Genomic DNA, 57,671 nt, shown 5'->3' on the forward strand with positions numbered 1-57,671 from the left:
TAGGTGCACAAGCCAATAAGCAGAATGTCAGCCAGTCGGTAGCGGCACTTGGCGGCTTGACGGAAATCTTCAACTTGCAGAAAGTAGTCGCGAATCGGGTGGCTCATGACCCAAAGCTAGCCCCCACCCGGCTTCATGCGTTTGCCCTGGGAGACTATTGCGCTAATCCACTGCTTTTGTTCAACGGCTAGGATAGCCGCGACAAGCAGCAAAATCGCGATTGACCCAGTAAAGGGAAGCGAACCGAGCATTGCTAACAAGCCTTCGCCGGAAGCAATGATCAAAATATACAGACCTAACTGCGTAAAAATCAGCACCCACGTGAAAGCGTTGATTGCCCGATTAGCCCGAACCACACTAATGACCACTATACGCCGCCAAAGCCGCCCGTACCGAGCCGTGGAGCTCCAGCAGTTCGGCGGCTTTGGGCTGCTCCAGGCCCAGCTCCTCCATCAGCATCCGTTCGCCGCGGTCCACGAGTTTGGCGTTGCTGAGCTGCATGTCCACCATTTTGTTGCCCTTCACGCGTCCCAGCCGGATGAAGGTAGCCGTAGTGAGCATGTTGAGGGCCAGCTTCTGGGCGGTGCCGGCCTTCAGGCGCGTGCTGCCCGTCACGAATTCGGGGCCGGTGACCACCTCCACCGGAAACTCGGCCGCCGCTGCCACCGCCGAGTTGGCGTTGCACACGATGCAGCCCGTGGCCAGCCCATGTTGCCGGGCCTGCTCCAGCCCGCCAATCACGTAGGGCGTGCGGCCCGAGGCGGCAATACCTACCACGATGTCTTTGCTGGTGATGTTGTGGGCCGAAAGGTCGCGCCAGGCCTGCTGAGCATCGTCCTCGGCATTTTCCACGGCTTTGCGAATGGCCGTGTCGCCGCCCGCAATGATTCCGATAACCACACCGTGGGGCACCCCAAACGTAGGCGGACACTCCGAGGCGTCGAGAATGCCGAGCCGGCCGCTGGTGCCGGCCCCGATGTAAAACAGTCGCCCGCCCGCGCTTAGCCGGGCCACGGTGGCTTCTACCAAAGCGGTGAGCTGCGGCAGCGCCCGGGCCACGACTTGCGGTACGGTCTGGTCGACGCTGTTCATGCCGGTCAGCAACTCCGTCGTGCTCAGCGTTTCAAGGTGGTCGAAGGAGGAGGGGCTCTCAGTTGTCATAGGGGAGGGCGTGTGGGTGCGTCCGTTTAAGTGGGCAATCGACTACTCAGCATAGTGCCGAGCAGAAGGCAGCTGGTAATCGTGACCTGACTACCGTAGCTGTCCAATAACCAGAAACCGGTCGAAAACGTTGGGCGTGTGGGGCGCGTCCTGGTCCAACTCGCGGGTCAGGTCCTGGCCGGCCCAGTGCTCGTAATGGTTGCCGCGCTTCCAGAGCCGCGAGCGGGTTACGTCGTAAATCAGCCCCCGGTAGGCCACCCAGATTTCGTCCCGGTCCTGGCCGTTGCGCAACGCCAGCTGGCCCCGGGTGTAGGTGGGCTGCTCGGCCACCGGCCGCCCATCACCCGTAATCGGCTCGAAACTGCCTTCGCCCCCGTTCATGTTTTAATTCTCAATGGTTCACATTTCATTTCCCTATCCCAGCAGCGCCTGCGTGAGAATCCAGCGGTGGGGCACGTCGCCTTGGGCAGCGCGCAGGTAGTCCTGGTAGCTACAGGGCACGATGCGGCGGGCGTTGCCGGTCAAATTGACTACTTCCATCCACCAGCGGTCGGTTTGCTGGGATTTATAGAACACGATGCGGTCGGGGCTGTCGTCGTCGTCCCGCACATCGGTCTGGAAGCCGTAGCGGGGCGGCCCATGCAGCCCGGCGGCGTAGCGCACGAAGCTGGGACCCCGGAAATCGGTTTCGCGGCGGCGGTAGTAATAGCCTTCCACAAAGTACCAGAGCATGGTAGCCTGCACCATGGCCGCTAGGCCGTGGGTGTCGTGGTCGGGGCGGTAGCCGTAGAGGCCGAAGGAGGTGAGCTGGTCGTTGCAACCCGCGTACCAGGCCAGCTTGGCGGCTTCCTCGTTGGTGAGGCCGAAGGGGTTAGCCGGGTAGTAGCCGGGGGCATCATTCCAGCGCAAAGCCGCGATGTCGAAGCTCACGAAATCGGCCTGTCGCAGTAAGGGCTCAGCCTGCCGGATGTCATCCCGGATCTGACCCACGCGCAGCGTCTCGAAGTGCAGCTTCTCGAGGGCCGTGAGCACATCGGGGGCCACCAGGTACTGCTGGTGGGCGAGTTGGGTGAAGTTGAACAGGAAGGTAGGCGCGTGCAGCAGCATCCGGCGCAGGTGGCTGTCTTCGGGGGGGGCACTGTCGGGTTCGGCCATGTCTACGCGGGCATCCACGGTGGCGAAGCTCACGGGCCGGTCCAGGGTTTCATAAGCCAGAAACTGCCCGTAGTCGAGGTCGTGGGAGCCGCCCAGCAGCAGGGGTACGGTGTTCTGCTCCAGCAAGGCCGCAATAATTTCGCGCAGCCGCTGGTAGGTATCCTCCAGCGTGAGCCCGGGACGCAGGTTGCCCAGGTCCACGAGGCGGCAGGGGCCGCTGCCCTTCTGCAACTGGTACAGGTGGCGGCGCACGGCATCGGCCCCGTGGCCGGTCGGCGGGCCGGCCGCGCTGCCCCGCCATTCATCCAGACCAATCAGGGCCAGATCGGCAGCGCGCCAGTCCGGAAACGTGTCGAGGAACGGTTTTACGTAGCCGGCCAGCGTGGTAGCAGTAGCCGCAGTGGCTACCAGCTCCTCGGAAAGCGGATCAAAAAAAATAGCCAGATTCATCGTGCGCGGAAGGAGCGGACCCCGACAAAGCTACGCAAAACCAGAGCATGGCCCTACCGGATTTCGGGGGAGAGTAATCGTTTTCCCGCGAAAAAAGTAGTTATTTAAGCAGCCTTTTCCGTTTTGGGGCCTTCACCAACCTCCTGCGGCCGGCGCGCCCCCTCCTTGTTTTGCCAACTCCCACCTTAGTGCCCTCTCTCCGCATGGATATTCGTCGCACATTTGATATTCTGCCCCATTTGCAGCAGAAGTACAACAAAGCCGACTGCTTCGCCGCCAAAATAAACGGCCAATACACGCCCATGAGCACCGATGAGGTGGTGGCGCAGGTCAACCAGGCCAGTCTGGGCTTGCGCGCCCTCGGCATTGGCAAAAACGATAAGGTGGCCATCATTTCGATGAACCGGCCCGAATGGATGATTGCCGATTTCGCCATTGCCCAGCTCGGGGCCACCAGCGTGCCGATGTATCCAAGCATCACAGTGGAGGATTACAAGTATATTTTTGCCGATGCGGGCGTGAAAGCCGTGCTGGTGGCCGATCAAAAACTGCTCGATAAAGTACGCGAAGCCACCGAAGGTCTCGCCATTCCGGCCGAAAACGTGTTCACGTTTGACAGGCTGGCCGGAGCCCGCCACTTCGCGGAGTTGCTGGCCCTGGGCCAGCAGGGCAACCCCGCTGACTTGGAGCCAATCAAAGCCGCCGTGCAGCCCGACGATTTGCTCACCCTCATCTACACCAGTGGCACTACCGGCAAGCCCAAGGGCGTGATGCTGACCCATAACAACCTGCTCAGCAACTGCCGCAACACCCAGCGGTTCGTGCCGGTTAGCCAAGAGGATATCGCCCTGAGCTTCCTGCCGCTCTGCCACATTTTCGAGCGCATGGTTACCCACCTCTACCTCATCAACGGCGTGAGTATTTACTACGCCGAGAGCATGGAAACCATTGCCGACAACCTGCGCGAAGTGAAGCCCCAGATCTTCACTACCGTGCCGCGCCTGCTCGAGAAGGTCTACGACAAGATTGTGGCCAAGGGCCACGCGCTGGAAGGCGTGAAGAAAAATATGTTTTTCTGGGCTCTCAACCTGGGTCTCAAATACGACAACCAGCAAAACCACGGCTTTTTCTACAATAGTCAGCTGAAGCTGGCCAATAAGCTCATTTTCAATAAGTGGCGTGAGGCGTTGGGCGGCAACCTGCGCTGCATCGTGAGCGGGGGCGGGGCCTTGCAGCCGCGGCTGGCCCGCGTGTTCTGGGCGGCCGGTATCCGCGTGATGGAGGGCTACGGTCTGACCGAAACATCCCCCGTTATTGCAGTGGGCGGCTTCGAGCCCGAAAACAACATGATTGGCACCGTAGGCCCCGTTATCGATAATACGGAAGTGAAAATTGCCTCCGATGGGGAAATTCTGACCAAGTCAGAATCGGTGATGAAGGGCTATTACAACCAGCCCGAACTCACGGCCAAAGAATTCGACGAAGAAGGCTGGTTCCACACCGGCGACATCGGGGAGCTGGTGCAGGGCAAATTCCTCAAAATCACGGACCGTAAAAAGGAGATGTTTAAAACCTCGGGCGGTAAGTACATCGCCCCGCAGGTGCTGGAGGGCAAAATGAAGGAGTCGCCCCTCATCGAGCAGTGCATGGTGGTCGGCGACGGCCAGAAGTTCCCCTCCGCCCTGGTCATCCCGTCCTTCGATGACCTGAAGGGCTGGTGCAGGCGCAACAGCGTTTCCTGCGATGGGTCCAATGAGGATCTTATCCGAAACGAGAAGGTGGTAAAGATGTACGAAGACCTCGTGCACAAGCAGAACAGCCACTTTGCCCAATGGGAGCAGGTAAAGAAAATCGTGCTGCTGCCCGAGCAGTGGACCGTAGAATCGGGGGAGATGACGCCCACCATGAAAGTGAAGCGCAAGGCCATTACGGCCAACAACCAGGACCTGATTGAGGGCCTCTATCATTAACAGTGCTTCATGTGCCAGTGCGGAAGGTCCTGCCAATCCGGTAGGACCTTCTTGCCTTTACAGCATGTTGGGCAATGGCACACAATTTGTACAGCGGGAAAAAGTTCCTCATCAATACTTTTTTTATAAAAATATGACACTCAATCTTTTGTCAACCAGCTTTATTGGTGGTGTAGCGCTTGGCCTGACTGCTTGCGGTAACTCAACGTCTGATCTGCCGGCTCCGGCGGCCACTGCTACAACCATTACGGGAGTAGTGCAAGCACGCAACGAAACCCTGCAACCCGTCAGCCAGGCAGGGGCGCTGGTAACGCTGGAAGGTACCACTATCAAGGCCCTCACCGATGCCAAAGGTAGCTATCAGTTGCAGCAGGTGCCGATAGGCAAGCACGTGCTGAATGTAAGCCGGACCGGGATGGGTACTATGCGCTACGAGGCCAACGTCGTGACTCTTGCCCCAATAACTGCGCAGCAGGTAACGCTGGACGAGGAAAGCAGCACGCAGGTAACCGGCTTGCGCCCCGTAGGTCGTACCAGCAACTCCTTTCCCAGCGAGGTAGCCGCCTTTGAATGCACGATACGCTACAACCCCGATTTATATCCTGCTCCTAAGAAGTTTGCTATGGCCGTGTATGTGGGCAAAACCAACGCCGTGAGCAACATAGAATACCTGAGCAGTGGTACCTACGGCTATTCCGAAAGCACACCGGCCCCGGCAGTACGGGGGGGGCGGCAAGATAGAATTGCGTTCCACGAGGCTGAGTTGCAGGCGCTGGGATTCAAAAGCGGCGACCAGGTGTACGTGGTAGCCTATGGATCACCCGTCAATATATCCGAAGGAGGGATAGGTAACCAGGCTTACTATACCATCCCGTATGGTGTCGACCCGATTACCAACCGCGTAAGGAAAGTGACTGCCAATCTTAACAGTAGCCCGGTAAGGGGTAACTTCACGATGCCTTAGATTCGGTTATCGTATGGGTTGGGGCCGACTGCGCGGTAGTAGGTCACGTGGCTGGCCCGAACTTTTTTCGGGTAACTTAGTATGCAAGCATAACATATTATCCGTATGTTTACCAGACTTGATAGCCCTGCCCATGACCCCTGAAGAAACCGTCGATTATAACATCAAGGTTGCCTGGCACGCCATTTCGCGCATGTACAATACGCAGGCAGCCAAGCACGATATTACCACCAGCATCGGGTTCGTGCTGCTCAACATCGACCAGGAAAACGGCACACCGGCCACCAAAATCGCGCCACTGTTGGGCCTCGAAACCCGCTCGCTGACCCGCATTCTGCGCTCGATGGAGGAGAAGGGCCTGATTTACAAACAGGCCGACCGGCACGACAAACGCTCGGTGCGCATTTTCCTGACCGAGGACGGGCTGCGCAACAAGGAAATCTCGCGCCAGACCGTGCGCCACTTCAACCTGAAGGTGCGCGAAGACATCCCGCAAAGCGAACTGGACGTGTTTTTCCGCGTCGTTGGTCAGATCACGACCATGATTGAGGGCAAAACGCTCTACGACAATTTCAAACTCAAGCCCCTGCGCTCCGCCGAATCATCGGCCGCGTAACGGGGCTTGTTTCGTTATGCGTTGTCTGTTTTTCGTTGTTCGATTCGAAAGGCAGATAGCGAGCAACGAAAAACGAACAAAGCATAACGAATAACCACCACTACCCACCAATATGAACCGTACCATCAAAAAAGTAGCTGTTCTGGGCTCCGGGGTGATGGGCTCGCGCATTGCGTGCCACTTCGCCAACATCGGAGTTCAGGTGCTGCTGCTCGACATTTCCCCGAAGGAGCTGCTGCCCGCCGAAGAGGCCAAAGGCCTCAAGCTGGACTCGGTGCCGGTGAAAAACCGCCTCGTCAACAGCGCCCTGGAAGCCACCGTGAAGGCCAACCCTTCGCCGCTGTACCGCAAGCAGGACGTGAGCCGCATCAAAACCGGCAACTTTGATGATAACCTGAAGGATATTGCCGGCTGCGACTGGACGATTGAGGTAGTGGTGGAGCGGCTCGACATCAAGCAGAGCCTGTTTGAGCGCGTGGAGCAGTTCCGCAAGCCCGGCACCCTGATTACGAGCAACACCTCGGGCATCCCGATTCATATGATGACCGAAGGCCGTTCCGACGACTTCAAAAAGCACTTCTGCGGCACCCACTTCTTCAACCCGCCGCGCTACCTGAAGCTGCTCGAAATCATTCCGACCCCCGACACGGACCAGGCGGTGGTGGATTTCCTGATGCACTACGGCGACCTGTACCTGGGTAAAACCACGGTTTTGGCCAAGGATACGCCCGCGTTCATTGCCAACCGCGTGGGCGTGTTTGCCATCATGGACGTGATTCAGGTGATGCAGCAGCTCGGCCTTTCGGTGGAGGAAGTAGACAAGCTGACCGGTCCGGTTATCGGGCACGCCAAGTCGGCCACCTTCCGCACCTCCGATGTGGTGGGCCTGGATACGCTGATGAACGTGGCCAACGGGCTGGCGAAAAACCTGCCCAACGACGAAGCCAAAACCGTATTCGAGCTGCCCGACTATCTGAAAAAGATGGGCGAGAGCAAGTGGCTGGGCGACAAAACCGGTCAGGGTTTCTACAAAAAAACCAAGGACGACAAGGGCAAAACCGCCATTCTGGCCCTCGACCTGAACACGCTGGAGTACCAGCCGAGCCAGAAGGTGAAGTTTGCCACCCTCGAAACCACCAAAACCATCGAGAAGCTGGCCGACCGTTTCAAGGTGCTGGTAGCCGGCAAAGACAAGGCCGGTGAGTTTTACCGCAAGAGCTTCGCGGGCCTGTTTGCCTACGTGAGCAACCGGATTCCCGAAATCACCGATGCCCTGTATAAGATTGACGATGCCCTGCGCGCCGGCTTCGGCTGGGATATGGGTCCGTTTGAAACCTGGGACGCGCTGGGCGTGCAGGAGGGCCTGGAATTAGCCAAGGCCGAGGGCAAAACCGTAGCGCCCTGGATTGAAGAGATGCTGGCTGCCGGCCACGAAACCTTCTATAAGGTGAACGAGGCGGGCGTGAAGCAGTTCTACGACCTCGACTCGAAAAGCTACCAGCCCATTCCGGGCATGGAGAACTTCGTGATTCTCGACAACCTGCGGGCCACCGGCAAGGTGGTCTGGAAGAACTCGGGCGCCTCGGTGCTCGACATGGGCGACGGCATCCTGAACGTGGAATTCCACAGCAAGATGAACGCGCTGGGCTCCGACGTAATTCAGGGCCTGCTGAAGGGCGTGGAGCTGGCCGAAAAGGACTTCTGCGGCCTCGTGGTGGGCAACGACGCGCCGAACTTCTCGGCCGGCGCCAACCTGGGCCTGGTGTACATGTACGCCCTCGACCAGGAGTACGACGAGCTGAACCTGATGATTGCCCAGTTCCAGCAGGCCATGATGCGGATGCGCTACAGCAGCATTCCGGTGGTAAGTGCCCCCCACGGCCTGGCTTTGGGCGGTGGCTGCGAGCTGAACCTGCACGCCGATAAGGTGGTGGCCGCGGCCGAAACCTACATGGGCCTCGTGGAATTCGGCGTGGGCCTGATTCCGGCCGGCGGCGGCACCAAAGAAATGACGCTGCGCACCGCACTCAAATACGAGGAAGGCGAGCCCGAGTACAACCTGCTCCGCAACACGTTCATGACCGTGAGCACCGCCAAAGTTTCGACCTCGGCCGCCGAAGCCTTCGACCTGGGCTTCCTGCGCCGCGGCGACGAAATCGTGGTGAACAGCAGCCGGGTACTGGCCCAGGCCAAAGCCGCCGCCATCGGGCTGGCCGAGGATGGCTACACCCAGCCGATGCAGAAAACCAACATCAAGGTACACGGCAAAGGCGCACTCGGCATGTTCATGACCGGCGTGCACGCCATGCGACAGGGCAACTACATCTCCGACCACGACATGAAAATCGCCAACAAACTGGCCTTTATCATGTGCGGCGGCGACCTTTCGGCCCCCACCGAAGTATCGGAGCAGTACCTGCTGGACCTGGAGCGCGAAGCATTCCTGAGCCTCACCGGCGAGCGGAAAACGCTGGAGCGCATCCAGTCGATTCTGACGACCGGCAAGCCGCTGCGGAACTAGTGCTAAATCTAGTTCCCCTCCTTGGAAAGGCGGGGCTAGGGGTGGTTGACTGGCGTTGAGCGATAGTTAGTGCTAAAACTAGAAACGCTCAACGACCATCAACCACCCCCAGCCCCTCCTCTCCAAGGAGGGGAGCTAGCTTAGCCTAGTGTAACTCCCACTTTCTCTTAGACTCAAAAGCATGAACGCATATATCGTAGCCGGTTACCGTACGGCCGTTGGCAAAGCCAACCGCGGCGGCTTCCGCTTCACCCGCCCCGATGACCTCGCCGCCGACGTCATCAAGCACCTGGTCGCCTCGGTGCCCGCCCTCGACCCCACCCGCATCGACGACGTGATGGTGGGCAACGCCGTGCCGGAAGCCGAGCAGGGCCTGCAAATGGGCCGCCTGATTTCGTTGCTCGCCCTGCCGATGAACGTATCGGGCCTCATCGTGAATCGCTACTGCGGCTCGGGTGTGGAAACCATTGCCATGGCCACCGGCAAAATCGCGGCCGGCATGGCCGACTGCATTGTGGCCGGCGGCACCGAAAGCATGAGCATGGTGCCCACTGTAGGCTGGAAAACGGTTCCCAATTACAACCTGGCTCAGAAGCACCCCGACTACTACCTCGGCATGGGCCTGACGGCCGAAGCCGTAGCGCAGGACTACAAGGTGTCGCGCGAAGACCAGGACCAGTTCTCCTACAACTCCCACCAGAAGGCTATCAAGGCTATTGAGGCGGGCAAGTTCAAGGAGCAGATTGTGCCCATCACGGTCAACGAAACCTACCTCGACCAGGCCACCGGCAAGAAGAAAACCCGCTCCTACGTAGTGGATACCGACGAAGGCCCCCGCGCCGATACCTCCCTGGAAGTACTGGGCAAGCTGCGCCCGGTATTCGCGGCCAACGGCTCGGTAACGGCCGGCAACTCCTCGCAGACCTCCGACGGTGCCGCTTTCGTTATCGTGATGTCGGAGCGCATGGTGAAAGAGCTGAACCTGGAGCCCATTGCCCGCATGGTCACCTACGCCACTGAGGGCATCGACCCGCGCATTATGGGTATGGGCCCCGTGAAGGCCATTCCGAAGGCGCTGAAGCAGGCCGGCATGAAGCTCCAGGACATCGACCTGTTCGAGCTCAACGAGGCCTTCGCCTCCCAGAGCCTGGCTGTGATGCGCGAGCTGGAAATGGACCAGAGCAAGGTGAACGTGAACGGCGGCGCCATTGCCCTCGGCCACCCGCTCGGCTGCTCCGGCGCCAAGCTCAGCATCCAGCTCTTCCACGAGCTGCGCGCCCAGAACAAGAAATACGGCATGGTTACCGCCTGCGTAGGCGGCGGCCAGGGCGTAGCCGGCATCTACGAGTTGCTGAAGTAACAGGCGGTATCACAACCCCGCCATCCGCTTAAACGAAAACCCCGGAAGGCATTCCGGGGTTTTCTTAACACAAAGTACTCGGCAAGCATAACAAATTTTTGTATCTTGCGCTACGAGTATAACGCTGGCCGCCTTCGCTTAAAGTAGTAGGCAAGCCGAGCAACTTACTTTCTACTTTTCCCACCTCAACCTTCAACATATCATGGAAGTTACCAATCAACTAGTGAAAGGCGGCGAGTTTATCATCAAGGAAACCGAAGCCCAGGACGTATTCACGCCCGCCGATTTTTCGGAAGAGCAGAACATGATGCACCAGACCGCCCTCGACTTCGTGGGGAAGGAGGTGACGCCGCTGCTCGACCGTCTCGACAACCATGAGGAGGGCCTTATGCGCGGCCTGATGGAGAAAGCCGGCGAGCTGGGCCTGTTTGGGGTGAGCATTCCCGAGCAGTACGGCGGCCTCGACATGGACTTCCCCACGTCGTTGCGCGTGACGGAGGGCGTGGGCGGTGGCCACTCGTTCCCGGTAGCTTTCGCGGCCCACACCGGCATTGCCATGCTGCCCATTCTGTACTTCGGCAACGAGGAGCAGAAGGCCAAGTATCTGCCCGGCCTCACCAGCGGTGAGCTCATGGGAGCCTACTGCCTCACCGAGCCCGGCTCCGGTTCCGACGCCCTTGGTGCCAAAACCAAGGCTATGCCCACCGAGGACGGTGAGCATTACGTGCTCAACGGCCAGAAAATGTGGATTACGAACGGCGGTTTCGCCGACGTTTTCATCGTTTTCGCCCAGGTGGACGGCGACAAGTTCACGGGTTTTATTGTGGATAAAGAAACGCCCGGCCTGACCCTCGGCAACGAGGAGCACAAAATGGGCATCAAAGGTTCTTCGACCCGTCAGGTGTTCCTGTCGGACGCGAAAGTGCCGAAATCGGCGGTGCTGGGCGAGATTGGCAAGGGCCACCTGATTGCCTTCAACATCCTCAACATCGGCCGCATTAAGCTGGCTGCTGCCTGCCTGGGTGCTACCAAAATGTGCGCCACCCAGAGCGTGCGCTACGCCAACGAGCGGGTGCAGTTCAAGCTGCCCATCAGCAAGTTCGGCGCCATCAAGTTCAAGCTGGCCCAGCAGGCCATCCGCATCTACGCCGTCGAATCGGCGATTTACCGGGCTGGCATGGATATCTTCCGCATGGAGCAGGAGCTGCTGGCCAAGGGCCAGAGCCACAACGAGGCTCTGCTGGGTGCCGCCCGCGAGTTTGCCGTGGAGTGCGCTATCCTCAAAGTAGAAGGCTCGGAAGTGCTCGACTACGTGGTGGACGAAGGCGTGCAGATTTATGGTGGTTACGGCTTCTCGGCCGACTACCCCATGGACCGCGCTTACCGGGATTCGCGCATCAACCGCATCTTCGAGGGCACGAACGAAATCAACCGCATGCTGGCCGTTGATATGATCCTGAAGAAGGCCATGAAGGGCGAGCTGGACCTGATGGGCCCCGCCCAGGCCGTGCAGCAGGAGCTGATGGCCATTCCGGACATGAACCTGGAAGAGGAAAACGGCCTGTTCGCCACTGAGAAAAAGACGCTGGCCAAGCTGAAGAAGGCCATTCTGATGGTAGCCGGTACGGCCGTGCAGAAGTACATGAACTCGCTGGCCAAGGAGCAGGAAGTGCTCATGAACATCGCCGACATGGCCATCAAGGTGTACACTGCCGAAAGCATCCTGCTCCGCGTGGAGAAAGAGGCCGAAACCAAGGGCGAGGAGGCCGTTTCGACGCAGATTGACATGGCCCGCGTGTACCTCTACGACACGGTAGACCAGGTAAACAAGTTCGGTAAGGACGCCATCGGCACCATGACCGAGGGCGACGAGCAGCGCCTGCTGGCCATGGGCCTCAAACGCTTCACCAAGGCCGACCTCTACAACGCCAAGGAAGCCCGTCGTCGCATTGCCGACAAGCTGATTGCCGCCAACGAGTACGCTTACTAAGGACCACGAATTGGGGCGGAGTTAAACGGGTTGTGCGAATTTTTTGTCCGGCGCTGGCGCCGGCAAATCCGTCACTTTTCGCCACTCCAAAACAGCTCAAACAACCAGCCGCTCCCATTTGGGGGCGGCTGGTTGCTTTTTAGTAGCTTTCGGAGGCCAGGCAACACCCGGGCGGCTCACGCCGTTTGTGCTAGCAGTTCTACTATCCCACCCAAATTCCCCCACTTATGGCCAACGAACAGGTTCAGGGCAAAGACTTTTACGAAAGCGTGCTCCGGTTCTACGACCACGCGGCCAGCTTCTCGAAGCTGGACCCCGGCATTCTGGCCCAGATTAGGGCCTGCAACAGTATTTACAAGGTCAACTTCCCGGTCGAGGTGGATGGCCACGTGCAGGTATTCGAGGGCATCCGGGTGCAGCACAGCCATCATAAGCTGCCCAGCAAGGGCGGTATCCGCTACAGCATTTACGTGGATGAGGACGAGGTAATGGCCCTGGCCACCCTTATGACCTTCAAGTGCGCCCTCGTCGATGTGCCGTTCGGCGGGGCTAAGGGCGGCGTCAAAATCAACCCCCGCACCACGCCCGAGCACGTGCTGGAGCGCGTAACGCGCCGCTACGCCAGCGAGCTGGTCAAGAAAAACCTGATCGGCCCCGGCATGGATGTGCCCGCGCCCGACTACGGCACCGGCAGCCGCGAAATGGCCTGGATTGCCGATACCTACATGACCTTCAAGTACGGCGACACCAACGCGCTGGGCTGCGTAACGGGCAAGCCCGTGGGCCAGGGCGGCATCCGGGGCCGGACCGAAGCCACCGGCCTGGGCGTGTTCTACGGCCTGCGCGAACTGATGGCGGATGAGCCGCTGCTGAAGAAAATGGGCCTGAGCGAAGGCATGGCTGGTAAGCGCATCATCGTGCAGGGCCTGGGCAACGTGGGCTACTACGCGGCTAAGTTCTGCCAGGAAGCGGGCGCCCTCATCATCGGTATTGCCGAGCGCGAAGGCGGCATCTACAGCGAAGAGGGCCTCGATGTGGAGGCTGTTTTCCAGCACCGCCAGAGCACCAGCTCCATCCTGGGTTTCAAAGGCGCCAAAGACATTGAGGAGTCGCTCGATCTGCTCGAATACGAGTGCGACGTGCTGCTACCAGCCGCCCTCGAAAACCAGATTACTGAGGAAAACGCGCCGAGAGTGAAGGCCAAAGTTGTGGCCGAGGGCGCCAACGGCCCCACCACCCAGGGAGCCGAGAAAATCCTGCTGGAGCGCGGCATCGTCATCCTGCCCGACCTGTACCTGAACGCCGGTGGCGTAACGGTATCGTACTTCGAGTGGCTGAAAAACCTGTCGAACGTGCGCTTCGGCCGCATGGGCAAGCGGGCCGAGGAAGGCGCCATGCGCCGCCTGGTGGCCACCATTGAGCGCACCACCGGCCGCACCGTAACGGACGCGGAGCGCCAGTCCATCATCCACGGCGCCGACGAAATCGACCTCGTGCACTCAGGCCTCGAAGACACGATGATTACGGCCTACCAGTCCATCCGTAAAGTGATGCACGACGTGCCCGGTATCACCGACCTGCGCACGGCTGCCTTCTACAGCGCCATCGAGAAAATCGGCGTCAGCTACCAGTCGCTCGGCATCTTCCCGTAAAGGTTAGCTGTTAGCTGTTAGCTGTTAGCGAAAAGCGCCCCTTCCCACATTTGTCGGGAAGGGGCGCTTATCTTTTATGCTAAAGGTTCGACTACAAAATCCGTGCAATCCGCTAAAATCCGTGCTAATCCATGATCCTGTACGTGATCCTTATTTGAGGACTATCTTGTTGAGCATCAGAGCTGCCGATTTCTTGCTGGGGCGGCTCACGCCGATGATGGTTTTGGAGTCGATCCAGGCTGTGAAATCCTTAACATAGGCCAGGTTCTGGTCAGCGGCTACGTTCAGGCCCAGGCCTTTCGGCTCGCTTACCACGCCCGTTGGCACGTTCAGGCGGCGCAGGTAGAGGTCAGATTTGCCTTTAAGCTTCTCCCAGGTCAGAAACTGTATATCCGCCCCGAACACGGCTGCCTGGTAGCCGATGCTGCTGTAGCCTTCCGAGGCCGGAGCCACCTGATTTTTGGCCATAATGCTGTGCCAGCTGGGGGTCAGGAACTCGTTGTAGCCGAACAGGTGAAGTTCCTGGGTGTGCCCGGGCGAGTCCTCGCCGCCCTCTTCGTACTTCTTCTCCGCCACCACTACCAGCTGCTTATCGGCCGTGAGCAGCAGGTCGGTCAGGTAGATGTCTTCCAGACGCTTGGCCGCCGCACCGTTGGCAGCGTTAGCATCGGCCAGATATTGGGGAGTAAATTCAGTTGCGGGCGCAAACTTCATGTCGCCCTCACCCGAGAAGTCAAACTTGACCACCTTCAGGCTGTGATAAAGACCCGTTTGCCGCTCGTTGCAGATGGCGGCGGCATAGAGCGTATTATCGGGTTGCAGCTCAAAACGCGAGTCGAAGATGTTGACCACTTTGCCGCTGAATGTGCCACCTACCGAAACCGACATGACCTTCACCTCGGGCGAATCGTTGCGGTAGCGACGAACGGTGAGCTTTTTCATCTCGTCGCCGGCCAGGGTCACGAACTGAGAGCCATCGTTGCCCACGTGAACCGTCACGGAGAAGAAGCCGCCCTGATCGTGGAAATCGTAGGTGCGGTCTTTGAGCTTGAGCAGCTTTTCGTCGTAAATGGTGGCATTGATTGCCTTGATCTGGTTGCTCTGGAGGGTATAATTCCAAACAATCAGCCGACTGCCATCGGGCGAAAAGGCGGCCCCGGGGCGTCGGTCGCGCGCACTGGCGGAAAGCAGCTTTTTGGCCGGGCTTTTCTGCCCATTGGTCAGGCTGATGGCATACGCATTCAACTGCTGGGCTGCGTCGGTTTTCTGGTGTACCACGACGGTAGCCTGGCCGTTGCTGCGCATGAAGCCCTCCACTACCTCCCCGGCGGCCAGCGGCAGGGAAGTGCTCCAGACCTGCTTGAGGTCCTGATCGTAGCGCTCTACGGCATATTCGTTGGCAGCTTTATGCGCCAGAATAACGAAGCCCCCCGCAGGCAGGGGTAAGGTTTTATGCGCCACGCGCTGGTTGTACCGATCCTGGGACGTTTCGGGCAGGTAGCTAAAGGCGGCAGATTTTACCCGCTGTGCCGAAGCTGAGGCCGGAGCCAGCAACAGCGCCGCGACGGAAAAACCAGTGGCAAACAAAAGAGAAAAACGCACGAGCAAAGTCGGTTTAAGGAAGAAAAATGACCGAAGCCAAAAAACTGTACTCTTCAAAGGTATCCAACTTTAGACGGACTGCGTACATGCGCCAAATCGGTCGTAGCCAGAGGGCAAAAAAGTAGACTTAGCCCTGCTTTATTCCTGCCCGAACGTAACCTGGATGCGACGAATTCGTTTCCCCGACCAGCGCAGTACACTGTTTTTTAAGTGACTGAAGTCAACCAGATAGCATGAAATCTGTATTTCCACTATCTGAATATCAAAGAAAAGAGCTTGATTTTAGGGTCCTTAGCTCGTGAATGGGTTTCTCGCATCATTGACAGGCTCGTTCCTTTAAAGAAAATAAGTCATTGGTCTGATCTTTGTTAACGCATCGGACTCTTCAAAACCAGTAGCGTATTATGAAATCCTTACTCCAGTTTACACTCATGATTTCGCTGGTAGCGGTGGGCAAGCTGAACCAGCAATCTGCCGGACCAGCAACAATTACCAAAGTGGACGTTCCGGTTCTCAATGCTCCGGTTCGCAACGCCTCCCTGCTGCGCGAACGCCCGGCCCCCGAGTCGGTGCTGAAGCCGGGTGGTGGCTCGCGGTTCTGGCAGCTAGCGGCTCCGATGCCAGTCAATTCGCTCCAGTAACGCAACGGTAAGCGGCTCTTCGGAAGCCGCTTTTTTTATGTTTGCTTCCGCAGCAAAAGCCAAACAGATGCAAGTAATTGGTTCAGGTAACGAGCCGTCTGACGATAGTAGCTGCTGACGGGCGAATACCGGAGCCGCGCACCCCCGGCTCAAACAAAGCTATTGGCCTGCTATCCGATTCAAGAGCTGGTGAAGTCGTTTTCTGCAGGATAGGATATGAGAAATACAGCGTGAAACCCCTGTATCGCGCTATATCAGAACGAAATAGACGAATGATCAGCAGTAATATGCGCAGCCGGAGCTTCGGGCTGTAGCCCAAGTCCTGTTCTGAAAGAATACACGCCCCATTTCGATGGTGCTGCCGGTTTTGTCGGGTGCGGAAAGGGGGATGCGTACAGCACCCGACCAGTTGCAATGGTGCCAGGCAGGAGGCTAGCTGATGCGGCTCCAGTTAACGGCCGTGGCGGGCAGGCTCTCGATGTGGTGGCGGATGGCTTGGTTGGCTGGCAGGGCCAGGTTGGGGTCGGCTTCCAACAGGGCCTGGGCCGCAGCCCGGCTCTCGCTCAGAATGCGGCCGTCCTTGGCCAGATCGGCAATCAGCAGGTCGAGCACGCCGCTTTGCTGGGTGCCCATCAGGTCGCCGGGGCCGCGTAGTTTCAGGTCGATGTCGGCGATTTCGAAGCCGTTGTTGGTGCGCACCATCGTTTCGATGCGGGTGCGCGAGTCCTTGCTGAGCTTGTAGCCACTCATCAGAATGCAGTAGCTCTGGTCGGCGCCCCGGCCCACGCGACCCCGCAGCTGGTGCAGCTGCGAGAGGCCGAACCGCTCGGTGCTCTCAATCACCATTACCGAGGCGTTGGGCACGTTTACGCCCACCTCGATTACGGTGGTAGCCACCATAATCTGGGTTTGGTTTTGCACGAAGCGCTGCATTTCGGCGTCCTTCTCGCCGGCCGTCATGCGCCCGTGCACGATGCTGATCTGGAACTCGGGGAAGGCGCGGGCAATACTCTCGTAGCCGTCCATCAGGTCCTTGTAGTCGGCCATGGCCTCGCTTTCCTCAATCAGCGGGTACACGATGTACACCTGCCGGCCGAGCTTTACCTGGTCGCGCAGAAACTGGAATACCTTCAGTCGGTTCGAGTCGAAGCGGTGGACCGTGACGATGGGCTTGCGGCCGGCCGGCAGCTCGTCAATCACCGATACGTCGAGGTCGCCATACAAGGTCATAGCCAGCGTGCGCGGGATGGGCGTGGCCGTCATCACCAGCACGTGAGGTATCACGTGGGGGTTTTTCTGCCAGAGTTTGGAGCGCTGGGCCACCCCGAAGCGGTGCTGCTCGTCCATGATGGTGAGGCCCAGGTTCTTGAACTGCACCACGTCTTCGAGCAGCGCGTGGGTGCCCGTGAGGATGTGCATTTCGCCCGAGCGCAGCTGCTCATGCAGCACCCGGCGGGCGGCCGGGCGGGTAGAGCCCGTCAGCAACCCGATTTTCAGCCCCAGCAGGTCGGCAAATTCCTTGAGGCCGGAGTAATGCTGGTTGGCCAGGATTTCGGTAGGCGCCATCAGGCAGCTCTGGGCGCCGTTATCGGCCGCCATCAGCATGGCGATGAAGGCCACGATGGTTTTGCCCGAGCCCACGTCGCCCTGGAGCAGCCGGTTCATCTGCTGGCCGGCGCAAAAATCCTTGTAGATGTCGTGAATAACCCGTTTCTGGGCCCCGGTGAGGTCGAAGGGTAGTACGTTTTTGTAGAAGTGGACCAGCGTGGGCACCTCCTTGAAAATCTGGCCGGCCAGGCTCACCTTGCGCTGGTCGCGCTGGCGCAGCAGCTTGAGCTGAATATAAAATAGCTCCTCGAACTTGAGCCGGAAGCGGGCCGTCTGGAGCAGGTCGGGCGTCTGCGGGAAGTGAATCTGCTGGAGCGCCGAGGCCTTGCCCATCAGGGCGTACTGCTCAATCAGGGCTGGCGAAAGGGTTTCCTGCACGTGGGGCAGGGCTAGTTTCAGCAAGTCGGCCACCATCCGGGCAATGGCCTTGCTATCCACGCGGTGGTAGTTCTTGAGTTTCTCGGACGTGTTGTACACCGGTTGCAGGAAGCTCTGGCCGGGCTTCTGCTCGGTTACTTCCTCCATTTCGGGGTGGGCCATCTGGGGCCGGCCGTTGAACATCGTGGGCTTGCCGAACACGATGTACTCCTGGTGGTTCTTGATGATTTTCTCCAGGTAGTTCACACCCTTGAACCAGACCAGCTCCAGCTCCCCGCTCTCGTCGGCCACTTTAGCTACCATGCGTTTCTTATGGCCCTCGCCAATCACCTCGCGGCCCCGCAGCACGCCCTTCACCTGCACGTAGGGCAAATCGTCGTGCAAGTCCACGACGTTGTAGAACTGCGTGCGGTCGAGGTAGCGGAAGGGGTAGCGCTGGATCAGGTCGCCGTAGGTGAACAGGCCCAGCTCTTTCTGCAGCAGCTGGGCCCGTTGCAGCCCCACGCCCCGCAGGTGCTCTATTTTGGTCTGAAAAAAACTCATTGTCGGAGCTGTTAGCTGATAGCTATTAGCTATTAGCTGCTAGCTTTTTAGGATTAGGTAAGGCGTTTGATTCCGCACGGAAAGCTAACAGCGAACAGCTATCAGCCATTAGCTAATAGCTTACTTGGTGTAGCGCAGCGTGTTCAACAGATGCAATACGTCCTGCTTCACGTACTCGATAACGGGAGCCAGAGAGTCGTTGGCGGTGGCGGTGCGGAAATACAAAGCCCCCCGGAAGAAGTGGCGGGTGCTGTCGGTGGTGTAGAACTGGAACTGGCTGGGTACTTCACCCTGGAGCTCAAACACGGCTACGCGCATGCCATTGGGCGTTTTCAGGACCTGCTCATCAATAGCCGAAGCCTTGATTTCGTGCTTGCTGGTAAGTTTGCGCGCGTCTTCCAGCAGCCGGGTATAGCGTTGCGGATCCTGCCGCAAATCGGCATAGGTGAGCTGCACGTTGGCCTTGAGCTGCGGATAATACACGTTGATCCAGTGGGGCTGGGCCAGGTAGGAGGAGTCGCGCAGGATTCTGGCCCCGCGGGAATACTCGAAGGTGTAAGGGTGGCCCGGAGCGAGCTGCTGGTAGGCGTGGGGCGGCAAATCGATACGGTTGTATCCCCTGGGTTTGGGGGTGAAATCGGGGGCAGATGTACAGCCGGCAACCAGCAGGCCCAGCAGAAGGGCCGGGCATCGGAGTCCAGAGAAACAGAAAGCGACCATGCGTAAGCGGGACGAGTGAAGCAGTAAAGGTAACCAGGAAAGCCGCGTGGCTTACGTAAGGGAAAGTCTGCTTAACGATAAGCGGATTGCCTACTGGCGCAGCGGCCAACCGGCGCACGAGTGCCCCGGCCAAAGCGGGCTATGCAGCGGTCGGCCTGCGKCAGCAGGTTTGCTGACGCACAAAGCCCCGGCGAAACCGGGGCTTTGTGCGTCAGCAAACCTGCCGGAAATGTTAGAAGGGTAGTTGATCCAGCTCGGGTTCCTGGCGGAAAGTAACGGGTGCCTCGGCCACAGCGGAGGCATCGGCCGTGGCCGGGGTGGTCGGGGCCGCTCCGGGCCGCTGTCCAAGCAGGGATATTTCGTCGGCCACAATTTCGGTGATGTAACGCGTCTGGTTTTCCTTGTCCTGGTACTGGCGGGTGCGGATGCGGCCCTCTACGTATACCTGCTGGCCTTTGCGCAGGTATTTTTCGGCCAGCTCGGCCAGGCCGCGCCAGGCGGAAATGTTGTGCCATTCAGTGCGCTCCACGCGGGTGCCCTGCTTATCCTTGAAATATTCGTTGGTGGCCATCGTGAAGTTGGCCACCGAGTTGCCACCTTCCAGGTGTCGTACCTCCGGGTCCTTGCCCAGATGACCGATCAGAATAACTTTGTTGACGCTTGCCATAGTGTTTGTTAGTGAAGGAGTTGGGGAAGAGAAAAATGATAAATCAAGTGAATAAAGATAATGATTAATAGTTGGATTGCCAAAATTATTAGGTGGTTAAATTCCTGAATTGCTAATGTAATTGGTAATTAGAATTGACTTTGGCAAGTCATCGATTTCCTGGCTTCCGTACGGCTGCAACCCGGTTTCCTGGGGCGCAACCGGCAGTGGTTCCGCCAGCCATACTGTGTGAAAGCGCGCCTCCACCTTCTGGTGGCTCAGCACGTGGCGGAGGGCGGTTACGGGTTCTTCAGCCCGGTTGGTAGCCAAGCGGCCACCCAGCTCGTCTACCACGGCCAGCAAGGCCGGGGCCGCTAAGTCGGCCGAATCGGTTTCGTGCAGGGCGAAGTCGTAAAGACCTTCCCAGATGTCTTTCGGGCCGCGCTTGCGCAGGTACACCGTATCGGCGTGGCGTAGTACCAGGTAATGAAAGTAGCGGGTGCGGGCGGCCTTGGCCTTGCTCTTTACCGGTAACTCCTGCACCATGCCATGCTGGAAGGCGAAGCACTGGGCCTGCATGGGACAGAACAGGCAGTCGGGTTTGGCAGGGGTACACTGAAGGGCCCCGAATTCCATGATGGCCTGGTTGAACTCGGCGGGGGCGTCGGCCGGAATCAACTCATCGGCCAGCTGCTGGAACACTTTGCGGCTGGCGGGCACGGCAATATCCTGGCTCAGGCCAAATATCCGGGCCAGCACCCGGAACACGTTGCCGTCGAGTACGGCCACCGGCTCATCGTAGGCGAAGGACGCAATGGCCGCCGCCGTATACTGGCCCACACCGCGCAGCTTGAGCAGCTCCTGATAAGAGCCCGGAAACCGGCCACCGTACTCCGCTACCACCTGCTGGGCGGTGTGGTGCATGTTGCGGGCCCGGGAATAGTAGCCCAAGCCCTGCCAGTGGCGCAGCACCTCATCCGGGGCGGCGGCAGCCAGCGCCTGCACGCTGGGGTAGGTGGAGCTGAAGTTCTGATAATAGGGGAGGCCCTGTTTCACGCGGGTCTGCTGCAAAATCACCTCCGAAAGCCAGATCAGATACGGGTCGCGGGTGTGGCGCCAGGGCAGGTCGCGGTGGTGGTGCGGGTACCAGGCCCGCAAGGCGGCCGCGAACCAGGGCCGGGAAACAGATGGGGGAGAGGAAGTTAGGCGAGTGGTCAATGCTTTGAGAAAGAATTAGTTGGAATCAATCGGGACGGAAACGCGGATTGCAGGTAAACGGTTTGTATTCCCAAAAAAGCGGGCTACCTTTGTGCCCCTCAAAACGTAGGCAAACTCTTACCGGGCAAGTGCTTACGTTTTGGGGGTGGCACCCGGTGCCAACCACATTTTTTTCACTCCCCAGTACACCTACCAGCGTGACTAAAGCAGAAGTAATTGCCGAAATTGCCGACAAGACCGGCATCGAGAAAGCCGATGTTTCGGCGACCGTAGAGGCATTTTTCAAAGTCGTAAAAGACTCGATGGCCGACGGTAACAACATTTACGTGCGCGGTTTTGGCTCGTTCGTCAACAAGAAACGCGCGAAAAAAGTAGCCCGTAACATCTCAAAGAACACGTCGATCATTATCGACGAGCACTTCATCCCGAGCTTCAAGCCGTCGAAAACCTTCATCGGCAAAATCAAAAACAGCAAAAAGATCAAAGAACTGGCTGCCTAAGCCCTCACTTCGTCGTACTATTGCCGGCTGAGCCGCCGGGAATTCCACTCTGGAAACCCCGGCGGCCGGTCTTTTTTCCTCCCTGCCGATGGCTGTTGCCTCCTCCCCTTCCAAGCATCAACTCCTGATTCTGGCTCTGGCGCTTGCGCTGGTAGCCGGTTTGTTTTTGTTGCCGAAGGTGATTGTGAAGCCTAAGCAAGGGAAAGGAACGCTGGCCCAGGATGCTGCCCGGACGGCCAACCGCGACCAGGGGGCCGCCGCACCCAATGTGGGTGAGCTGGATGAGCACGGCCACCCGGCCGGCAGCCACGAGCAGGGCGCTACTGCCGAACAGCCCCACATGACGTTGCCCCCGGCCCAGCGCCGGGAAATCAGCTCGTTGGCGGCTAAGTTCAGCGCCGAAACCGACCAGACGGCCAAGCTCCGGCTAGCTCAGCAGCTGGCCGAGAAGTACAAGGCAGTGGAACGTTTCGACAGCGCCGGGTATTACCTGGAGCAGATTGCCCGGGTGCGCCCGGGTGAACAAACGTGGAAGCGCGCCGCCGACGAGTACTACGAGGCTTTCAGCTTTGCCACCACCGAGGACCGCCAGAAGCTGCTGGGGGCCAAGTGTCAGGAACTGTACGGAAAAGTGTTGAAGAACAATCCCGACAACCTCGACGCCAAAACCAATCTCGGCATGGCGTACATGGCCAGCACCGATCCGGTGCAGGGCATCACGCTGCTGCGCGAAGTACTGGCCGCCGACCCCCGCAACGAAAAAGCCCTGTATAACCTTGGTTTACTGGCGATTCAGAGCGGGCAGTACGACAAAGCCGCCGACCGTTTCCGGCAACTGACGGAGGTTAATGCCGAAAACCTCAACGGACAGTTCTATCTTGGCGTTTCGTTAGCCAAAACCGGCGCGAAGCAGGAGGCCCGCAAAGCCTTTCTCAAAGCCAAGAGCATCAGCTCCGATCCGGCCCTGGCCGCCTCGGTGGACGAAGAGCTAAAAAAACTCCAGTAGATGAGTTTTTAGTTGTCAGTTGTTAATTGTCAGACCTGACAACTGACAACTGACAACTAAAAACTGACAACTAAACAAGAAAACATTCAACCACTTAACCCACATCCACATGCCTTGCGGTAAAAAAAGAAAGCGTCATAAGATTGCCACCCATAAGCGGAAGAAGCGTCTGCGCAAGAATCGTCACAAGAAGAAGTAAGCCCCAACGGGGTTTGCTGGCGGCGCTTTTCCTGCGGGAAACGGCAGTCGTCTATCTCTCACTTAGGTTCTCTGAGAGTGGTCAGAAACATGCTTTCCCCGTGGCTTGGAAGGGAAGCCGGCGCTACGTGCGCTGGCTTCCCTTTGCGGGTTTCGGGGGTTCTGTGTTGCTGGCGTCACACTTGCCGGGAGTCTATCTTAACCGCTTAATCCATTGAGTAACGAATTAATCATTAATTCTACTCAGGACGGAGAACGGATTGCCCTGCTACAGGACAAGCGGCTCATCGAATATCATTTCGACCGCAACGACACCGCCTACTCGGTTGGTGACATCTTCCTGGGCACGGTCAAGAAAGTTATGCCCGGTCTGAACGCCGCGTTCATCGACATCGGGTATCAAAAAGACGCCTTTTTGCACTACGGCGACCTGGGGGAGAATTTTCCCTCCCTTGTGAAGTGGGGCAGAGGCGTTCAATCGCAGAAAATAACCGTCGGCCCCCTGAAAACTTTCCAGTTTGACGGGACGCTCGACAAAGTCGGCAAGATCGACGCCACCCTCAAGAAGAGCCAGCAGCTGCTGGTGCAGATTGTGAAGGAGCCGATTTCCACCAAAGGCCCGCGCCTGTCCACCGATATTTCGATGGCCGGCCGTTACCTGGTGCTGGTGCCGTTTTCGAACACCATCAGCGTATCCAAGAAAATTGTCAGCCGCACGGAGCGGGACCGTCTCAAGCGGCTCATCGCCTCCATCAAGCCCGAGAATTTTGGCGTGATTATCCGCACCGTAGCTGAAGGGCGCGAGGTGGCTGAGCTCGACCGGGATATGCAGAACATGGTGGAAAAGTGGAACACGCTGTTCCTGAACTTGAAGGCGGGCAAGCCCAACGACAAGATTCTGGGCGAGCTGGGCCGCACGTCCTCCATGTTGCGCGACATGCTCAACGAGTCGTTCGATGCCATTACCGTGGACTCGCCGGCCATGTACGAGGAGATGCGCAGCTACCTCCAGCAGATTGCGCCCGACAAGCTCGGCCTGCTGAAGCTGCACACCGGCAAGGTGAAAGTGTTCGAGCACTACGGCATTGAAAAGCAGCTAAAAACGCTGTTTGGCAAGGCCGTAACGGTGCCCGGCGGGGGCTACCTCGTCATCGAGCACACCGAAGCCCTGCACGTTGTCGACGTGAACTCGGGCAACAAGAGCAACCAGGAAGGCGACCAGGAGGCCACGGCCCTGCACGTGAACCTCTCGGCTGCCAAGGAAGTAGCCCGCCAGCTCCGGCTGCGCGACATGGGCGGCATCATCGTTGTCGATTTCATTGATATGAAATCGGGCGAGAGCCGCAAGAAGGTGGAAGACGCCGTGCACAGCATCATGAAACATGATAAGGCGCGGTACACGATTCTGCCCATCACCAAGTTTGGCCTGCTTCAGATTACCCGGCAGCGCGTGCGGCCGGCCGAAGCCATTGTAACCGGCGAGGTGTGCCCCACCTGCGGCGGTACGGGCAAGATTTCGGCTTCCATCCTCGTGACGGACGAAATCGACAACAGCATTGACGACCTGCTGGTAGCCCAAAACCAGTCGGGCATTACGCTTTCGGTGCATCCTTTCCTGCACGCTTACTATACCAAAGGGTTGGTAAGCCGCCAGATGAAGTGGTACCTGAAGTATTACAAGTGGGTGAAGGTGATGAAGGACACCAGTCTGGGCCTCACCGAATACCGCATTGAGGACGAGCACGGCGAGGAAATCGAGCTGCACTCGGCCGCCGCGGCCATGAGCCGGTTGCAGGACCGGGAAATAGAAATACTTGACTGACGGATTTTTTCTGCGAGAAAACTCCCCCTGATAGAAGAAAAGCCCGCGCTGCTGTATGCAACGCGGGCTTTTTCGTGGTTGAGCTTCGAGGAACTGCTAGAACTTAATCCCTAAATCCAGCGCAAACTCGCTGTTTTTGAGTTCCGCGTCCTTGATGCCACGGGTATCTGCAAAATACTTGTCGACGTTGAGCAGGCCCCGGTGGTAGCTCACGCCGGCCACCATTTTGGTGCTCTGGCCCAGCTGGTACTCGATGCCGGTGCCGAGCCGCAGGTTGACGTCGGGCACGATAACGTGCTTGATGGCTTTGGTACGGGCGGAGGGAGGGAGGGGGTCGTTGTAGTATTTGTCGCCGTTGATGCGGCCCGCGATGGTGCCGCCCAGTGCCCCGCCCAGCTGAAAGTATACCTTCGTGTCGGTGGCGACGTCGTTGGTGAACAGTTTCACCGTGAGGGGCACCTGTAGGTACTGGAGGCTGATTTTCTGCTCGTAGCGCTTCTGGTTACGCTGGTCGAAGTAGCTCACGTTGCCACCCCGGCCGACCAGCTCCAGGCCGGTGCTGAAGGCGTAGTTCTGGCCGAAGAAGTAATCGACAATAATGCCGCCGCCCAGGCTGAGCTTGGAGTTTTCCGCTTTCAAGTCGTCGCCGCTGGGAGTAGCTGCTCGCAGGTTGGTAACGGAGGGCGAAATTTTCAGGCCGATTTCGACCTGGGCCGATGCTGCCCCGAGGGTGGCACCGCTGAAAAGGAGAACTAGCAGAGCGTTTTTCATGGCAGCTGAAGATTTATGGTGAGAGTAAACACGAAGCCCGGCCGTGGGCCGTGGGGATTTAGCTAATTTTGTTGTGTAAAGATAGAAGCGAGATGCATATTCCTGCCCGTTTGCGTACCCTGTTGGTGGCCGCCGCCGCCACCCTGGGGCTGTTGGCCTGTTCCAAAAGCCCCGAAACCTGCGAGCTGAACCCGGCCGTGGCCAAGGTGAAAGCTCCGGTGCGGCTGGAGCGCCTGGAGAAACCCTTCTTCCAAATCCGCACTACCGCCGACGCCGACCAATTCCTGCGGGAGCACGGTCTGTTCGCGCGGCAGTTTCTGCAAAGCAGCCAGTACCCGGCCGGGGTGCTGCGTACTACGCTGGTACGCCTGGCCACCAACGCCGGGCTGCAAAAACTCGGAGCCCAGGCCGATACGACCTTTACGGCGGCCGGCCTGGAGCAGCAGCTGCACCCGCTGTTCCAGCACCTGCGCTACTATTTTCCCGAGTTTGAGGTGCCGCCCGTGAAAACGTTTGTGAGCGGCCTGAGTCAGGATTTGTTTGTCAACGACAGTCTGCTGGTTGTCAGTACGGATTATTTCGTAGGACCCCAGGCCGTGTACCAGCCCAATGTACCGGCCTATATTCTGCGCCGCTATACCCGGGAGCACCTGCTGCCTACCGTGGCGCTGGCTATCAGCAGCAAGTATAACCAGAAGCAGCTCACCAACCAGACCATGCTCAGCGAGATGGTGCAGTTCGGCAAGGCACTTTACTTTGCCGAGAAACTACTGCCCTGCACCGCCGATTCCCTGCTCATGGGCTATACTGATAAGGAAATGGCCGGGGTATACTTCAACGAGGGGAAAATCTGGGCCCACTTCATCGAGAAGAACCTGCTCTACAACACCGCTTCGTTCACCATTCAGAAATATATCGGGGAGCGGCCCAACATCCCGGAAATCGACAAAACCTGCCCTGGTAGGGTAGGTGCCTGGGTGGGGTGGCAGATTGTGCGCAAGTACATGGCCGAGCACCCGGATGTGACTCTGAAGCAGCTCATGGCCGAAAAAGATGGCCAGAGTATCCTTAACGGTTCCCGCTACCGCCCGAAGGTAAATCGGGGAAAAGGGTAAAGAATTAAGAATTGCAGCGAAAGACCCGATTGGCCACCGGTTAGGAAGTAAGGGCAGAACTGCTCCGTCAGGACAATTCTTGATTCTTAATTTTTAAGGAAAGAATGGATGCACATTGCCGTCTTCAGCCAGTACCACACCAACCCCGACTGTCCGGCAACGAGCCGGCACTACTCGTTGCTGACGCAGCTAGCCGCCGTGCACCGGGTGACGCTCATCAGTACCCGCACCTGGGAGCCGCAGCGCCTGACGCGGGAGTTTGCCTGGGTGCCGGCCGGCGTGGACCTACGGGCCGCTGACATTGCGTATGAGAACCAGATGGGCGTGGCCCGCCGGGCGCTGTCGTTCGGGCAGTACGCAGCGTATGCGCTGCGGGAGGGGTTGCGCATCGATACCCCCGACGTTATCTGGGGCATTAGCACGCCGCTAACGGCCGCCTGGGCCGCCGCGCAGGTAGCCAGGTGGCGGCGGGTACCTTGGGTGTTCGAGGTGCAGGACCTGTGGCCGGCATTTCCGGTGGCCATGGGCGCGGTGCCCAGCCGGCTGGCCCGGCAGGAGCTCTATCGACTCGAAGGCCGGCTTTACCAGCAGGCGCGGGCCATTATGACCCTCTCACCCGACATGACCGAGCATGTGCGGCAGATAGGGCAGGGCCGGCGCTGGCCCTTCGCCCCGGAGAAAGTGCATACCACCCTCAACGGCACCGATTTCGACCTGGCGGCGCGGGCTACTGCGCAAACCGTGACCGCGCTGCGACGGGAGCAGGGGCTGACGGGTAAGCGCGTGGTGCTGTATGCCGGCACCTTCGGGCGGGCCAACGACATTCCATTGCTGCTGGCGGCGGCCGATTTGCTGGCGGCCACGCATCCGGAAGTAGTATGGCTGTTTATGGGGCACGGCTTCTACGCCGAACAGGTGGCGGCCGCAGCCCGGCGGCACTCTTACATCCGGGTGGTGGCGGCCCAGCCCCGCCACGCGGTCTTCACCTGGTTTCGGCTGGCCGATGTAGCGGTGGTGCCATTTCTGGGGCTGCCGGTGCTCGACGCCAACTCGCCGGCCAAATTCTACGACAGCCTGGCCGTGGGCACGCCGGTGGTGGTAACCAACTCCGGCTGGACCCGGGAACTGGTGGAGCGCCACGGCTGCGGCTGGTACTCCCCGGCGGGTAATGCGCCAGCGCTGGCCCAACGCCTAAGCGAACTACTGGCCCAGCCCGAACAGCTCCATCTGGCCGGGCAACGGGGCCAGCAGGTGGCGCAGGCGCAGTTCGACCGGCAACGCATAGGAGCGACCATGCAGCAGATACTGGAGCAAGCCGCACAGGGAGGAAGATGATGCTATAGACTTCTTATAACTACTTATATACTAAGTTGTGCTGTCGGTGCTTGATTTCGAGGCGCTAACGGCCATTTTGGCTTTTTTAGGAGCCGGTGCAGCGTCCTTTACTACCGCCGCGTAGTACTTACACCAGCCAGTGAGCGGGCACGAAGCGCACTTGGGCTGCCGGGCCAGGCAAATATAGCGGCCGTGCAGAATCAGCCAATGGTGGGCCTTCGGAATCAACTCCTCCGGAATATGGCGCACTAATCCCTTTTCCACGGCCAGCGGCGTAGTAGCCGTTTTTGGCACCAGGCCCAGCCGGTGCGACACCCGGAAAACGTGGGTATCCACGGCCATGGCGGGCTGGTTGTAAATGACGGATACTACCACGTTGGCCGTCTTGCGACCCACGCCCGGCAGGCGTTGCAACTCCTCAATGGTGCTGGGTACTTCCCCTCCGAAATCCTGCACCAGCATCCTGCCCAGCCCGGCCAGGTGCTTGGCCTTGTTGTTGGGGTAGGAAATGCTGCGGATAAACGGGAAGATATCTTCCGCCGAAGCGGCCGCCAGGTGGGCCGGGGTTGGGAACTGCTGGAGCAAGGCGGGCATCACCATGTTCACGCGCTTATCGGTGCATTGGGCGCTGAGCACCACGGCCACCAGCAGCTCGTAGGGGTTGGCGTAGGTAAGCTCCGTTTCCGGCTCGGGGAAATTGGTAGTGAAGTAGTCAATAAACAGACGAAACCGCTCAGTTGTACGCATCGTGCAGAGAACAAGACAAGGAAGGAAGGGCCGCCGGGTGCCGGCCGCAAAAATGCCGCGCCGCGAAGGTACCACCTGGGGCACTTCGCGGCGCGGCGTTTGTCAGCTAGTCAGCGTTATTCCTTGCGCAGAAAGGAGCGGGAATAATGCAGAATCGCCTCGGTGGATTTTGCGCTGGGCGTGCGGCGCAAACCGTCGAGGGCACGTTGGGCCAGCAGCAGGTCGGCGCAGGAAGCCGCCAGGTCGGCGTCGTGGAGCAGCGCCTGTTCTACCTCCTGCTGCTCCTTAGCTGGCAATTCGTTGTACACATACCGAAGCAGTGTCTCCTGGGTAAAGATTTTGATCATAGAAAACGGGTTGCGCGGTCATTTTCTTCCGCAGGTTAATTAGCGCGTAACGCATCCGCCCCAGCGCCGTGTTAATACTGACCCCCGTGGCATCGGCAATTTCCTGAAAGTTCATGTCGCCATAATGGCGCATGATCAGGACTTGCTTTTGCTTGGCGGGTAATTCCTGAATCAGTTCCCGAAGCCGCACGTGGGATTTCTCCAGCGTAAATACGTCATCGACTACCTCTTCTGCCACTGACAACGAAGTGAAGGGGTGGGTTGTTGTATCAACGGTCATCAAAGGATTACGTTTCTCTTTCCGAAAGCAGTCGATGGCCATATTATGGGCAATGCGGCAGATCCAGGAGGAAAATTTTCCTTCTTCGTTATAGCGCCCGCTCTTGAGCGTGTGGATCGCCTTGATGAAGGTATCCTGCAACAGGTCATCAGCCACGTGCGCGTCGCGGACGATTAGTTGGATAGTCGTAAATACGCGGGATTTGTGCCGCTCAAGCAGTTGAGCGAAGGCGTTTTCCTGGCCGGCAATATAGAGCGAGATGAGCGCGGAATCGCTCGGCTGCATGGTTTTCATAAAGACTACGAAAAATTAGGGAACGTAGAGCTTTATGCCATAGAGTGCAGTTACCGATGAGAGCTGGAAATCGTGAAGCAGAGATGAAGAACTCACGGAAACCAAATGTAGAGAACCGCCTGTCCATTCACAACGGACATCTCTTAAAAATGCCAAAATTTTTTAGGAGGATAAAGCCCTGTAGTCCGGGTAGCCAATGGCTGGCAGCCAGGAGCGCGCTACCCGCTTACTGGGGCGGGTAAGGGCAGTGGGGGCTCCGTAAGCGCAGGCAGCCGTGCGTTAAGGGCGGAGTTGCTCACTGAGCCGGGTAATCTGGGTGTTGAGCTCCTGGGGTGGAGAAGCGCCGTCGGCCAGGGCTCCGGCCCGCTCGCTGAGCAGGGCACTGAGTTGCTGGAGCAGCTCCAGGCGTTGGGCGGTGCTTTCGAGCAGCGGCACCAGAGCTGCCAGGTTTGCGGCCGTGGGGGCTTGCATAACCACGGTGCTGCCGCCGGTTACCTGTTCATCGTGCTGCTCAATGGCGGCGGGCGTCATCATATCATCCTGATAGATGACCACGTCGCCCTGCAGGTTGATGGCCTTCCCGTTTTCCAGCAACTGGCGGCTGCCACTCTTGTGCACCATAATGCCATCCGGCCGCAACGTAAGCCCGTTGTCGAAGCGGAGCGGCACTGTGAGGGGAAACTGCTGGCCGGCTTGCAGCCGGTAGACTTTGCCTTCGCGGCGGAAGGCCCCATCCTTGAGCTGGATGGCTGCCGGCCCAGGGCTGGTCTGGGCCAGAACCGTGGGGGCGGTGATGAGCAAAGCGGCCGCCAGCAGGAGGCAGCGGGGGAAATCGGAGAGCTGAGCCATAGGAACTGGAAGGTTAGGAGGAGCCGACAACCCCAACGAGCCCGCCGCCTGCCGGGGCGTAACTGGTTCGCAATCTGCTGCCGACGGACTCAAGTATACAGTTTCTGCCAACCACTTGCGCGGGTAAAATGCTATACGCGGGAAAGTAGCTGCCGGGTTGGCGCGGCAGTAGGCGGCCAACCGGGGCGGCCCTACCTTTGCGCGGCCGTTGGTTTTCCGGCCCGTTGCCCTATGTCAGTACCCGCCGCCGAATCTGCCCGGCACGACCCCTACGCCGCGCTGCGAATTCCGGATTTCCGCCGCTATATCTCCGCCCGGATCTGCCTGACCCTGGCCACCCGCATCCAGGGGCTGGTTATCGGCTGGCAGATTTTTGAGCTGACCAACGACCCGCTGGCCCTGGGCCTGATCGGGCTGGCGGAGGCGGTACCCAGCATTGGCGTATCGCTCTACGCCGGCCACCTGGCCGATTCGGTGAAGCGCAAGAACATCATCATGGCCACGGTAGCCAGCTTGCTGGTGTGCGCGGTGGCGTTGGCGCTGCTGGCCACCCCGGCGGGGCTGCGGCTGCTCACCCGAAACGCCCTGGCCACGCTGCCGCTCTACGCGGTGATATTCGGCAGTGGCATTGCCCGCGGGTTTCTGGGGCCGGCCACGTTTTCGTTTATGCCCCAACTGCTGCCCGACCGCCAAAACCTGGCCAACGCCATCACCTGGAACAGTACCACCTGGCAGGCTGCTTCAGTGTTGGGGCCGGCCATCGGCGGGTATCTGATTGCGCATTTAGGCGTGGCTAACGCCTACAGCGTAGCGGCGGTGCTGCTGGGGCTGGCGTTGGTGCAGTTCGCGCGCATTGCCTCCCGGCCTCTACCCGCAATGGAAGGGGAACGGCCCGACCTGAAAACCAGCGTGCTGAGCGGAATCCGCTTTATCTGGAGCAACCAGCTGATTCTGGCGGCCCTTTCGCTGGACCTGTTCGCGGTGCTGTTTGGGGGAGCGGTAGCACTGCTGCCCATTTTCGCGGCGGATATTCTGAAAGTCGGGGCTACCGGGTTCGGCCACCTGGAGGCCGCCCCGGCCGTCGGCTCCGTGTTGATGGCCGTGTCGCTCACCTATTTCCCGCTACGCCGCCACGCCGGCCGCAAGCTGCTGTGGGCCGTGGCCGGGTTCGGAGTGGCCACCATTTTCTTCGCCCTGTCCACCAACTTCTGGCTGTCGCTCTTCCTGCTGTTCCTGACGGGCGTCTTCGATTCCGTATCGGTTATCGTGCGCTCCACGCTGCTGCACACCTTCACGCCCGAGCACATGAAGGGACGGGTGTCGGCCGTGAACAACATCTTCATTGGTTCCTCCAACGAAATCGGCTCCTTTGAATCGGGCACTCTGGCCCGGCTGCTGGGCGTGGTGCCCTCCGTCGTCTTCGGCGGAACGATGACGCTGGTGGTCGTAGCCCTCACGGCCCTGCGCGCCGGTAAGCTGCGCCGCCTGGACATGACGCCGGAGACGCCGGAGACGCCGGAGGGCGCAAGGTGAAAAGGGGAAGTTGATGTTCGAGAGGCCTGACTGCGCCGCTTGCGCAAACACGGCCAACTGAACATCAACTTACCACCTCACCAGCTCGCAAGTCCTTACTGCTGGGGGCAAAGTGGATCGGGCTTTATTTCCAGGATATTGTCGACCAGCAGGGCGGGTGCGGCCGTGCCGGCTGCCGGCTGAACCGTGGCCGACACGCGCAGGAATACGGGTTGGCCGTCCTGGCGCCGGATAGCGGCGTACTGGCGGGCCAGCTCGGCATCCAGGCTGCCCGTGGCCAGCGTGTACCGCGTATCGGTCCCGCACTCCGTGAAGGCCGCCCCCGAATAGAGGCCCGTGAACTCGCGGCGGGTACCCGGTGCATTCAGGTTCCCATCAGACCGGTAGCGCAGGGTATAGCCCCGGTCGCCGGCGGGCATGGGCTGACCGGTGGCATCGAGTAGTTGCAGGGTTTGGTTGGGGGCCACCTGGTAGCTGCGGCCGGGGGCATTGCCGCTGGGAGCCAGCGTGAGCACCTGGCCCCGCACCCGCCACGGGCCGCGCTGGGAACTGGCAGGGTTGGCACGGCCCAGGTAATATTCCTGCAACTCGTAAAGGCTATCGGGCTTCAGCGTGAGGCGGGTGGCAATGCCCTGGCAGTCGGTGCAGGGTATCGTATCGGCGTACACGCCGGCCAGGGCGCGGGTGGCGGCCCCGGTGTCGTGGTCGGCGGCCGCGTTTTCGGGGCCGGTACCGTAGGGCTGTTCGCGGCCCTGGCAGGCGGTCAGCAGCAGTAGCAGGGAAGCAACGGGCAACAGAAGACGAGGCATACACGAGCTGGTTAGCGGAAGAAGCAATACAATTGCTCCTGCTACGCAGGTCCGCGCTACCGGTTCCTACGGCCGAGCTGTCGGCCACCTCCCCGCAGGCGGAAAACCGGCTGCCCGGCCGGCAATAGCCACCACAAAAAAGCCGCGCCACCCATGGGGTGGCGCGGCCGGCAACGGCTGCCTCTGCCAGCTCAGCGGCTGGCTTGGGTTGACTGTACCGATTTTTTAAGGGATTTGCCGGAGGGTTTGGGTTGGGCTTCGACCGCCTGCGAGCCCCCGGTGGTGGGCAGCGGCTGGGGGCGTTCCGTGTTCGTAAAAATCCATTCCCGCACCACCTCCAGCGTTTTGGGCGAGAACGTGGGCTGCTGTTCCCCATCCACCAGCGGCCAGTCCTTCATTTCGGGCTGGAACCAGTGATTGACGCCGGCCAGCCGCGTAGCGTTGACTTTGGCATTCTTCAGCCCTTTTTTGAGGGGGGGCATATTCTGGTGCGCATCCACTTGCAGGTCGTTGGAGCCACTGAGCAGCAGCACCGGGCACTTCACCTCGGGCAGGGCACGGATCGGGTCAAAGTCGAGGAAGTAGCGCGACCAGGGCGAGGTCAGCTGCACGGCCCGGGCCCGGGCCATGTGCGGATCCATATCGGTGCTGTTGAAGCGCAGCGTGGCGGCCACCTTGCCCCGGGCCTGGTTATCGTTGGGCGTCTGGCGGATGATGCGGATCATTTCCCGGTTCATATCCAAGGCGGCCTTCACCTGGGCTGGGTTCGACCCGATCAGGCGCATAATTTCCAGCTGCTGGCGCTGAATCACGTCGCGGCCCGGCACGCCGTAGCCGGCCAGCGACACCACGAAGGCCGGCGTGGCCGGCTCGCGCTGGGCGGCCGCCAGCAGGGCCACATTGGCCCCTTCGCCGTGGCCCAGCAGCCCAATGTAGCGCTGGTCGATGAGCGCACGAGCCCGCAGAAACACCATGGCGGCCTGGGCATCGCCCACCAGGTCGGCGGTGGTGGCGGCCAGGTTGTTGCCCTGCGACTTGCCCACGCCCCGGTCGTCGAAGCGCAGCACGGCAATACCCCGGCGGGTGAGGTGGTCGGCCAGCGAGCCGAACATGCGGTAATCCTGCTGGTCCACGTCGCGGTTGTGGGGGCCGCTGTCGGAGAGCAGCACCACGGCCGGGAAGGGGCCCGGCCCGGCGGGTGTAGTGAGCGTGCCCGCCAGGCGGATATCGGCCTCGTGGTTGGTGAACATCACGTCCTCTTCGCGGTAGGGTGGGGTAAGGCGGGGCTTGCGGGCCACGTCGGTTTTGGGGGCTTCCACGCGCGTGAGCGTGAGCGGGGCCGAGAGGCCGGGCTGCGTCCAGGTACCCTGGAACACGGTACCCCCGTTCTTGATCTTTCCCACGAAGCGGCTGCCGGCCTGCTCGATACTGATGGTGATGTCGGCACCCTTCGCCTGCACCTCGGCGGGCATCCGGCTGATGCGCTGCTGGGGCGCATCGAGGGCCGCGTAGTAGGTGCCATTCGAGAGGGGAACTACCGTGATGATGAGGGTGAGCTGACCGCCGGGCACCTTGAGCGGCCCCGACCACTGGCCGTTGAGGACGGGGCCGCTGCCGGCCGCCACCGCAACGGCGGGCAGCCAGCCGAAAACCCCCAGAACGAGAACTAGAGCGAGTAAGAGTTTCTTCATAAAGTGAAAGTCAACAAGGGTATTTTACCGCCTTTGATGAAGGATGGAATTGAAATTATTAAAATGGACGCACTCTTGCCACCTTAAGTTTCATCCAGTGTTGCAGAAGTTGCTGTATGACAGTGAAACCGCCAAAAAAAACTCCGGGTCCCGTCGTAAACGGGGCCAATGTGTATTGAATTCGGGCTATGTTAGGAGCAACGTGTCCCCGGGCAGCTGGTGCCGGCTGTACCCTCCGGGCATCGGCTCCAACGTTTAAACCCGGCCCGGTTCAGGGGGCGGCTATGTAGGAGAATAGCCGCCTTCCTACTCCCGATTCGCCTTCTGCTGGCCGGGGTGCTTTTTAGCACTATAACCGGGTGCCCCACTATCCACCCAGCCGGCGGCAGGCCCCCGCCAAGCCCCGCCCGGGGGGCCGGCGAGCCTACCAACCGAAAACCGCTCTGCGGCCTCCGGGCAACTTAGTCGCTATAGTTGGCCCCCACCCGCCGCTGCCGGGGCCAGAAAAAGAGGCCCGGCCGCAGGTAGCGGTCGGGCCAGGGTTCCGAACAGGGGGGGCGGGGCCGGACTAGCTGGCCGGGGCCGGAATGGGTTGCACCCTGAGGGTGGGGTTGATGATGTAATCGGCCGCTTTGCTGGCGTCGGTGAGCTGCCAGTAGGCTTCGCCGGTGGCGCAGAGCTGCGCCAGCTGCCGGTAGAGGCCGTTGGCAAACAGAACACGCGCCCGCGTGGCCCCGCTGCGGGTGCTTTCGGCCTCCTTGCGGTCGGTCAGGCTATCTACGAAGGCCGCGTTCTGGGTTTCCACCAGGGTCAGCATTTCTTCGGTGAGGCCCACGCCCGCGTACTCGGGCTGGTACTTGCGGCCCTGCTTCACCAGCATGGTGGCGGCCAGGTGCAGCTTGGGGTCGGAGAGGTTCTCCACGTTGGCCGCTCCAAACCGCTTGTAGCGGGCCGTGCGGGGCGGGTCCTGGGAGCCGATAATCCCCAGGACCTGCTGCATGGCCGTTTCCAGGGCGGTTCGCACGGCTTCTTTCTCGGCTGTCACGGTAGCGCCTTCCTGTTGCAGGACCGTGTCGGGGTCCAGCTCCCCAAACTCCGCAGTATCGTCCTTGAATTTCTGAATCCGGGCCGCCGTAACCCCCCGGGCCGCCAGTTGCACCGCGTCGCGGTCGAGGGCGGGTTGCAGGTCCAGGCTCCGCTGCCAGAGCGCGGCCTGGGTAGAAGGGTACTCGGCAATCGGGGCTTTGTCAAGCATAGGAATAGGGGGTAAGGGGGATAAAGTAGTCCGGGGCCAGCGCGACCCCGGCGGCCGGTAAGCTACTAAATAGCCATCCTCTGCGCAACCACCATCGCCCGTCCGCCGGCCCTCGCCCCCGAAGCCCCCGCCACCGCCCCCGAACTGCCGCCAAGCCCCGCCCCAGCGCGTCCCACCGCCCCCAACGTTCCGGCCCCGGCCCCCAAAGCGCCAGTCACCGTACCCGAAGGGGTTTGCACCGCCTCCGAAAGGCTTTGCACGGCAACCGAAGGTCTTTCAACAGCTGTTGTCAGGGCTGCGGGGGTGGTGGGCGGGACTTCGGGCGCGGCGGCGCGGGTGGCGGCGGGGGCGGGCAGCGCGGCGAGGGGGGCAGACAGGGTGGGGGCGAGAGCGGCCCGGGTTCCGCCCAGCAAAAAGAGGCCTGGCCGCGTCCTTCCTCTGGCGGGAGTTCAGCGCAGCGTAACGCGTACCCAAACATGCCGTGGGAACCGGGGCACCGCTGCCGCGTCAGCAGCAAACCCGCCCGCAAAACGCAAGGGCCGAAACATGCTGTTGCACGGCTCCGGCGTAATTATGGGTTAACGTTTTGGCGCTTGGCGAAGAAGCGGATTTCGAAGTACAAAACTGTCTGCCAGCACTGCATTTGATACGAAGCACAAAGCTTCATTTAACCACTGAACCCGCTTTTTTGCCAAACGCCTGTTAGCGGTTCGGCTTTTTTGTCGTCCATTATTTTTGTCGTTGCAAGTTGATGATTTTGTCATAAACACTTTTTACGTCTTCGATTAATTCAAGTCTTGGTGGTTGGTTTGCTCCTGGCCATTCCATTCCTTGCATCATAGCATATCTAAAGTCGGTCGGTCCAAGAGTTATTGTCCCGCTATTGTCTGCCTTTTGATTAATTGTAACGTCTGAGAGTGTTCTGATATTTAATGATTTTATTTCCATGCTAAATATTCCTGTTTTAATAATAATTCTGTCAGGAGTGATACCGTAAATAGTGTTTGCTCTTTTCTTTGCGTCAAGAAAAAATCGCCCAACTGTAATATAAAGTCCAACCAAAATAAACGGAATTCCAAAAAGAGCAAAAGGAAAAGGTGCTCCAGTCGCCAGAACACTTGTTTCCCAAAATACAGCGAAGCCACCCCAACGCAAACTAAAGGGAATTAAAAAAGCGTCTGAACTTCTAAATACAATTCCTGTCTTTGGTTTTCCTGTCCAGATAAGTTTTTCGTCTGAAATTAAGTTTGATTTTAACTCGTTTTCGATGTCGTAATTTGTCATAAATATTTTGTTGTTGTTTGCTGTATTTTCTTCATAAGGTTACACATAACGGTACGGCTTGGCGATGTGGCGGTATTTGAAAATCGTCAGCCCGTAACCGCAGCTAAATTTATAATTAAAAGTTCATTGTTTATTCTATTGCCAAATTTATAATGTCAAGCTGGAACTAAAGCTGATTAATGAACAAAAAGTTGAGAATATATTCGTCGCCCCGCCATATGGCCAAACCGCCTGTTATGGGCAGTTTTTCTTATTTACAATGTTCATTTATTCGTTCTTTTGCGTATTCTGCTCCGTTGTCAAGTGCTTTTCCCCAATTCTCACAAGCTTTATTTTTGTCCTTCAAATTGAAATATGTGTTACCTAAATTAAAATATGCTTGTTGTTTTTCTTCGGGTTCCAATTTGTCAAGTTTCAAGACTGTTTCATAGTCCGCAATTGCACCTTGGTAATCTTCATTTTCGTCTTTCAGTCCGCCACGATTTATTAAAGCACTAACAAATTTAGGTGCAATTTCTATTGCTTTGTCGTAGTCTTTAAGTGCAGATTTCCAAGTGTAAAGTTCGTTTTTAACTATGGCTCTTGAATAGTATGCGTTTGGGTCTTTCGGGTCAATTTCAATTGTCAAAGTCCAATTAAAAATTGCTCCACTTAAATCTCCTTTGTTATAACATTCAACCCCTTTGTCAAAATAAATGTCTGCCTTTGTTGTGTCCATAATTGGGAACTTTGCTGTTTTTGAATCAGCAAGTCCACCATAAGCATCAATTGTTGCATCGAATTCATATCCACGTTTGTACATATCTAATGCCCAATACAATAAATTGTCAGCAGACATTGGGAATTCATTTGTTTCTCCATTTATTTCCCAAAGATTTTCAAATTTCTTTACTTCTTGAACTGTATATGGATAATGTGTTTTAATAAATTCTCCCAATTTTAATAAGTTCTCCTTTTGGTCTGAAACAAATGTGAAGTCCATTTTTGTCAGAGTGTTGTCTTTAAGTCCATTCTTAACCATACTATTAAAAACGTCTTCTGCTGATACCATTTCCTTTCCAAAACCTTTTACAAAATTGTCCCAAGTAATATATTTATTTTCCATTTTATTTTGTCCGCAAGCAGTTAATGTTGTTAGTAAAAGTAATAAAGTAAATATATCGTTTCTCATTCGTGGTGTCGGCTTTAAAATTGCCCATAACATTTGTATTGCCGCTACTCCTTGTAGCGGCAAGCCGTCCTTAGTACGCAAGATAGTAGCGGCAAGCATACCAACGGTGGGGTGCTTGCCGCTACCCGGTTATGCTGGGCTTGTTGCGCCAAGCAAACGGCCCATCCGCCGCCGCCAGACCGTTATGCCTTCCGAACCGAGCCGAAACTACCGCTGAGTTGACCACGGCTGCTGAAGCTGGTACTACTGCCGGGTCGGTTGCTGCCCGTCGGCTGGGCAAAGGCCCCAGCAGGTCCGGTCCTTCATCAATACGCCCGTACCGGCAGCGAATGCGGGTACGGGCGTACATCAACAGGGCCAGCTAATGGGGCCGAATCAGCGGCTGCTACTTGTTCAGCAGGAAGCCGATGGTGAAGTTGGCGTCCCAGTCGAAGACGAACTGCTGGCAGCCGCTGGCCTGCTGCACGGCCCGGTAAATGGTTTGGCCGGCCTTCGATTTGGCGTTGTCGAGCTGGTAGGCGTCGGGGGCTTTGAGGGTGGTGTAGCGCTCCTTTTCCTGGCGCACTTCCTTGGCCATTTCAAACGGCACCCCGCCCACAATGAAGCAGGTGCCCCGCAAGGCTTCCGGCACCTGGGCCATTTTGGCCTTTACATCGGCGGCCACTACGGCATCGGCGGTGCCGTTCTGGAAGTACTTGGCCCCGTAGGTTTCCACCGATTTGGGCGTACCGCCTTCGAGCCAGGAAATTTTGGTGTTGCCCGAACCGATATCCACCACGAACGATTTGTCGGCGTAGGCGGGGGGCAGCACCGAGCGCAGGGCCAGCATGCCCTCGCGCTCCGGCGTCACGGTGTTCACCACGTAGCCCAACGACTTGAGGGCGCTGATGATTTTCTGGGTGCCGCTGGCCTTCTGGGCGCCCGAGCTCACCACGAACTGGATGTCGCGCCCGGGTACGCCGAAGTCGAGCATCTTGGCAATGTAGTTTTTCAGGCCCGCCCGGATGTCGGCGTCGGAGGCCATGTTCTCAATGGCCAGGCTGGCCCCGAACTCGGCCTTTTCCAGCTTCCAGTTCTTGCGGCCATCCATGCGGACGATGAAGGAATTGAAGCCGCTGGCGCCCAGCTCCACCACGCCCTTGAGCTTCCCATCAACGGGGGCGGGCGGCGAGTAGCTGAACGGGGCCGCGTTGGAACCGGCGGCGGCGGTTGGCGTAGCGGGTTCCGCGCCCGATGCCCCGGGCAGCGTGGCGCTGGTGGGGGCGGTAGCGGCGGCGGGCAGCCGGTCAGCGAGGAAGTAGCGGAAGCCGAAGTAGGCGGCGGCCAGGATGGCCAGCGTGATGATGAGGCGGCCGGCCAGGGTAAGTCGTTGCATAGAAAAGGAAGGTTAAGGAAGCAGGGGTGAGTGTTGGGTAGGGGGGGGCGAAACGCCTCGTTATTCCAGCAGGTTGCGGTAGCCCGCATCTTTGGGCGGGGCCGGCTGGCCGGGCTGGGCCACATAGGCGGGGGCCGGGGCATCGAGGGTTACAAACTTGAATTCGCCCTTGTTGTAGGCGGCCAGCAGCGCGTCGCCCTTGTCGGAGAGGATGCCGTTCTGCACGTCCACCGAGTTGATGAAGTCCATCGACAGGTCCATGGCCCGCTTCATCTCGCCCAGCTTCTGGCTCATGTCGTCCTGGATGTATTCCATCGACTCATCGAAGTAGAACTTCTTGTCGGGGTCGCCCTTGAAGATGCTCACGGCCGTGCGCAGGGCGTTGGAGCTTTCCTTCACCAGCTTGTACTCCACCTCCTTGAGGCGCACCTTGATTTCGGTTTCCTTGATGATGTAGTCGGCGCTCTGGTTGACCTTCTCCATGAAGGCCAGCACCTGCTGAATGTTGCGCTGCAAGGGCAGCAGCTTACTGTTCATCTCCTGGAGGCCCGCGCCCTCAATAGTGGCCAGCGAAGCGGTTTCCTTCATGCCGGGCCGATCGAGCATGGTACCGGCCTTGTTGGCCTCGGCGAATTTCTGCTTGATTTCCTCGTTGTTCTCGCCGATTTTTTTGTTGAGCTTCACCAGTTGCCCGGCCAGGGTGTCAATCTGGCCCTGCATCTTCTGGCGCTTCTGGCGCAGGTCGTTCACGTAAATTTTGAGGATGGCAATCGGGTTGAGCTGAATCACGAGCCCGGCAATCTTGCGCATCAGGGTTTTGAAGAGGAAGAACGTGGCCGTGCGCACGTCGCGGCTCGTGACCAGGAACACCACCACGCCCAGCGCCCCCAGTAGCAACGCCAGGTGCAGGGTGTTGGCGGCTACTTTAATCAGGAATTCGACGATCTGGTTGAAGTAGTAGAGGCCCGTGCCGGCCAGCCCGGCCAGCACCACCAGGCCCAGCACGCCTTCGGGCCGCGACCAGAACGAGCGTTTTTCTGCGTCGGTACCGCCGCCCAGCCGGGAGAAATCAGGAGTTGCCATGAGGGAAGGAATGTTAAGGGTGATTGGCCGAACGTTGTGGAGACGCCTCCTTGCGTTGCGTCGTGGCTGCTATTGACCGTTGGATACCGGGCCGTTCAACGATGAGACGCCAGGAGGCGTCTCGACAGCGTCTCTACGTCAAATGCTGGCTTATGCGGGCAATATCGTTTTTGATTTGCTGGGTGAAGTGCTCGTAGGTGGCCTCGTAGTTCTGGCGGTTCTGGTTGAGTTTGTCGCTCTGCTCCGTCACCTCGCCCCCGATGGCCGTGAGCCGGGCCGCGTTGGCCGCTAATTTCTGCTGAATCTCGGCCAGCTGTTGGGTCAGGGCCTCGGTATCGGCCTGGAGCTGCTGCTGCTCCTGTTGCAAACCGCCCACGCGCTCGGCAATGGCGGCTTCCACGCTCTTGATGAAGCCCGTGCGGTCTTCGCCCAGCACGTTCAGGTATTGGTTGGCCGTGCTCACGAGCTGGTTCACATCGGCCGAGCCGCCCAGGGCCTTGAAGCTGGCCCAGGCGGCCTGAAACTGCTTGGTTTCGCTCAGGTCGAGGCCGCCCAGGCCCCGCAGGGCGTCGCGGAACTCGAAGTAGTCGGGGCCGGGTAGGTTGTGCTTGGCCAGTACGCTGGCCAGATGTTCCGAAAACCGCGAATCAACCGCGCCCGTGGGCCGGGCGGCGGCGGGGGTGGCAACGGCGGCCCCGGGCGGCGGGGAGCCCGCCGGAGCGGGGGCATCCTTGATAAAGAAGCCCAGGATTTTGTGGCCGAGCGTAGTATCCGGTTCTGACATGAGCAGCGGGCGTAAAAGCGTAACTGCACAATGTTACGAGTTTCTGGGATTTAGCCGGCCAGTGAGCCTGCGGACGCGGCGGCCCGGGTTGCGAGCGGCGCGGAGGTGGAGCGGCTATGCTCTGCCCAGGAAAGAGGCCCGGCCGCGTCCTTCCTCTGGCGGGAGTTCAGCGCAGCGTAACGCGTGCCAGAGGAAGGACGCCGCCGCCGTGCCAGACAGTAAACCCGCACGCAAGACGGAGGGGCCGGAACGTGCTGTTGCACGGCTCCGGCGTAATTATGGGTTAACGGTTTGGCGCTTGGCGAAGGTGGCGATTTTTACCACAAATGTTCATGCGGAGAACCAAATTTTGATTAACCACAAATGTGTCCGCGGAGTACTGAACCGCCACTTTTGCCAAACGCCTGTTATGCGTATGTGCTTTCTTGTTTGTCAATTCTGTTCGTGTCATTTGTTTTGTTAATACCAACCTAAAAAAGTCATAAGTGCAATCAGAATAAGTCCAACCGCCATAATTGACTGCAAAACAAATATTGTCAATATAGATGCTCTCAAATATTTTTTGTTGTAGCTAAGTCCCTTGTAAGGGAAAATTGCAACAATTGTCCCAAGGATAAAACCAACTATATTAAAACCAAATAAATTAGCGTTTAATGATGTCAATAAATTGTCAGTAAAGCCTCGTCCTTTGATGAAAACTGCGAACATTATTGTATTAAAGATAATTAGTACACCAATTCTGATTAGAGTTTTTCTGCGGTCTGCTTTGAGTTGAGTGTCAAAGTCAACTTGGTCAATTGTGTCGATTGGATTATTGTCTGTCATTGTATTGATGTTTTATTGTTCGTGGTCGATTAGCATTACGCATAACATTTGTATTGCCGCTACTCCTTGTAGCGGCAAGCCGTCCTTGGCACGCAAGATAGTAGCGGCAAGCATACCAACGGTGGTGCGCTTGCCGCTACCCGGTCGTTTTGCCTGAGTTGCGCCAGGCAACCAATCCAGCCGCCCCCGCCGTACCTTCGCTCTCCCCAAAACGCACCCGGCCGAAACCAAACCCGGCCCGCTTGCTGTTTACCGACCTATGGCCGACAACTCCGCTTTGCAAGTAGCCGCCCCCGCGGCCGACCCCATTGACCAGCTCGACCCCCGCGAGTTTATCCTCATCAAAAACGCCCGGGTCCATAATCTGAAGAACCTGAGTGTGGCCCTGCCGCGCAACAAATTCATTGTGGTTACGGGCCTGTCGGGTTCCGGCAAGTCGTCGTTGGCCTTTGATACGCTCTATGCCGAGGGGCAGCGCATGTACGTGGAGAGCCTCAGCAGCTACGCCCGCCAGTTCCTGGGCCGCATGGACAAGCCCGACGTGGACTATATCCGGGGCATCTCGCCGGCCATTGCCATTGAGCAGAAGGTCAGCATCAAGAACAACCGCTCCACCGTGGGCACCAGCACCGAAATCTACGACTACCTCAAGCTGCTGTTTGCGCGGGTGGGTCGCACCTACTCGCCCGCCAGCGGAGTGCAGGTGAAAAAGGACAACGTGGCCGACGTGGTGGACTTCCTCATGCAACTACCCGCCGATACCCGCCTGACGCTGCTGGCCCCCCTGCAACGTGCCGAGGACGGTCGCCCGATGAGCAAGGAGCTGGATTTGCTCCTCCAGAAGGGCTATAGCCGGGTGGTGGTAGGCGGCGAAACCGCGTTCATTGAAGACCTGCTCACCGAGGGCCAGCCCGAAGTAACGGGCGAAGTGTTCATCATGATTGACCGCGCCGTTATCGTGCCCGGCGACGAAGACCTGGCCTTCCGCCTCGCCGACTCCGTGCAGACCGCCTTCTTCGAGGGCCACGGGAGTTTAGTTGTTAGTTATCAGTTGTCAGTTGTCGGTAATCAGTTGTCAGTTGTTAGTGAGCAGAACGGCCCGACAACTGACAACCAACAACTAACAACTAACCTGACAACCAAAAGCTTCTCCGACAAATTCGAGCTGGACGGGCTCGTGTTTGAGGAGCCGAGCGTGAACTTCTTCTCCTTTAATAACCCCTACGGCGCCTGCCAGACCTGCGAGGGGTTCGGTTCGGTGCTGGGCATTGATGAGGACCTGGTGATTCCCGATAAGAGCCTGACGGTGTACGAGGGCGCCATTGCCCCCTGGCGCACCGACAAGCAGAGCGAGTGGCTCAAGCCGCTCATCAAGAACGGTATCCGCTTCGATTTCCCGATTCACCGCCCCTACAACGAGCTGAGCGAGGCCGAGCGCACCCTGCTCTGGAAGGGCAACAAGTACTTTGAGGGCCTGAACGCCTACTTCAAGTGGGTGAGCGAGCAGACCCACAAAATCCAGTACCGGGTGCTGCAAAGCCGCTACCGGGGTCGCACCACCTGCCCCGACTGCCGGGGCACCCGCCTGCGCAAGGATGCCCAGTACGTGAAAGTGCAGGACCGCAGCATTACCGACCTGGTGCTGCTGCCCGTGAGCGAGGCCCTGGCGTTTTTCCGGACCCTGGACCTGCCCACCAACGAAGCCAAAGTGGCCGAGCGCCTCGTGACCGAAGTCACCAACCGTTTGGAGTACCTCAACCGGGTGGGCCTGGGCTACCTCACCCTCAACCGGCTCAGCAGTACGCTCTCGGGCGGGGAGAGCCAGCGGATTTCGCTGGCCACCTCCCTGGGTTCGGCTTTGGTAGGCTCCATGTACATTCTCGATGAGCCCAGCATTGGCCTGCACCCCAAGGATGCCGAGCAGCTGATCGGCGTGCTGCGCTCCTTGCAGCAGCTCGGCAACACCGTGATTGTGGTGGAGCACGAGGACAAGATGATGGAGCAGGCCGACCAGATTATCGACATCGGCCCCGAGGCCGGATCGGGCGGCGGCATCCTGCAATTCCAGGGCACCTACGCCGAAGTATTGGCCTCCGACACCTACACCGGCGAATACCTGAGCGGCCGGCGCGAGGTGGCCGTGCCCAAAATTCGGCGCCCCTGGCGCAACGCCCTGGAGCTGACCGGGGCCCGCGAAAACAACCTGAAGAACGTGAGCGTGAAGTTTCCGCTCAACGTGATGACGGTGGTTACGGGCGTGTCGGGCTCGGGCAAAAGCACGCTGGTAAAGCGCATTCTGGCCCCGGCCCTGCTCAAGCAGCTCGGCGGCGGCGCGGGCGAGGCCACCGGCAAGTTCGACCGCCTGATGGGCGTGAACGGGCAGGTAACCCACGTGGAGTTCGTCGACCAGAACCCCATCGGCAAGAGCAGCCGCTCCAACCCGGTTACCTACGTGAAGGCCTACGACGCCATCCGGACCCTGTTTGCCGACCAGCCCCTGGCCAAGGCCCGGGGCTTCAAACCCTCCCACTTCAGCTTCAATATCGACGGCGGCCGCTGCGAACTGTGCCAGGGCGAGGGCCAGGTGAAAATCGAAATGCAGTTCATGGCCGACATCTACCTGACCTGCGAAGCCTGCGAGGGCCGCAAGTTCAAGCAGGACGTGCTGGATGTGCAGTTCCAGGGTCATGCCATCAACGAGGTGCTCGAAATGACCATTGAGGACAGCCTGGAGTACTTCAAGGGCCAGCCCAAAATCGTGGAGCGCCTCAAGCCCCTGGAAGACGTGGGCCTGGGCTACATCCGGCTCGGGCAGTCGGCCAACACGCTTTCGGGCGGCGAGGCCCAGCGCGTGAAGCTGGCCTCTTTCCTGACCAAGGGCAACACCCATCAGCACGATAAAATCTTGTTCATCTTCGATGAGCCCAGCACCGGCCTGCACTTCCACGACATCAATAAGCTGATGACGGCCCTCAACGCGCTGGTGGAGCAGGGCAACTACGTACTCATCATCGAGCACAACATGGACATCATCAAGTGCGCCGACTGGGTGATTGACCTCGGCCCGGAAGGCGGCCTCAACGGCGGCCACCTACTGTTCGAGGGTACGCCCGAGCAGTTGGTGAAGCTGAAAGACACCAACCACACCGCCCGCTTCCTGGCCGAAAAGCTCTAAATCACAGATGTTACAGATGGTGCAGATGAAAAGGATTCGTTCTAACGAAAGATTTGTGCTGTTTGGGGATTCGTTCAACGATTCACCAAACGGCTTTTGCCTCGGCACTAATCTTCGACTAGAACGAATCCTTTTCATCTGCACCATCTGCACCATCTGTAACAGCTGTGATTCATGAATCTCAACCAGGTAACCGTGCCTGCCCGGGATGTGGCGGCGGCAGTAGCCTTTTACCAGCAGTTAGGCTTGCGGCTGATTGTGGATGCCTGCCCGCGCTACGCCCGGCTGGAATGCCCCGACGGGGAGGCGACGTTCTCCATTCATCGGGTGGAAGAACTGCCCCGGGGCGAAGGTGTAACGGTGTATTTCGAGCACGAAGAGTTGGATGAGTGGGTGGCGACGCTGCGCGGGTTGGGGGTGAAGTTTGAGCAACTGCCCACCGACCAAAGCTGGCTTTGGCGGGAGGCCCGCCTGAAGGACCCGGCCGGTAACCAGCTCATCCTATTTTATGGCGGCGAAAACCGCAAAAACCCGCCCTGGCGGGTGTAGTTCCGGTTACCGGGCTGTGCCACCCTGCGCGGGGCCGCACGATGTCACGTTTTTGTCCGGTTATGACGGAGTTTTGCGCTTTCGGTTTGATATATTGTTCGGCGATGAAGCGCCGGGCAGGCGGTGGCGTTCCGGCTCATGGCGGCCGTTGGCTGGCCGGGTATCGTTGCTCAAAACCGATCTGAATTGATAAGCAGCGCTCAAATATGGTAATGATCCACGATCTGCGGCTGCGGCTGCAACACGATGCGGCAACGGGGCTACTCCGGGCTGCCTGGCGCAAAGGCCAGCCGTTGTCGGCCTTTCAGTCGGCGCTGGAGTGGCTGATGGAGTTTAGCCAGGAGCACCAGGTAACGCGGTGGCTCATCGACATGCAGAGCCTGCCACCCTTGGGCAATGCCGAGCAAACTTGGATTACCGAGCACTGGTTTACGGCCATTACGGCCACGCCGGTACGCCAGTTGGCACTAGTGCTGCCTTCGGAAATGCACAACTACCTGGTCGCTACCGCACCGGTCCACGACCCCCGGCTGGTCCCACCATTCGAGCTGAATTTCTTCACGGACGCAGCTTCGGCGTTCGGCTGGCTGATGGAAAGTGAGCCGACAGGGGAACAAATCTGGCAGGAGTGGCCGCCCGACCATTCCGAGCCGGACCCGCGCCTGGCGTAAGTCTGCGGCAGGTGGCCGGCCGGGAAAAGCCGGGTATTTTTTCGGTTCTTGAGCAGATGAACTCCACGCTGCCTGCCTCTGGCTTGTCGTCGTCGGCCCCTGGCAACCGCGCCTGGCGCTGGCTGGCTGCTGCCGCTACCACCGCCAACGTCTTCCTCAACTACTGGTCGAATGCCCACCCCTTCAACGGGCAGACCAACGCCGTGGTATCGGGCAAATACCCGACGCCGGTTACGCCGGCCGGCTACGCGTTCAGCATCTGGGGCCTGATTTTTCTGAGTTTGCTGGCTTACGCCGTCTGGCAGCTGCTGCCGGCCCAGCGCCCCAACCCGCTGCCCGACCGCCTGGCCCGCCCGCTGGTGCTCGTGAACGTACTCACGGGCTGCTGGCTGGTGATATTTGCCTATGAGCTGCTGCCCCTGAGCGCCCTGGTGATGATCGGCATTCTGGCCGCGCTGGCCCTGGCCTACGGGCGGCTACGGCAGCTGGCCCGGCTGGAACCGGCCACCGTACCGGCCTGGGTCAACCTGCCGTTCGGCCTTTATCTGGGCTGGATTTCGGTGGCCCTGGTCGTGAACCTTACCGTGGCCCTGGGCCAGCACTGGCAGCCCGGCCCGGCCCCGGGCCTTGTCCTGGCGATGGGGCTGATGGGAGTAGTAGCTGCCCTGGCCCTTGGCGTAGTCGGCCGCTTCCGGGAACTGGCCTACCCGGCGGCCGTCACCTGGGGCCTGGTGGGCATCTGGGCCGCCCGCAACGGGGCGCCCGACACGCAGTTTCTGGCCTGGGCGGCGCTGCTGGCTGCGGCCGTAGTGGCCTTGGGGGCTTTGGTACTGGTATGGCGAGGAAGAAGGGGTGAGGCAGTGAAGGGGTGATAGTGTGAGGAGGCGAAGGAAGAATTGAACGCAACGAGAAGAACGTCATTCCGAGCGCAGCCGAGGAATCTCGCGTGCTGACGGTGCCCTGCTAACCAGCCGTCAGCAATACCATTGCGCGCGAAATTCCTCGACTCCGCTGCGCTGCGCTCGGAATGACGTTCCGTTTCTCCCTTCGCCCCATCACTTCCTCCCCCCACATTGTCCTAACTTGCGCGTCCAACTCTCACCCCCATACCCTTTCCGCTATGCGTAAGAATATTGTAGCCGGCAACTGGAAAATGAACACCACGTTGCAGGACGGCCAGGCGCTTATTTCCGAAATCGTACACATGGTGCAGGACGAAACCACCGGCCCGGCCGTGGAAGTAGTGGTTTGCCCGCCCTTCCCGTTCCTGCCGGCCATTGGCAAGCTGCTGCCCGAGGGCGGTCAGTTCCACCTCGGGGCTCAGAACTGCCACCAGAAGGAAAGCGGCGCGTTCACCGGCGAGGTGTCGGCCAAAATGCTGCAATCCGTGGGCTGCGAGTACGTGATTCTGGGCCACTCGGAGCGCCGTCAGTATTTCCGCGAAGACGACGAGCTGCTGAGCCAGAAGCTGAAAGCGGCCCTGGCCGCCGGCCTCAAACCCATTTTCTGCGTGGGCGAAACCCTGGAAATTCGCGAGCAGGACGAGACGTTCAACTTCATCAGCAAGCAGCTCCAGGACGGCTTGTTTCACCTCAGCAACGAGGAGTTCGACCAGGTAACCGTGGCCTACGAGCCCATCTGGGCCATCGGGACCGGCAAAACGGCCACCAGCCAGCAGGCCCAGGAAGTGCACGCCTTCATCCGGGAGCAGCTGGCCCGCGCCTACGACGCCAAGGCGGCCCTGAACACGAGCATCCTCTACGGGGGCTCCTGCAATGCCCAGAATGCCCGCGAGCTGTTCAGCCAGCCCGACGTGGACGGCGGCCTGATCGGCGGCGCGGCCCTCAAATCCCGCGACTTCACCGACATCATCAAGTCGTTCTAGAGAAGGGAGACAAGAGAGGGGAGAAGGGAGACAGGTAGCGGCCGTTAAACGTATTGCCGGCCGCATTTTTGCTTCTCGCTTCTCCTGTCTCACTTCTACCCCAATATGCTTCCAACTCTGCTCCTTTCCGGCCTGCTGGCGCTGAATCCGTTTGCCGCCGGGCCGCGCGGGCCACTAGCGGTTCCGGCGGCCGTCGTGGGCTCCGTCGACCCCTGCCGCCTCTACGGCTCGGTGTACCTGGAGCACGACCCACGCCGCCGGAGCGGCTGCTTCGCGGTGGTGTACCTGGAGCCCGAGGAAGCCTTTGCCGATTTGCTGGTGTACCCGGAAACCAACAAGCTCTTCGCCGACCAGGCCGGCCTCTGGTACCTCACCGAAGGCCGCAACTTCGCCGATTACGCCCTCTTTGTAACCCACAACCGCAACCTGGCCGATTTCTCCTTCCAGTACACCAAAGTGCGCAACTACGCCGGCTGCCGGAAGCGGTGAATGAGTGACTCGGTGAATGAGTGAATCATGCGGCCCAGGTACGTAGCGCGAACCAATTCGTTCTGCACGTGGGGAGCGGCCGAAATAAACACGAAGCCCCTGACGTGCGCACGTCAGGGGCTTCGTGTTTACCAGGAATACGTACTGGGCCGCATGATTCACTCATTCACCGAGTCACTCATTCACCGAATCACCGCTTCACCAGCTCCACCCGGCGGTTTTGGGCGCGGCCGGCTTCGGTGGTGTTGGCGGTTAGGGGTTGGGTCTGGCCGAAGCCGGCGGCCTGCAAACGCTCGGCGGCTATGCCGGCTGCCCTCAGAAACGCCACTACTGCCCCGGCCCGGGCCTCGGACAGCGGCTGGTTGTGGGCGGCGGTGCCGGCGTTGTCGGTGTGGCCCTGCACGGCCAGGCGCAGGGTGGGGTTCTGGCGCAACAGCGTCGCTACTTCGGCCACCGTCGGCTCCGATTCGGGCCGGATGGTGGCCTTATCCGTGTCGAAGTTCACGTAGAGGGCCACGTGGCCTTCCGCGTCTAATTTTTTTTTAGCTCCCCGGCCGGAACCGTGGATACCTGCTGGGGCATGGCGGCCCGCTCAGTCACGTTGATGTTCATGTACGTTTCGCCGGGCTTCACCTGAATCCAGACTTCTTTATCCTTCTGCCGGATAACGTAGGTATCCACCTGGTCGCCGGCGTCAATGTTGCCAGTGTATTTTTTGTACGTGTCACGGCCAATTTTCTCCACGGCCTCACGCGGCAGCTCGCCCGACGACACCTGCACACCGCCCAGGCTCTTGATCAGGGTTTCGTAGTTGCGCTGCTGCATCAGCTCCGAGGTTTTCTTGTTGTTGTTGATTACCCGGTACTGGCGGCGCAGCACTTTGCCCTCAATGGGCACCAGCTGCTGGCCGTCGTACACGTACGAGCGGTCGAACTCGTAGTAGGCGCTGTCGCTGGGGTTGGGAAACTTGTAACCCTTGGGGCCGCTCACGTAGGGGAAGCCGCCCAGGCTGGCGGTGGAAACGGGTATGGTGCTGATGTTGAAGGCCCCGCCCGGGGTGGCGGCCGTTTCGCCCGCCGCCGGTTGGGCTGGGGCGGTTTCGGCTGGGGCGGTTTCGGCGGCTACTTCGGGGCTGGCCACGGTCGTTTCGGTATTCGCAGTGGCTTCCGTCGGCGCGTCGGCGGGTTGGTCGTTGCTGCCGCAGCCGCTGAGGAGCGGGGCCAGCAGGGTGGCGGTGAGCAGGTAGCGCAAAGGTTGCTTCATAGCAGAAAGAGGAAGGATGAAGCAGTAAAAGAAGCAATAATTATATACTTGAATGCTTTTGTTCTTTTCTCCCGGAGATTCGCCGGTGGGAAGCCGCCGTTTTTTGCCCGACCTTTGCCGCCCCGGCCCCGCCGGCTGGTCCTTGTTTTCTTCTGACTCAACCTCCAATGGATTTTATTGAACTGCGCGTAACGGCTCCCGGCGAGCTGTCGGATATTCTGGTGGCCGAGTTGGCCGAAATCGGCTTCGACACCTTCGAGGACAACGACGAAGGCTTCTGCGCCTACACCACCCAGGACGTGTTCAGTGCCGACAACGTGGCCGAAATCATGAGCCGCTACCAGGGCCTGGGCGAGGTGGAGTTCGAGCACCGCCTTATTACCCGCCAGAACTGGAACGCCGAGTGGGAGAAGAACTTCCAGCCCCTGGTCATTGCCGATAAAGTGTCGGTGCGCGCGCCTTTCCACGCGGCCCGGCCCGACCTGGAGTACGAAATCGTGATTATGCCCCGCATGTCCTTCGGCACGGGCCACCACGATACCACGGCCCTCATGATCACCAACCAGCTCCACATCGACCACCAGAACAAGCGCGTGCTCGACATGGGCTGCGGCACCGGCATTCTGGCCGTGATGGCCGTGCAGCTGGGCGCCAGCTACGTGCTGGCCGTGGACGTGGAGCCCTGGACGGCCGAAAACGCCGCCGACAACGCCCTTGAAAACAACGTGCAAAACCAGGTGGAAGCCCGCCTCGGCGACGTAACGGCCCTGGAAGGGGAGGAGCCCTTCGACCTGATCCTGGCCAACATCAACCGCAACGTGCTGCTGGAAGACATGGGGGCGTACGCCCACTACCTCAAGCCCGGCGGCCCCATCCTGTTCTCGGGCTTCTACGAGGACGACCTGCCCCTGATCCGGGCGGCGGCCGAGCAGTCCGGCTTCGCCTACGAAAGCCACCGGGTGCAGAATCACTGGGTGTCGGCCGTGTTCCGGCAGCCGGCTTAGGGGCCGTCCGTCAGCTAACCGACCAAACACCGCTGCCCGAGCCCCCCGGCTTGGGCAGCGGTGTTTGGCAGGAAAATGGCTGGCCGTCGGAATTGAACGAAAGTCGGGCGGAGTATAATTGTGGCGAGGCCGGCCGGGAAAGCCACGGGCTGGTCGCCGGAAAGTGCCGGCTTTTGCTGAAATTGTAGGCGACTAACTGAGTAGGGAGCCATAGGAATCAGGTAATTGGCCCGTCCGGCTTCGCTGCTGAGGGTCTGGGTTACCGGCCTCCGGCTCGTTGGTTGACGAAGGGTAGCGGGCCGCTGGTTGCCCGCTGCGGATGGACTTTAGGACTACACCTGGATAATGCGGTATATGAAGCACGTTGCCTTTCAATGGGCGTTGGTGGTACTGGTAGGGCTGGGGCTGGGTGCGCCGGCCTGGGCCCAGCAGAAACCCGCCGCCGCCAAGCCCGATGCCCCGGCCGCCGCGCCGGTGCTGCCCAAGTTCGCGGGCAAGTTCAGCTCGGAGCCCGAGCAGTTCATCACGGAGGTGCAGTCGCTGATGGCGACCACCAAAAACGCGGCGGCCGTGGCGGCCGGTACCCGCCTGCAACAGGTGTGGGCCAGCAACCGCCTCACGGCCACCCAGCAGCGCTACATCGTGGCCCTGAGCCAGTACATGCTGGCCCGCAAGATGCGCGCCCGGCCCTACTTCGAGAACTTCTACACCGCCATTGCCGCCGGCGCTACCGTCCAGAACCTCTCCGATCAGCAGATGACGGAGTTGCTGGCCACCATCGGCAAGACGCTGGAGAAGGACCCGACCGCCGAATCCGAAAAGTTCCTGGCCGACGCGGCCCAGTTCCTGGATACCAAGTTTCTGCACCGCTCCCGCTACAGCACCCTGCGCGTGGTGGGCGGCACGTTCCGCTTCGCCTACAACGACAACGACCTGCCTCCGATGGCCCCGCCCGCCCCGGCTCCGGCCCCCGCCCCGGCCGGCAAAACAGCTCCCGCCAAAAGCAACGGCTGGGGCGATGAAGACCCCTGGGGCGGCACCAACACCGACAAAAAGACCGCCAAAGCCGCCGCCTCCGGCTGGGATGCCGGGGCCGCTCCGGCCTACGGCGGCTACGTGATGCCGCCCACCCGCGGGGCCGTGATTATGCTCCAGGACGCCGACCTGTTCCTGGCCTCCCCGGCCGACTCGGTCTACATCCGCAAAACCAGCGGGGCGGTAGTATCGGGCCAGAACCGCTTCGTGGGCTACGGCGGCGAGTTTGCCTGGCAGGTCAACAACAGCCCCGTCTCGGCCCGCCTCACCTCCTACGACTTCGATATTACCAAGGCCGAATTTGCGGCCAACCCCGTCACGCTCACGTATCCGGCCGTGCTGGAAAACCCCGTAACGGGCTGGATGGCCTACAAGAGCATTCAGCGCAAGGCCGGGGCCGATACCGGCTACCCGCGCTTTATCTCCACCACCAACGACGCGCGGGTGAAGAACATCGGCGACAACATCCGCTACTTCGGAGGCTTCTCGCTGGCCGGCAACCGGTCGTTGTCGGCGGCCCTCGACGGGTCGGAGTCGCGCATTATCGTGGACGTGGAGGGCAAGCCCAAGTTCCGGGCCTCCTCCAAGGCCTACGAGCTGGGCGACTCGCTCATCACGGCCGAGCACGCCTCGGTATCCATTTTTCAGGATAAAAACGACTCGCTCACCCACCCCGGCGTGAAGCTCAAGTACAACAAGCGCAACCAGGTGTTGCAGCTCACCCGCGAGGCCGGCCTCTACAAAAGCACGCCCTACCACGACTCCTACCACCAGATGGAGGTGACTACCGAGCTGCTGACCTGGCCCGTGCGCACGCCTTTCATCGACTTCTCCATCCTGACGGCCAAGAACCAGGTAACGGCCGATTTCGAGTCCAAGGAATTCTACACCAACACCCGCTACCAGCAGATCAAGGCCATCAATAAGCTGCACCCGCTGCAAATGATTGTGGGCTACAGCGCCGAAAACGGCAATAAACGCCTGTTTACGGTGCAGGACGTGGCCAGCTTCCGCAAGCTCAAGCCCGACAACGTGCGCTCGGTGGCCGCCGGCCTGGCCCGCGACGGCTACGTGGCCTGGTATCCGCAGAGCGACCAGATTGTGGTGCTGCCCAAGGCCTACCACTACGTGAACTCGTCGCGCGGCAAGAAGGACTACGACCACCTGGCCATCAAGAGCCTCTCGCCCTCGGGCCACAACGCCACCCTCGACCTGAACACCAACGACCTGATTGTGCGGGGCGTGGATCGTTTCAACTTCTCCGACGACTCCGTGACGGTGTTCGTGAAGCCCGACTCCAGCATCGTGCGGATTCAGAAAAACCGGGGCGTGCTCTTCAACGGCACCGTGGTGGCCTCGGCTTTCGTGTTCAAGGGCAAGGAGTTCAAGTTCGACTATGACGGCTTCTACATTGATCTGGTCAAGATTGACTCCATCATCGTGAAGGGCAAGGGCTCGAAGGGCTCGGTAATGAAGGCCCGCAAGGACCTGGACTGGACGCTGACCAACAAGAAGAAGAACTCGGCCGGCCGCCTCTACATCAACGCGCCCAACAACAAATCGGGCCGCAAGAAGCTGGGCGCGTATCCTACCTTCGACGCCAGCACCGGGGCCTACGTGTACTTCGACAAGCCCGAAGTGCTGGGCGGCGCCTACGATACCACCATGTACTTCGATATTCCGCCCTTCAAGCTGGATTCGCTCAACAACAAGAACCGGGCGGCCGTGGGCTTTAAGGGCACATTCGTGTCGGGCGGCATCATCCCCAGCTTCGACACCAAGCTCACCATGCAGGACGACGGCTCGCTGGGCTTCGTGTACAACGTGCCCAAGGCCGGGTTTCCACTGTATGGGGGCAAGGGCACGCTCTATAATAAGGTGAGTATGAGCAACCGCGGCCTGCAAGGCATCGGTAACATCAAGTACCTGACCGGCGACTTCCAGAGCGACCAGTTTATCTTCTACAAGGACTCCGTGGTGACGGTGGGCAAAACGGCCGTCATTCTGCCCGGCCCGCTCAAGGGTACCGAGTTTGCCAAGGTCACCTTCCTGCCCGGTTACCAGATGAAGTGGGCCGTGCGCCAGGACTCCATGTACCTCACCACCCAGGACAAGGGGGAGAGTTTCAAGGTGTACGACGTGGCCTACGGCTTCAAGGGCACGCTCACCTACACGCCCGGCGGCCTGCTGGGCCAGGGCGTGATGGACGGGCCGCAGTCGTTTATCCGCTCCAACGATTTTGTGTTCAAGCCCACCCAGTTCACGGGCAAGCGCTCCACGTTCAACATCAAATCGGCGGAGGTGAACAAGCCGGCCCTCACGGCCAACAACGTGAATTTCACCTACGACCTGAAGGGCGGCAGCACCGAATTTGCCCGCGAATCGGACGACACCAAGTCCAGCATCGACCTGCCCTACTCCGATTACCGCACCACGCTCTCGGGAGGCAAGTGGGACTTTAAGAAGAAATTCGTGCAGCTGCGCGTGGCCCCGGGGGCCGATTCGTCGCGCTCCTACTTCTACAGCACCAAGCCCGAACAGCGGGGCCTCAAGTTCCAGGCCGCTACCGGCCAGTACGATTTGAGCCGCTACCGGCTGGTGGCCGGCGGAGTGCCGCGCATCTCGGCCGCCGACGCCTGGATTGTGCCCGATTCCAACAAAGTGTACGTGCTGCCAAATGCCGAAATGCGCGCCTTCCAGAACGCGAGCATCGTGATGGACACCCTGCGCAAGTACCACAACCTGTACAAGGGCGAAATCCGGGTGCTCTCGCGCACGGCCTTCAGCGGCAACGCCCTCTACAACTACAAAACTTCCGCCGACTCGTTCGCCATCAAGTTCGCCAACTTCCACGTCGACTCCACGGCTATGATTACGGCCCTGAACACGGGCGGCAAGAAGGGCGGCGGCCTGCTCAAGCGGGGCCCCACGCAGGAAGACCTGCCCGCCTCGCCGCCGACGATTGCCGTAGCCAGCATTCTGGCCTCGGATAAGTTCAACCTGGCTCCGCGCATCGCGTACCGGGGCGGCATCACGATGAACTCCCAGAAGAAGGGCTTCACCTTCGACGGACAGGCCAGGATGAACTTCGTCAAGTCGGCGGCGGCTTCCGACTGGTTTGCCGTCCAGGATACCATCGACCCTAAGCGCATCCGCATCAAGCTCAACTCGCCCAAGGCCGAGGACGGTACGCCCATGCTTTCGGGCCTGTTCCTGTCGGAAGGCACGGGCAAGCTCTACCCGCTGTTCGTGGCCCCCAAGCCCGGCGTGACGGACCAGAACCTGTTCACGGTGGACGGTACGCTCAGCTACGACCAGCGCAACCGCGTGTACGCCATCAGCCGGCACAACCCCTACGACCCCGACGTGTACGAGGGCTCGGTGCTCACGCTCAAAGACTCGACCGGGGAGCTCAACTTCCGTGGCAAGTTCGAACTCATCAACTCCAACAAGGACTATGCCCTGCAAGCCGCCGGCCTGGGCTATGCCAAGCCCGACAGCGCCATTTACGACCTGGATACCTTCCTGACTTTCGACATCAACCTGCCCGAAAAGGCAGTGGAAGCCATGGCCCAGGATATGGCCTCCAATGCCAAGGGCGCGCCCGAGGCCCTGACCGGCTCCCAGGACCAGCTCTACAAAATGGGCGAATTCATCGGCAGCAAGGCCGTGCAGGACTACAGCACCCGCAAGGGCAGCTACGTGCCGCTCCAGAAAGTGTCGGCCAAATTCCTGCACACGCTGGTGCTGAGCCAGGTGAACCTGCGCTGGGATGAGAAGCGGCGGGCCTGGTACTCGGTAGGTAAAATTGGCCTGGTGAGCGTGGGCAAGAAGGACATCAACGCCCTGATTGACGGCTACATCGAAATCAAGAAGGAAAGCGCCGGCGACGTGGTGGAGCTTTACCTGGAAGCCGAGCCCCAGACCTGGTACTACCTCAAGTACACCAACAACGTAATGCTGGCCAAGGCCCAGCACGGCTCCTTCGATGAAATTATCGGCCTCAAGGCCAAGGGCGACTACAACACGGCCACCGAATACGGCTTCTACCTCGGCGACGACCAGGAAGTGCAGCTCTTCCTCAACCACTTCCGCAAGGACTACCTCAAGGAAACCGGCAAGCGCAAAGTCAATAGCACCCAGCCCCAGAGCACCGGCAACTTCGAGTTCGACCAGGATGCCAGCAAGAAGAAGAAAAAGAAGAAAAAGAACGACCCGGTAGACGATGTTATGCAGGACAACCCGCCGGCCGATGCACCTGCCGAGGATACCGGCCGCAAAAAGAAGAAGAACAAGGACGAAGCGGTAGAATCCACCCCGCCCGCCGCCCCGGCCCCCGCCGACGACTCGGGCAGGAAAAAGAAGAAGGACGCCGTTGAGAACGCGCCAGCCCCCACCGAGCCGCCCGCCGACGACCCGAAAAAGGACAAGAAGAAAAAGAAGAAGGCCGGCGACGACCCCTTCGGCGAGTAACCCCCAAGACCCGGTAGCCCAGCTGCCGGGTCTTTTCGTGTGGCCTGACTACCTGTGGCCCGGACTTGAGTCCGTAGCCCGCCCCGTCATCCGTATCACCAGCACTATCGGGCTACGGGCGGAAGTCCGGACCACAGCTGCCCCGCCGTTCCGGTTATCAGGGTACCACTAGACTAGGGCGTGAGGGAACAGAAATTATGGGTAAGCTAATTCACTGAGCGACGTTTCGCAATTTGTTAGGGTACGTAGCGGGCGTAATTGCCCTGCCGCAATGGCCTCGGGCAGCGTGGAATCGTAACGGCCCAGCATGTTAACGTATTCATGCAGCAAGGCCGAGAGGCGGGCCACGTCGTCCGGATTCAGGCCTCCCCCGGTTTCCTGCCACTGCTCCAAGGCTTGTTGCAAATAGCGGGTATTCCACTGCTTCAAGGCGTTGATGCCCAATCCTAAGGCTCCTAACTGGTCTTCCATGCCCTCACGATGGCGCTGGCGCAACTCACCCTTCTTGCCGTGAAAGACAGCGCGGGCCAGCGCGTGGTGCCCCTCGCCGCAGTTGAGTTGCACCAGAATGGGCTGACGGACCTGTGGTTATCGTGGAAAGTCAACAGGGCAGAACGAGAAATCTTGGGACATTCCACCACCTGCATACAGTGATAATTAGGTTAGCCGCCTACCTTCTGGCAGCGAGAGCGGCCAACCTATTCGCTGCTCACTCGGCCCGCAGGCTCAGCACGGGGTTGCGGCGGGCGGCCCGCCAGGCCTGCACGCTCACCGTCAGCCAGGCAATGAGCAGAGCTCCCATCCCGGCGGCGGCGAAGTACCACCACTGCCACGCTACGCGGTAGGCAAAGCCTTCCA

The 57,671-nt window shown here is 59.6% G+C and carries 47 protein-coding genes and 1 pseudogene (1 of these 48 running past the window's edge); 22 read left to right on the plus strand and 26 right to left on the minus strand.

What is annotated here, in order from left to right:
• Positions 1-357 precede the first annotated feature (357 nt).
• From murQ to D0T11_RS10100, 3 genes are all read right to left on the minus strand, one after another.
• A complete protein-coding gene (gene murQ / locus D0T11_RS10090; RefSeq protein ID WP_119655670.1) occupies positions 358-1,161 on the minus strand; it encodes an N-acetylmuramic acid 6-phosphate etherase in 804 nt (267 codons plus the stop codon).
• A gap of 90 nt (positions 1,162-1,251) precedes the next feature.
• Positions 1,252-1,542 carry a cytochrome b5 domain-containing protein gene (locus D0T11_RS10095; RefSeq protein WP_119655671.1) on the minus strand — a complete coding sequence of 97 codons (291 nt, stop codon included), beginning with the start codon at positions 1,540-1,542 and terminating at the stop codon, positions 1,252-1,254.
• 33 nt (positions 1,543-1,575) lie between these two features.
• Positions 1,576-2,766, minus strand: coding sequence for a formimidoylglutamase (locus D0T11_RS10100; protein ID WP_119655672.1), 1,191 nt, complete (start codon positions 2,764-2,766; stop codon positions 1,576-1,578).
• Positions 2,767-2,954: 188 nt separating this feature from the next.
• Here D0T11_RS10100 and D0T11_RS10105 point away from each other — a divergent pair, with 188 nt between their 5' ends.
• From D0T11_RS10105 to D0T11_RS10135, 7 genes are all read left to right on the plus strand, one after another.
• Positions 2,955-4,736, plus strand: coding sequence for an AMP-dependent synthetase/ligase (locus tag D0T11_RS10105; RefSeq protein WP_317127263.1), 1,782 nt, complete (start codon positions 2,955-2,957; stop codon positions 4,734-4,736).
• 133 nt (positions 4,737-4,869) lie between these two features.
• Positions 4,870-5,700, plus strand: coding sequence for a carboxypeptidase-like regulatory domain-containing protein (locus D0T11_RS10110; RefSeq protein WP_380282737.1), 831 nt, complete (start codon positions 4,870-4,872; stop codon positions 5,698-5,700).
• Between the two features lie 133 nt (positions 5,701-5,833).
• The gene (locus tag D0T11_RS10115) at positions 5,834-6,316 is read left to right on the plus strand and encodes a MarR family winged helix-turn-helix transcriptional regulator (protein ID WP_119655675.1); all 483 of its coding nucleotides are present in this window, start codon (positions 5,834-5,836) and stop codon (positions 6,314-6,316) included.
• Positions 6,317-6,428: 112 nt separating this feature from the next.
• Positions 6,429-8,837: a 3-hydroxyacyl-CoA dehydrogenase/enoyl-CoA hydratase family protein gene (locus tag D0T11_RS10120; RefSeq protein WP_119655676.1), complete on the plus strand. Its 2,409-nt coding sequence runs from the start codon at positions 6,429-6,431 to the stop codon at positions 8,835-8,837.
• A gap of 181 nt (positions 8,838-9,018) precedes the next feature.
• Entirely contained in the window at positions 9,019-10,197 is a 1,179-nt protein-coding gene (locus D0T11_RS10125) for an acetyl-CoA C-acyltransferase (protein WP_119655677.1), read from the plus strand.
• A 202-nt stretch (positions 10,198-10,399) separates the two neighbouring features.
• A complete protein-coding gene (locus tag D0T11_RS10130; protein WP_119655678.1) occupies positions 10,400-12,187 on the plus strand; it encodes an acyl-CoA dehydrogenase family protein in 1,788 nt (595 codons plus the stop codon).
• A gap of 227 nt (positions 12,188-12,414) precedes the next feature.
• Entirely contained in the window at positions 12,415-13,839 is a 1,425-nt protein-coding gene (locus tag D0T11_RS10135) for a Glu/Leu/Phe/Val family dehydrogenase (protein WP_119655679.1), read from the plus strand.
• Between the two features lie 150 nt (positions 13,840-13,989).
• On the opposite strand, the gene D0T11_RS10140 is transcribed toward D0T11_RS10135, so the two are convergent.
• Positions 13,990-15,441: a hypothetical protein gene (locus tag D0T11_RS10140; protein ID WP_147374603.1), complete on the minus strand. Its 1,452-nt coding sequence runs from the start codon at positions 15,439-15,441 to the stop codon at positions 13,990-13,992.
• A 404-nt stretch (positions 15,442-15,845) separates the two neighbouring features.
• On the opposite strand from D0T11_RS10140, the gene D0T11_RS10145 reads away from it, so the two are divergent.
• The gene (locus tag D0T11_RS10145; RefSeq protein ID WP_147374604.1) at positions 15,846-16,082 is read left to right on the plus strand and encodes a hypothetical protein; all 237 of its coding nucleotides are present in this window, start codon (positions 15,846-15,848) and stop codon (positions 16,080-16,082) included.
• Between the two features lie 432 nt (positions 16,083-16,514).
• Here D0T11_RS10145 and recG read toward each other — a convergent pair whose 3' ends face one another.
• The 4 genes from recG to mutY form a co-directional block, all read right to left on the minus strand.
• On the minus strand, positions 16,515-18,611 hold the full coding sequence (recG, locus tag D0T11_RS10150) for an ATP-dependent DNA helicase RecG (RefSeq protein ID WP_119655682.1): 2,097 nt from the start codon (positions 18,609-18,611) through the stop codon (positions 16,515-16,517).
• Between the two features lie 120 nt (positions 18,612-18,731).
• Positions 18,732-19,331, minus strand: coding sequence for a gliding motility lipoprotein GldD (gene gldD, locus D0T11_RS10155; RefSeq protein ID WP_119655683.1), 600 nt, complete (start codon positions 19,329-19,331; stop codon positions 18,732-18,734).
• 232 nt (positions 19,332-19,563) lie between these two features.
• The gene (locus tag D0T11_RS10160; protein ID WP_119655684.1) at positions 19,564-19,998 is read right to left on the minus strand and encodes a single-stranded DNA-binding protein; all 435 of its coding nucleotides are present in this window, start codon (positions 19,996-19,998) and stop codon (positions 19,564-19,566) included.
• Between the two features lie 96 nt (positions 19,999-20,094).
• On the minus strand, positions 20,095-21,195 hold the full coding sequence (mutY, locus tag D0T11_RS10165) for an A/G-specific adenine glycosylase (protein WP_119655685.1): 1,101 nt from the start codon (positions 21,193-21,195) through the stop codon (positions 20,095-20,097).
• Positions 21,196-21,392: 197 nt separating this feature from the next.
• Between mutY and D0T11_RS10170 the strand changes: the two genes are divergently transcribed.
• From D0T11_RS10170 to D0T11_RS10180, 3 genes are all read left to right on the plus strand, one after another.
• A complete protein-coding gene (locus tag D0T11_RS10170) occupies positions 21,393-21,695 on the plus strand; it encodes an HU family DNA-binding protein (protein WP_044000827.1) in 303 nt (100 codons plus the stop codon).
• 88 nt (positions 21,696-21,783) lie between these two features.
• Positions 21,784-22,701, plus strand: a complete 918-nt coding sequence (locus D0T11_RS10175) for a tetratricopeptide repeat protein (RefSeq protein ID WP_245990727.1) — start codon at positions 21,784-21,786, stop codon at positions 22,699-22,701.
• Positions 22,702-23,113: 412 nt separating this feature from the next.
• On the plus strand, positions 23,114-24,721 hold the full coding sequence (locus D0T11_RS10180) for an Rne/Rng family ribonuclease (RefSeq protein WP_182888331.1): 1,608 nt from the start codon (positions 23,114-23,116) through the stop codon (positions 24,719-24,721).
• Between the two features lie 96 nt (positions 24,722-24,817).
• Here the strand turns inward: D0T11_RS10180 and D0T11_RS10185 are convergent, their stop codons facing one another.
• Positions 24,818-25,492, minus strand: coding sequence for a porin family protein (locus D0T11_RS10185; protein WP_119655686.1), 675 nt, complete (start codon positions 25,490-25,492; stop codon positions 24,818-24,820).
• A 110-nt stretch (positions 25,493-25,602) separates the two neighbouring features.
• Here D0T11_RS10185 and gldB point away from each other — a divergent pair, with 110 nt between their 5' ends.
• Both gldB and D0T11_RS10195 read left to right on the plus strand, forming a co-directional pair.
• Positions 25,603-26,607, plus strand: coding sequence for a gliding motility lipoprotein GldB (gene gldB, locus D0T11_RS10190; RefSeq protein ID WP_147374605.1), 1,005 nt, complete (start codon positions 25,603-25,605; stop codon positions 26,605-26,607).
• A 108-nt stretch (positions 26,608-26,715) separates the two neighbouring features.
• Positions 26,716-27,942, plus strand: a complete 1,227-nt coding sequence (locus D0T11_RS10195) for a glycosyltransferase family 4 protein (protein WP_119655688.1) — start codon at positions 26,716-26,718, stop codon at positions 27,940-27,942.
• Between the two features lie 30 nt (positions 27,943-27,972).
• Here the strand turns inward: D0T11_RS10195 and nth are convergent, their stop codons facing one another.
• The 4 genes from nth to D0T11_RS10215 form a co-directional block, all read right to left on the minus strand.
• Complete coding sequence (nth, locus tag D0T11_RS10200) at positions 27,973-28,689, minus strand: endonuclease III (protein ID WP_119655689.1); 717 nt, start codon at positions 28,687-28,689, stop codon at positions 27,973-27,975.
• A gap of 116 nt (positions 28,690-28,805) precedes the next feature.
• Positions 28,806-28,997, minus strand: a complete 192-nt coding sequence (locus D0T11_RS10205; protein ID WP_245990730.1) for a hypothetical protein — start codon at positions 28,995-28,997, stop codon at positions 28,806-28,808.
• Positions 28,975-29,610, minus strand: coding sequence for an RNA polymerase sigma factor (locus D0T11_RS10210; protein ID WP_119655691.1), 636 nt, complete (start codon positions 29,608-29,610; stop codon positions 28,975-28,977). Before D0T11_RS10210 ends, D0T11_RS10205 begins: the two co-directional genes overlap by 23 nt.
• A gap of 279 nt (positions 29,611-29,889) precedes the next feature.
• Positions 29,890-30,459 (minus strand): DUF6799 domain-containing protein, encoded by a 570-nt coding sequence (locus D0T11_RS10215; RefSeq protein WP_119655692.1) that lies wholly within the window; start codon positions 30,457-30,459, stop codon positions 29,890-29,892.
• Between the two features lie 231 nt (positions 30,460-30,690).
• Here D0T11_RS10215 and D0T11_RS10220 point away from each other — a divergent pair, with 231 nt between their 5' ends.
• Complete coding sequence (locus D0T11_RS10220) at positions 30,691-31,992, plus strand: MFS transporter (protein WP_119655693.1); 1,302 nt, start codon at positions 30,691-30,693, stop codon at positions 31,990-31,992.
• A 95-nt stretch (positions 31,993-32,087) separates the two neighbouring features.
• Here the strand turns inward: D0T11_RS10220 and D0T11_RS10225 are convergent, their stop codons facing one another.
• The 9 genes from D0T11_RS10225 to D0T11_RS22105 form a co-directional block, all read right to left on the minus strand.
• Positions 32,088-32,801, minus strand: a complete 714-nt coding sequence (locus D0T11_RS10225) for a copper resistance protein NlpE (protein WP_119655694.1) — start codon at positions 32,799-32,801, stop codon at positions 32,088-32,090.
• A gap of 191 nt (positions 32,802-32,992) precedes the next feature.
• Positions 32,993-34,492, minus strand: a complete 1,500-nt coding sequence (locus tag D0T11_RS10230) for an alpha/beta hydrolase family protein (protein WP_119655695.1) — start codon at positions 34,490-34,492, stop codon at positions 32,993-32,995.
• A gap of 568 nt (positions 34,493-35,060) precedes the next feature.
• On the minus strand, positions 35,061-35,747 hold the full coding sequence (locus D0T11_RS10235; RefSeq protein WP_119655696.1) for a hypothetical protein: 687 nt from the start codon (positions 35,745-35,747) through the stop codon (positions 35,061-35,063).
• Between the two features lie 729 nt (positions 35,748-36,476).
• Positions 36,477-37,031 carry a PH domain-containing protein gene (locus D0T11_RS10240; RefSeq protein WP_119655697.1) on the minus strand — a complete coding sequence of 185 codons (555 nt, stop codon included), beginning with the start codon at positions 37,029-37,031 and terminating at the stop codon, positions 36,477-36,479.
• Positions 37,032-37,281: 250 nt separating this feature from the next.
• Complete coding sequence (locus D0T11_RS10245) at positions 37,282-38,301, minus strand: tetratricopeptide repeat protein (protein WP_220473719.1); 1,020 nt, start codon at positions 38,299-38,301, stop codon at positions 37,282-37,284.
• A gap of 286 nt (positions 38,302-38,587) precedes the next feature.
• Positions 38,588-39,577 (minus strand): hypothetical protein, encoded by a 990-nt coding sequence (locus D0T11_RS10250; protein ID WP_119655699.1) that lies wholly within the window; start codon positions 39,575-39,577, stop codon positions 38,588-38,590.
• A 60-nt stretch (positions 39,578-39,637) separates the two neighbouring features.
• On the minus strand, positions 39,638-40,660 hold the full coding sequence (locus D0T11_RS10255) for a hypothetical protein (protein ID WP_119655700.1): 1,023 nt from the start codon (positions 40,658-40,660) through the stop codon (positions 39,638-39,640).
• 133 nt (positions 40,661-40,793) lie between these two features.
• Positions 40,794-41,444, minus strand: coding sequence for a hypothetical protein (locus D0T11_RS10260; protein WP_119655701.1), 651 nt, complete (start codon positions 41,442-41,444; stop codon positions 40,794-40,796).
• A 459-nt stretch (positions 41,445-41,903) separates the two neighbouring features.
• On the minus strand, positions 41,904-42,269 hold the full coding sequence (locus tag D0T11_RS22105; RefSeq protein ID WP_147374607.1) for a hypothetical protein: 366 nt from the start codon (positions 42,267-42,269) through the stop codon (positions 41,904-41,906).
• Between the two features lie 259 nt (positions 42,270-42,528).
• Here D0T11_RS22105 and uvrA point away from each other — a divergent pair, with 259 nt between their 5' ends.
• The 6 genes from uvrA (at position 42,529) to D0T11_RS10290 (ending at position 49,038) form a co-directional block, all read left to right on the plus strand.
• Entirely contained in the window at positions 42,529-45,444 is a 2,916-nt protein-coding gene (gene uvrA / locus D0T11_RS10265; protein ID WP_119655702.1) for an excinuclease ABC subunit UvrA, read from the plus strand.
• A 174-nt stretch (positions 45,445-45,618) separates the two neighbouring features.
• On the plus strand, positions 45,619-45,993 hold the full coding sequence (locus tag D0T11_RS10270; RefSeq protein ID WP_119655703.1) for a VOC family protein: 375 nt from the start codon (positions 45,619-45,621) through the stop codon (positions 45,991-45,993).
• A gap of 212 nt (positions 45,994-46,205) precedes the next feature.
• Entirely contained in the window at positions 46,206-46,664 is a 459-nt protein-coding gene (locus D0T11_RS10275) for a hypothetical protein (protein WP_119655704.1), read from the plus strand.
• Positions 46,665-46,720: 56 nt separating this feature from the next.
• Positions 46,721-47,536, plus strand: a complete 816-nt coding sequence (locus tag D0T11_RS10280; protein WP_119655705.1) for a tryptophan-rich sensory protein — start codon at positions 46,721-46,723, stop codon at positions 47,534-47,536.
• Positions 47,537-47,784: 248 nt separating this feature from the next.
• Positions 47,785-48,549 carry a triose-phosphate isomerase gene (gene tpiA, locus D0T11_RS10285; protein WP_119655706.1) on the plus strand — a complete coding sequence of 255 codons (765 nt, stop codon included), beginning with the start codon at positions 47,785-47,787 and terminating at the stop codon, positions 48,547-48,549.
• Positions 48,550-48,654: 105 nt separating this feature from the next.
• A complete protein-coding gene (locus D0T11_RS10290; RefSeq protein ID WP_245990733.1) occupies positions 48,655-49,038 on the plus strand; it encodes a DUF6150 family protein in 384 nt (127 codons plus the stop codon).
• 190 nt (positions 49,039-49,228) lie between these two features.
• Here the strand turns inward: D0T11_RS10290 and D0T11_RS10295 are convergent, their stop codons facing one another.
• Positions 49,229-49,555, minus strand: coding sequence for an OmpA family protein (locus D0T11_RS10295; protein ID WP_182888332.1), 327 nt, complete (start codon positions 49,553-49,555; stop codon positions 49,229-49,231).
• Positions 49,556-49,569: 14 nt separating this feature from the next.
• Positions 49,570-50,301, minus strand: a complete 732-nt coding sequence (locus D0T11_RS10300) for a hypothetical protein (protein ID WP_119655708.1) — start codon at positions 50,299-50,301, stop codon at positions 49,570-49,572.
• A gap of 167 nt (positions 50,302-50,468) precedes the next feature.
• Between D0T11_RS10300 and prmA the strand changes: the two genes are divergently transcribed.
• Both prmA and D0T11_RS10310 read left to right on the plus strand, forming a co-directional pair.
• Complete coding sequence (gene prmA, locus D0T11_RS10305; RefSeq protein WP_119655709.1) at positions 50,469-51,305, plus strand: 50S ribosomal protein L11 methyltransferase; 837 nt, start codon at positions 50,469-50,471, stop codon at positions 51,303-51,305.
• Between the two features lie 354 nt (positions 51,306-51,659).
• Complete coding sequence (locus tag D0T11_RS10310; RefSeq protein WP_147374608.1) at positions 51,660-56,813, plus strand: hypothetical protein; 5,154 nt, start codon at positions 51,660-51,662, stop codon at positions 56,811-56,813.
• 195 nt (positions 56,814-57,008) lie between these two features.
• On the opposite strand, the pseudogene D0T11_RS10315 reads toward D0T11_RS10310, so the two are convergent.
• Positions 57,009-57,389: pseudogene (locus D0T11_RS10315) on the minus strand (Tn3 family transposase); the annotation flags it as partial.
• A 133-nt stretch (positions 57,390-57,522) separates the two neighbouring features.
• Positions 57,523-57,671: the final stretch of an FtsX-like permease family protein gene (locus D0T11_RS10320; RefSeq protein WP_119655712.1), read on the minus strand. Its footprint extends 2,212 nt past the window's final position; the window shows 149 of its 2,361 coding nt (coding positions 2,213-2,361); its start codon lies beyond the right edge, outside the window; it ends in the stop codon at positions 57,523-57,525.

The organism is Hymenobacter rubripertinctus, assembly GCF_003583925.1.
Taxonomy (GTDB): domain Bacteria; phylum Bacteroidota; class Bacteroidia; order Cytophagales; family Hymenobacteraceae; genus Hymenobacter; species Hymenobacter rubripertinctus.

Coding starts and splice junctions, on each gene's coding strand:
- D0T11_RS22105 (WP_147374607.1), bottom strand. CDS start 42,269: ATGACAGACAATAATCCAATCGACACAATTGACCAAGTTGACTTTGAC.
- D0T11_RS10300 (WP_119655708.1), bottom strand. CDS start 50,301: ATGAAGCAACCTTTGCGCTACCTGCTCACCGCCACCCTGCTGGCCCCG.
- recG (WP_119655682.1), bottom strand. CDS start 18,611: ATGAGTTTTTTTCAGACCAAAATAGAGCACCTGCGGGGCGTGGGGCTG.
- D0T11_RS10195 (WP_119655688.1), top strand. CDS start 26,716: ATGCACATTGCCGTCTTCAGCCAGTACCACACCAACCCCGACTGTCCG.
- D0T11_RS10225 (WP_119655694.1), bottom strand. CDS start 32,801: ATGCCTCGTCTTCTGTTGCCCGTTGCTTCCCTGCTACTGCTGCTGACC.
- D0T11_RS10280 (WP_119655705.1), top strand. CDS start 46,721: ATGAACTCCACGCTGCCTGCCTCTGGCTTGTCGTCGTCGGCCCCTGGC.
- murQ (WP_119655670.1), bottom strand. CDS start 1,161: ATGACAACTGAGAGCCCCTCCTCCTTCGACCACCTTGAAACGCTGAGC.
- D0T11_RS10160 (WP_119655684.1), bottom strand. CDS start 19,998: ATGGCAAGCGTCAACAAAGTTATTCTGATCGGTCATCTGGGCAAGGAC.
- D0T11_RS10120 (WP_119655676.1), top strand. CDS start 6,429: ATGAACCGTACCATCAAAAAAGTAGCTGTTCTGGGCTCCGGGGTGATG.
- D0T11_RS10310 (WP_147374608.1), top strand. CDS start 51,660: ATGAAGCACGTTGCCTTTCAATGGGCGTTGGTGGTACTGGTAGGGCTG.
- D0T11_RS10110 (WP_380282737.1), top strand. CDS start 4,870: ATGACACTCAATCTTTTGTCAACCAGCTTTATTGGTGGTGTAGCGCTT.
- D0T11_RS10125 (WP_119655677.1), top strand. CDS start 9,019: ATGAACGCATATATCGTAGCCGGTTACCGTACGGCCGTTGGCAAAGCC.
- D0T11_RS10115 (WP_119655675.1), top strand. CDS start 5,834: ATGACCCCTGAAGAAACCGTCGATTATAACATCAAGGTTGCCTGGCAC.
- gldD (WP_119655683.1), bottom strand. CDS start 19,331: ATGGTCGCTTTCTGTTTCTCTGGACTCCGATGCCCGGCCCTTCTGCTG.
- D0T11_RS10235 (WP_119655696.1), bottom strand. CDS start 35,747: ATGCTTGACAAAGCCCCGATTGCCGAGTACCCTTCTACCCAGGCCGCG.
- D0T11_RS10230 (WP_119655695.1), bottom strand. CDS start 34,492: ATGAAGAAACTCTTACTCGCTCTAGTTCTCGTTCTGGGGGTTTTCGGC.
- nth (WP_119655689.1), bottom strand. CDS start 28,689: ATGCGTACAACTGAGCGGTTTCGTCTGTTTATTGACTACTTCACTACC.
- D0T11_RS10220 (WP_119655693.1), top strand. CDS start 30,691: ATGTCAGTACCCGCCGCCGAATCTGCCCGGCACGACCCCTACGCCGCG.
- D0T11_RS10215 (WP_119655692.1), bottom strand. CDS start 30,459: ATGGCTCAGCTCTCCGATTTCCCCCGCTGCCTCCTGCTGGCGGCCGCT.
- D0T11_RS10095 (WP_119655671.1), bottom strand. CDS start 1,542: ATGAACGGGGGCGAAGGCAGTTTCGAGCCGATTACGGGTGATGGGCGG.
- D0T11_RS10210 (WP_119655691.1), bottom strand. CDS start 29,610: ATGAAAACCATGCAGCCGAGCGATTCCGCGCTCATCTCGCTCTATATT.
- D0T11_RS10290 (WP_245990733.1), top strand. CDS start 48,655: ATGCTTCCAACTCTGCTCCTTTCCGGCCTGCTGGCGCTGAATCCGTTT.
- D0T11_RS10255 (WP_119655700.1), bottom strand. CDS start 40,660: ATGGCAACTCCTGATTTCTCCCGGCTGGGCGGCGGTACCGACGCAGAA.
- prmA (WP_119655709.1), top strand. CDS start 50,469: ATGGATTTTATTGAACTGCGCGTAACGGCTCCCGGCGAGCTGTCGGAT.
- D0T11_RS10270 (WP_119655703.1), top strand. CDS start 45,619: ATGAATCTCAACCAGGTAACCGTGCCTGCCCGGGATGTGGCGGCGGCA.
- tpiA (WP_119655706.1), top strand. CDS start 47,785: ATGCGTAAGAATATTGTAGCCGGCAACTGGAAAATGAACACCACGTTG.
- D0T11_RS10130 (WP_119655678.1), top strand. CDS start 10,400: ATGGAAGTTACCAATCAACTAGTGAAAGGCGGCGAGTTTATCATCAAG.
- D0T11_RS10250 (WP_119655699.1), bottom strand. CDS start 39,577: ATGCAACGACTTACCCTGGCCGGCCGCCTCATCATCACGCTGGCCATC.
- D0T11_RS10185 (WP_119655686.1), bottom strand. CDS start 25,492: ATGAAAAACGCTCTGCTAGTTCTCCTTTTCAGCGGTGCCACCCTCGGG.
- D0T11_RS10275 (WP_119655704.1), top strand. CDS start 46,206: ATGATCCACGATCTGCGGCTGCGGCTGCAACACGATGCGGCAACGGGG.
- D0T11_RS10260 (WP_119655701.1), bottom strand. CDS start 41,444: ATGTCAGAACCGGATACTACGCTCGGCCACAAAATCCTGGGCTTCTTT.
- D0T11_RS10240 (WP_119655697.1), bottom strand. CDS start 37,031: ATGACAAATTACGACATCGAAAACGAGTTAAAATCAAACTTAATTTCA.
- D0T11_RS10100 (WP_119655672.1), bottom strand. CDS start 2,766: ATGAATCTGGCTATTTTTTTTGATCCGCTTTCCGAGGAGCTGGTAGCC.
- D0T11_RS10175 (WP_245990727.1), top strand. CDS start 21,784: ATGGCTGTTGCCTCCTCCCCTTCCAAGCATCAACTCCTGATTCTGGCT.
- uvrA (WP_119655702.1), top strand. CDS start 42,529: ATGGCCGACAACTCCGCTTTGCAAGTAGCCGCCCCCGCGGCCGACCCC.
- D0T11_RS10245 (WP_220473719.1), bottom strand. CDS start 38,301: ATGCTTGCCGCTACTATCTTGCGTACTAAGGACGGCTTGCCGCTACAA.
- D0T11_RS10135 (WP_119655679.1), top strand. CDS start 12,415: ATGGCCAACGAACAGGTTCAGGGCAAAGACTTTTACGAAAGCGTGCTC.
- D0T11_RS10145 (WP_147374604.1), top strand. CDS start 15,846: ATGAAATCCTTACTCCAGTTTACACTCATGATTTCGCTGGTAGCGGTG.